The following is a 55,574-nucleotide window of genomic DNA, read 5'->3' on the forward strand; positions in this document are numbered from 1 at the left end:
CGGCCGGGTCGTCCCAGGCGCGGAGGACGCCCGGCCCCCGCCGCCAGGGGACGCCCGGCCGCCGCCGACGGGGATCACGCCTCGGTACGGCGCCTGCGCATCGCGTACACCACGCCCGCGCCCGCCGCCACGGTGACCGCGGCCGCCGTGCCGAGGGCGGCGGCCGGGAGGGCCGAGCCGGTGGAGGCGAGGCTGCCGCCGGTGCCGCCGGTGGTCGAGCCGGTGACGCCGCCGCTCGCCGTGCCGGAGGTGTCCGAGGCGGTGGCGGTCGGGGTGGCGGTGGAGTCGCCGTCCCCGGAGGGGAGTTGGGCGTCGTCGGTGAGGGCGACGGAGAGGTCGACCGGGTCGAGTTCGGTGCCCGCGGTGTAGTAGCCGCTGAACGCCTTCGCGCCGGCCTCGGTCAGGGTGGCGGTGACGTCGTCGAGGGTGATCACGTCGTCCTCGGGCGTCAGGTCGGCGGAGTCGGCCTCGAGGCCGGCCAGCTCCACGTTCTTCGTGGTGGTGCCGAGGCTCGTCACGTCGGCGGTCAGTTCGCCCTTGCCGCCGTCGACCGTCGCCCGGATGTTGCCGAGGGTGAGGTCGAGGCCGTACGTGCCGTTGCTCTCGTGGCCCTTGAAGTTGACCGCGCCCTCGAAGGCGGCGGAGAGGGTGCCGGCGTCGGTGTCGTAGCTGCCGGTCGCGTCGGCGAAGGTGAACACGCCGTTGCCGGTGGCCTGGGTCGCCCCGTCGGAGGCGGTGATGCTGCCCTGGGCGACGCTGCCGACCACGTAGGTACGGAAGGACTCCTTGACGCCCCAGGTGAGGGTGCCGTCGGCGATGTCGCCCTCGGCGGGGGTCTGCTCGGACTCCGACGCGGAGGGCGACGGGGAGGCGGACGTGGACGCGCTGGTGGAGGGAGACGCCGAGGCCGACGCGGACGCCGAGGCCGACGGACTCGCGCTCGCGGACGTGGAGGCGGAGGGGGAGGGCGACGGGGACGTCGGCTCGGTCGTCTTCTGGACGACGGTGAGCGGGTCGCCTGCCGCGCCCGCGTAACCGGCGCTGCCGAAGACGTCCGCCGCCTGCTGGGTGAGCGTGGTCGTCATGCCCGTCATCTCGCGGGTGACGGTGACCGTGGCGAGCGGCACGTCGTCCGTGGTCGTGCCGTTCCTGGTCACGTCCGCGGTGATCTCCGCCGCCCCGCTGTCGAACTTCACGTCGGACAGCGTCAGGTCGAAGCCGTGCGGCTGGGAGACGATGTGCAGGCTGCCCTGGAAGCCGAGGTCCACGGTGTGGGCGTCGGAGTCGTAACTGCCGCTGCCCCCGGTGAAGGTGAAGGCGCCGTTGTCGGCGGCCTGGGTCGCGCCGTCCGCCGCGGTGAAGGTGCCGGCCGCGTAGGTGGTGACGTAGGTGCGGTACGACTGCTTGATGCCCCACGTCAACTCGTAGCCGCTGAGCGGCACTTCGGCGGCGGACGCGGTGGTCGCCGCGGTGAGGGCGCCGGCCCCCAGGGTGACCGCGACGGCGGCGGCGAGGGCGAGCTTTCTGGGGGTGGTGGCGCGTGTGGTGGTGCGTGTGGTGGCGGGCATGTGGCTCCTCATGGATGGTCCGGGGATCCCGGGAATCCCGGGATCCCCGGGGGCTGGTCCTCGTCGGCGGGGGCGGGCCCGGCCGCCGTCCGGGTGCGGCGCCTGCGGACGGCGACCGCGAAGAGCGCGGCGGCGGCCAGCAGGGCACCCGTGGCGAGGACGATGGGCAGGACGGGGGTGCCGTCGTCGCCGGCGGCGGTGTCGCTCGCCACCGGCTGGGCCGAGGTGGGGCTCGGTGACGGGGTCTCCGTCTCGTCGGCCGCGCTGCCCAGGTCGGGCAGGGCGGGAAGCGTGGCGTCGGCGGTGAGGGCGACGGAGAGGGAGACCGGGTCCATGGCCGTACCGGCCGGATACATTCCGGCGAAGGCCTTGGCGCCCTGGGCGGTGAGTTTCGCGGGGGCCTCGGAGACCTCGGCGAGCCCCTTCTTCGCGGTGAAGTCGCCGGCCGTGAAGGTGACCAGCGGGACCTTGTCGCCGGTGAAGCCGTCGCTGTCGACGTCGGCGTAGAGGGTGCCCCGGCCGTCCTCGACGGTGGCCCTGACCCCGCTCAGCCTCAGGTCGAGGCCGTGGTCGCCGGTGAAGCGGACGGCGCCCGCGAAGCTCGCCGTCAACTCGCCCTTCGCGTACGTCCCTTCGCCCTTGGGGAAGCGGAAGAGGGCACCGCCGTCCTCGGCGCCGCCGGTCAGCGTCCATCTGCCGCGGGCGATGTCACCGGTGACGTACTCCCGGAAGGTGCGGCGCACGCCCCAGTCGACGGCTCCGTCCTCGATGGAGTCGTCCTTCGCAGTGGCCTTCTTCGTGGGCGACTGCTTGGGCGTGGGGGTGGGCGTGGTCGCCGCCTTGACGTCCGCCGCCAGGCTCACCGGGTCCAGGGCGGTACCGGCGGTGTAGTAGCCGGCGAAGGACGTGGCGCCCTGGGCGGTGAGGGTGGCGGGCACGTTGTCGAGCACGACGGCCGTGCCGCCGCCCTTCATGCTGATACCGCCCAGGGCGAGGGAGGCGAAGGGCACCTGCGAGGACGTCGTGACCGTTCCGGTGCCCTTCGCCTTGCTGACGACGTCCAGGTAGAGCGTGCCGGACGAGCCGGAGATGCGGACGGTGGGGCGGCTCAGGGTGAGGTCCAGCTGGTAGGTGCCGTCGCTCTCCTTGTGTCCGACGAAGTGCACCCCGCCGGCGAAGGACGCGGTGAACGCGCCGGTGTCGCCGTCGTAGCTGCCGGTCGCCGACGGGAAGCGGAACTGGCTGCTGCCCACGGTCCCGGCACCGCCGGTCAGGGAGTAACTCCCCTTGGCGATCGGCCCGGTGACATAGCTCTGGAAGGACGATTTGACGCCCCAGTCGAGCCGGCCGCCCTGCACGGTACGGCTCGCGGCGTGCGCGGGGGCCGCCGGGAGCAGCAGGGCCGCGGCTCCCAGGACCGCCGTGGACAGTGCCGTACAGAGCGCGGTGACCAGGGCTCTAGGGCGCGCGGGCATGGAGGGTCCTCCGGGGACGACGGGTACGACGGCCGGTAGCGAATGAAGGTAAGGCTAACCTAAGCTTCACTCCGGGTCACCGTAGCGGCGGCCTGCATCGAGCCGAGAGGACGGACGGGACCGTGCGACGCTTGCGCACTCGACTGGCGGGAGCACTGGTCTCCGTGCTCGCCCTGACGCTCACCGCGACGGCCTGCGGGGGGCCGGCGAAGACCTCGGCCACGGCGTCGGTGGCGGCCCCCGCCAACCGGGTCGAGCCGCTGACCGACCCCCCGGCGCCGAAGCTCCCGGTGACCGTCGCCTCCGCCGACGGCAGGAAGGTGACGGTCCGGCAGGCCCGGCGGATCGTGCCGCTCTCCGGCAGCCTCAGCGAGATCGTGTTCACGCTCGGGCTCGGGGACCGGGTGGTCGCCCGGGACATCACCGCGACCTTCCGGCAGGCGGCGAAGCTCCCGGTGGTCACCCGCAACCATGACGTCTCCGCCGAGAGCGTGCTCTCGCTGAAGCCGGACCTGGTCCTCGCCGAGACGACGACGGGGCCCGACGAAGCCATGGACCAGATCCGCGAGGCCGGCATCCCGGTGCTGGTCGTGGACCCGGCCCAGGGCCTGGACGACGTCGGCCCGCGCATCCGGGCGGTGGCCGACGCGCTCGGCGTGCCGTCGGCGGGCCAGGAGCTGACCGAGCGGTCGGAAGCGCGGATCACCGCCGTGCGCAAGGACGTTCCGCGGGAGAACGAGAAGCCGCGGGTCGCCTTCCTCTACCTGCGCGGCTCGGCGTCCGTGTATCTGATCGGCGGGCAGGGATCGGGCGCGACCTCTCTGCTGGAGGCGGCCGGGGCCGTGGACGCGGGGGCCGGGTCCGGGCTGAAGAAGGACTTCACGGCCATCACCACCGAGGCTCTCGCCCAGGCCGCGCCGGACGCGATTCTCGTCATGACCAAGGGACTCGAGTCCGTCGGCGGCATCGACGGACTGGTGAAGATCCCGGGGGTCGCGCAGACGCCGGCCGGGATGGACCGGCGGGTCGTCTCGATCGAGGACGGGGTGCTGCTCAACTACGGGCCGCGCACCGACCAGGTGCTCAGGTCCGTGGTGGCGCAGTTGTACGGGGAGGACGCGAAGTGACGGTCCTGGCGGCGCGGTTGCGCCGGAAGCCGTCGGCGGCGTGGCTGCTCACGGTGGGGCTGGCGGTGGCACTCCTGGTCCTGGTCCCGGTGGCGGCCGGTCTCGGCGCGTACCCGATCCCGACCGCCGACGTCCTCGGTTCGGTCCTGCACCGGACGGGTCTCGGCGGTACGGCGCTGGACCGGGTTCCCGAGTCCGTCCTCTGGAACGTCCGCTTCCCGCGGATCGTGCTGGCGCTGCTCGTCGGTGCGTCGCTGGGCTGCGCGGGAGCCTTGATGCAGGGCGTGTTCGGCAACCCGCTCGCCGAGCCGGGGGTCATCGGGGTCTCCTCGGGGGCGGCGGTGGGGGCGGTGGCCGCGATCGCCTTCGGGCTCGACTTCCTGGGCAACTGGACGGTGACGGCGTTCGCGTTCGTGGCGGGGCTGGCGACGGTGCTGCTGGTGTACGTGATGTCCCGTTCCGGGGGCCGTACGGAGGTGGTCACGCTGATCCTGACGGGGATCGCGCTGAACGCGTTCGCGGGGGCGCTGATCGGGCTGTTCCTCTTCTTCGCGGACACGGCGGCGGTCAGTCAGATCACCTTCTGGCAGCTGGGTTCGCTCTCCCAGGCGACGTGGCCGAAGGTGCTGGCGGTCCTGCCGTGTGCGGTACTGGGCCTCGCGACCGCCCCCCTGTACGCCCGCCGTCTCGACCTCCTCTCCCTCGGCGAACGCCCGGCCCGGCATCTGGGCGTCGACGTCGAACGTCTGCGTCTCACCCTGGTCCTGGTCATCGCCCTCCTCACGGCGGCGGCGGTGAGCGTCTCGGGGATCATCGGTTTCGTGGGCCTGGTCGTGCCGCACCTGCTGCGGATGGCGGCGGGGCCGGGGCACCGGTTCCTCATTCCCGGCAGTGCCCTGCTGGGAGCGGTGGTCCTGCTCACCGCCGACCTGGCGGCCCGCACGCTCGCGGCCCCCGCCGAACTCCCCCTGGGCGTCCTGACGGCCCTGCTGGGAAGCCCGTTCTTCTTCTGGCTCCTCCGGAGAACCCGGCGCCGGCAGGGAGGTTGGGCATGAGCCACCCGACCGACCGACTCCGGCCGCTGCGCGGGCAGGTGCGGCGCCGCCATGGCCGGTCGCGCAGTTCCGCGCGCCCCCTAGACACCTCGCCGCACCCTCCTTGGCCCTCCGACCGGAATCCCTTGCCTCATGAGACTCCTGCGTTCGTATCCCGTCCCTCCGTCTCCCCCCTCCCCCGGTGACGTCCTCGTCGAGGCTGAGGGGGTGTGCGTTCGGCTCGGTGCGCGGTCTGTTCTCGTCGGTGTCGACCTGGTTGCCCGGGCCGGGGAGGTGGTCGCGCTGGTCGGGCCCAACGGGGCCGGTAAGTCGACTCTGCTGGGGGCGCTCGCCGTTGACATACCGGCCGGTGACGGGGTCGTGCGGGTCTTCGGGCGGCCTGCCGAGGAGTGGTCCGCGAGTGAGCTCGCCCTGCGGCGGGCCGTGCTGCCCCAGGCGGCCGCCCTGTCCTTCCCGTTCACCGTGGCGGACGTCGTCCGGATGGGACGGGCGCCGCATGTCACCGCCACCCCGGAGGAGGACGAACTCGCGGTCGCCGGGGCGATGTCGGCCGCCGAGGTGACGGAATTCGCCGCACGGCCGTTCTCCGCGCTGAGCGGCGGGGAGCGGGCGCGGGTCGCGCTCGCCCGGGTGCTGGCCCAGCACGCGCCACTCCTGCTGCTCGACGAACCCACCGCCGCGCTCGACCTCAAACACCAGGAACTGGTGCTGCGGCTCTGCCGGGAACGGGCGGCCGCCGGAGACGCGGTCGTCGTCGTGCTGCACGACCTCGCCCTCGCCGCCGCCTACGCGCACCGCGTCGCGATCCTGCGGGCCGGCCGGATCGTCGCCGACGGCCCTCCCGCCGAAGTGTTCGAGGAGCGGCTGTTGTCGGAGGTGTACGGCCACCCGGTCGAGGTGTTCCCGCATCCGCGGACGGGCGCGGTCGTCGTTGGCCCGAAGCGGCTTCCTTGACCCTTCCTTGACCATCTCTTGGTGCCAGTTTTTGGCCGCCGATATCAAGCCGTATCTGTGATCTTTCTGTGTCTGGTCAATCCCGACCCGGACGGGTATCAGTGAGGTAAGCCTCATGTAAGTTAGGCCAGCCTCACCACACCTCCCCCGCTTGGAGCCTGCATGCGTGCCGTCCGACTCACCGTCACCGCCGCCGCCACCGCGGCCGCTCTGACCGCCCTCTCGGCCTGCACGGCGAAGAGCGACGCCAAGGGGAGTGACGCGATCCAGGTCACCGCCGCCGACGCCAAGTGCGAGACGTCGACCAAGTCCGTGCCGGCCGGTCACGTCACGCTCGCCATCGAGAACAAGGGCTCCAAGGCCACCGAGGTCGAGATCCTCTTCCCGGACGACCGGATCGTCTCGGAGAAGGAGAACATCGGCCCGGGGACCAAGTACACGCTCACCGCCGAGGTGAAGCAGGGGTCGTACGAAATCGCCTGCCGGCCGGGGATGAAGGGGCACGGGGTCCGGCAGAAGCTGACCGTCACCGGCTCCGGCGCGGTCGCCAAGCGCAACCCGACGCTCGACAAGGCCGTCGCCGACTACCGCGAGTACGCGCAGGAGCAGGCCGACGCGACGCTCCCGAAGGTGGAGACGTTCGTCAACGCCATCAAGGCGGGGAACATAGAAGCCGCCAAGAACGCCTACGCCCCCTCCCGCGTCGGCTGGGAGACCACCGAGCCGATCGCCGAGTCCTTCGGGGACATCGACCCCAAGACGGACACCCGCGCCGACGGCCTGGAGAAGGGCCAGAAGTGGACCGGCTGGCACGCGCTGGAGAAGGCGCTGTGGCAGGACAAGAAGATCGGCGCCGAGCAGAAGACCCTCGCCGACGAGCTGCTCACCGACCTGAAGGACTGGCAGAAGCGGGTCGGCAAGGCCGAGATCACCCCGACCTCCATGGCCAACGGCGCCAAGGAACTCCTGGACGAGGTCGCCACCGGCAAGGTCACCGGTGAGGAGGACCGTTACTCCCACACCGACCTCAGCGACTTCAAGGCCAACGTCGACGGCGCGCAGAAGGCGTACGAGCTGCTGAAGCCGGTCGCCCAGAAGAACGACGCGGCCCTGACCACCGAGCTGGACAAGCAGTTCACCGCGCTGAACACGCTGCTCGACAAGTACCGCACGACCTCGACCTCGGACGGCTTCGTGTCGTACGACAAGGTCACCAAGGCCCAGCGCAAGGAGCTGTCCGACGCCGTCAACGCCCTCGCGGAGCCGCTGTCCAAGCTCGCCGCGACCGTCGTCAAGTAGGGGGCAGGTCATGGCAGAGAAAGCCAATCCGTCACGTCGCGCGCTCATCGGCTGGGGCGGGGCCGGGCTCGCGCTCGGCGCCGCCGTGGCCGGGGGCGCGGTGGCGATGGCCGAGGCGGGCGACGACATGGACCCGGCCGCCGCCGACGCCGGTGGCGCGGTCGAGTTCCACGGCGCCCACCAGGCCGGTGTCGCCACCGCCGTCCAGGACCGGCTGCACTTCGCCGCGTTCGACGTGAAGACCGAGGACCGGGCCGAGTTCGTCCAGTTGCTGAAGGACTGGACGGCCGCGGCCCGGCGGCTGACCGCCGGGAAGGCGATCGGCGACGGCGCCTACGGCGGGCTCGCCGAGGCGCCCCCGGACGACACCGGCGAGGCGCTCGGGCTGAAGCCGTCCCGGCTGACGCTGACGATCGGCTTCGGGCCCTCGTTCTTCGAGAAGTTCGGGCTGGCGGACAGCCGCCCGGCCGCCCTGGTCGATCTGCCGCAGTTCCCGGGCGACAACTTCGACTCCGCCCGCACCGGCGGCGACCTGTGCGTCCAGGCCTGCGCCGACGACCCCCAGGTCGCCGTGCACGCCATCCGCAACCTCGCCCGGATCGGCTTCGGCAAGGTCGCCATCCGCTGGTCCCAGCTCGGCTTCGGCAAGACGTCCTCGACCACGCCGGACGCCCAGACCCCGCGCAATCTCATGGGGTTCAAGGACGGCACCCGCAACATCGCGGGCACCGAGACCGACCGGCTGAAGAAGTTCGTGTGGGTGGGCGACGGCGACGGTCCGGCGTGGATGAGCGGGGGGTCGTATCTCGTCGCCCGGCGCATCCGGATGAACATCGAGACCTGGGACCGGACCTCGCTCCAGGAGCAGGAGGACGTCTTCGGGCGGGACAAGGGCGAGGGCGCCCCGGTCGGCAAGGCCAAGGAGCACGACGCGCCGTTCCTGAAGGCGATGAAGCCGGACGCCCATGTGCGGCTCGCGCACCCCGACTCCAACGACGGGATCACCATCCTGCGGCGGGGCTATTCGTTCACCGACGGCACGGACGGGCTCGGCCGGCTCGACGCGGGGCTGTTCTTCCTGGCCTACCAGCGTGACGTGCGCAAGGGGTTCATCCCCCTGCAGCGCAGGCTGTCGGCGTCCGACGCGCTCAACGAGTACATCCAGCACGTGGGTTCGGCGGTCTTCGCGGTCCCGCCCGGCGTCCGGGACAAGGACGACTGGTGGGGCCGGACGCTGTTCTCCGAGTCCGCCAAGGGGGCGTGATCCGTGTTCTCCAACTACCTGATCGGGCTGCGCGAAGGCCTTGAGGCGTCGCTCGTCGTCTGCATCCTCATCGCCTACCTGGTCAAGACCGAGCGCAGGGACGCCCTGCGGCCGATCTGGATCGGCATCGCCGTGGCGGTGCTGATCGCCATGGGCTTCGGCTGCGCGCTCGAATTCGGCTCCCAGGAGCTGACGTTCCAGGCCCAGGAGGCGCTCGGCGGGTCCCTGTCCATCGTCGCGGTCGGTCTGGTGACGTGGATGGTGTTCTGGATGCGGCGCACCGCCCGGCACCTCAAGGCGGAGCTGCACGGCAGACTGGACGCGGCCCTCGCGATGGGCACGGGTGCGCTGGTCGCCACCGCGTTCCTGGCCGTGGGCCGAGAGGGCCTGGAGACCGCCCTGTTCGTGTGGGCGTCCGTGCACGCGGCCAGCGACGGCACCCCGCGCCCCCTGGTCGGCGTCGCCCTCGGCCTCGCCACCGCGGTCCTGCTCGGCTGGCTCTTCTACCGCGGCGCCCTGCGGATCAACCTCGCCAAGTTCTTCACCTGGACCGGCGGCATGCTGGTCGTGGTCGCCGCCGGCGTGCTGGCATACGGCTTCCACGACCTCCAGGAGGCCGACTGGATCCCGGGCCTGACCAACCAGGCCTTCGACATCAGCGGCACCATCCCGCCGGACAGCTGGTACGGCACCCTCCTCAAGGGCGTCTTCAACTTCCAGCCCGACCCGACCGTGCTCCAGGTCACGGTGTGGCTGCTGTACCTGGTCCCGACACTCGTACTCTTCTTCGCCCCGGTAGGGTTCGGCTCCGGGAAGGGGAAGGTGAAGGCACCTGATGACGCACCTGACGACCAGGGATCGCGGCCCTCGGCGGCTCCGCACACTCCGCAGGCGTGATCGGAACGCGCTCATGGCGGTCTCGCTGACCGCCCTGTCGCTGACGGCGAGCGGATGCGTGGTGGTGCACGGGGAGCGCGAGGTGCTCCCCACCACCACCCGCGCCGAGGCCGCCAAGGCGCTGAAGCAGTTCACGGACGCCTACAACAAGGCCGACGAGGCCTACGACGGCTCCCTGGACGCCGACTACACGACCGGTGCCCTCGCCGACATCGACTCCGCGCGCCTGAAGGCCGGGCACGTCAACAGCCCGAGCGGCAACTCCGGCCACTCGCCACTGGAGTTCGACGACGTCACGTACACCATCCCCAAGAAGGCCGGCTGGCCGCGCTGGTTCCTCGCCGACGCGCACGGCAACAAGGGGGGCGACGACCGCTGGCTGCTGGTCTTCACCCGCGACAGCCTCTCCGAGCCGTTCCAGGTGGCGTATCTGACGCTGGTCGCGCCGGACGACGTACCGAAGTTCACGACCGACAAGGACGGCTGGGCCGAGGCGGTCCCGCCGAACAGCGCCCAACTGGCCGCCAGTCCAGCCGACTTGAGCCAGGACTACGCCACGTACCTGAAGAGCGGCGGCGCCGTCTTCGCGAACGGCGCGCACACCAGCGGCTGGCGCACGGACCGCAAGAAGTCGACCAAGCCGGGCCTGGCGACCCAGTACATCGACGAGCCGCTGACCAACGGCGACTACGCGCCGCTCGCCCTGCGCACCACCGAGGGCGGCGCGATGGTGTTCTTCACCACCCGCTACTACGCCAAGGAGACCGCGGCCGCGGGCACGTCCGTGCCGGCGCCGAACCAGGACGTGAAGGCCCTCACCAAGGGCGAGATCAAGCAGTCGCTGACCATGGAGTTCGTCTCCAACCAGGTCGCCCTGGACCCGGCGGGCACCGGAAAGGTCTCGGTCCTGGGCCGCATCCAGGGCCTGACCTCCGCGGAGGGTTCCTAACCGCGGGCCGGCCAGGCGGCGCCCACCTGGTCGGGCTCCTCGCCGGCGTGCCGGGCGCCGGCGTCGGTGAGGATCTCCAGGAGGGTCAGCGGGTCGGGCAGCGGGTGCTCGGGGCCGCGCACCCAGTGCACCCGCCGGTCACCGTCACCGGGCAGCCGGGCGGGCGGTACGAGGACGTACGACCCCCGGCAGTGCCAGCGCAGGCCGGGGTGCTCGTCCATGGTCTCGGGGTGGCAGTCCAGCTCGCACGGCCACCACTCGTCCTCGTCCTCCGGGGTGCCGCGGGTGAGGGTGAAGAACAGCATGCGGCCGTCGTCGCTCTCGGCGACCGGACCGACCTCGACGCCGTTCGCGAGCAGCCGCTCCAGCGCCGGCCGGCCGGCCTCCAGGGGGACGTCCAGGACGTCGTGTGTCGTCCCGGTCGCGGTGATGAAGTTGGCCTGCGGCTGGTGCCGGGCCCAGCGCTCGATCTGGGCGCGGTCGGTGGTGGACTGCGTCTGCCACGCGAACGACACCGGGTGCCGGGCCGGGGTGGGGCAGCCGACGCGGTCGCAGGAGCAGCCGTAGCCGGGGGCGGGGTGCGCGGCGGGGGCCAGCGGGAGGCCCGCCTCGGCGGCCGCGAGCAGCAGGGCCGCACGGCCGTCGTCGTCGGTGGCGGCGGCTTCCTTGGGCCGCCGTCCGAGCAGCCACTGGGAGAGTCTGCCCTGCCGGCCACTCCGGCCGCCGAACGTCCCGCTCATGTATCGCCTCGCCTCACTGTGGTCCGGCCAGCATGCCTTATTGTCCCATCTGGGCGTGAAGGGGGGTACGCGCGGGTCGCGGACGCAGGCAGGACAAGGGGCGGAAGGTCTCACTGGGGCGACGGGGGGTTACGGGGGTTACACCCTCACACTGGGGCGATAAGGGCTCATGGGAGTTACATACCCTCACTGGGGTGATAAGGACTCGCGGGAGTTACGCCCTCGAACCGGGCGGTGGCCATTCGTCGCCCCAGTCCGCGTCCCGCGCCGCCTTGTACAGGTCGCCGTGCCGCTTGGTGACCGTCGTGCGGCGCAGCTGTTCGTCGGCCTCGCACAGGTCGAGGATGACCTGGCCCTTGCGGATCTGCGGCCGCCGGACGACCCGGGCCGGCGCCGGGGCGGCCGGGAGCCGGGTGGCAGCCACATAGCTGAACTTCTCGTCCTCGTAGGGCAGTGATCCGCCCTTGACCTGGCGGTGCAGGGAGGAGCGGCTGACCCGGGCCGAGAAGTGGCACCAGTCCGTGCCGGGGGCGATCGGGCAGGCGGCGCTGTGCGGGCAGGGCGCGGCGACCCGGAAGCCGGCGGCGATCAGGCGGTCGCGGGCCTCGATGACCCGGGCGTAGCCCGCCGGGGTGCCGGGCTCCACGATGACGACGGCCTGCGCGGCGGCCGCGGCGGCGTCGACGAGGGCGGCGCGGGCGGCCTCGTCGAGCTCGTTGAGGACGTACGACACCGTGACCAGATCAGTGCTCTCGATGGTGAGCGCCGCTCCGATCCGAGAGCGCTGCCACACCGCCTCCCGCAACTCCGGGTTGGCCGTGGCGATCTCCCGGCCGAGGGCCAGTGCCGGCTCGGCCCAGTCGAGGACCGTCACCGGCCGCGTCCCGGCCCAGGTGTCGGTCACCGCCCAGGTCGCCGCGCCCGTCCCGCCGCCGACGTCCACATGGCTCCCCGGCACCCAGCCCTCCGGCACCGCGTCGGCGAAGGCCGCCAGCGCCGCCCGTACCGCCTCGAAGGTCGCCGGCATCCGGTACGCCGCGTAGGCCACCACGTCCGCCCGGTCCCGCAGGATCGGCGCGTCGGTCGGGGTGGCCCCCCGATAGCTGGCGATCAGCCGCTCGACGGCCCCGGCGGCCTGCTTCGGAGGAAGGCCGTCGAGAAGGTCGGAGAGCGTGGCACGGAGCCGGTCGGCCGGGGATGCGGGGTGGTTCACCCGGCGATTGTAGGGGCGGCCGCCCCGCACCCTCACCTCCCCGGCTGGCCCGCCCTCACACCCCCGACGGGCTGAGGAACACCGCCCTCGCCAGGCGGGTCGCCGCCGCCGCTCTCGGGGCGCTGTCGCCCGGCCGCCGCCGTGGATGGACGGTGTTGGCCAGCAGGACCAGGAACGTGTCCGTCGCCCGGTCCAGCACCAGGCTCGTCCCCGTGAACCCGGTGTGCCCGGCCGCGCCCCGTCCCGCCAGTTCGCCCATGAACCACGGCTGGTCCACCAGGAACCCCAGACCGGGCGGGGCCAGCAGCAGGTCCACGAAGTCGGGGCCGAGGATGCGCGCCGGACCGTACGCGCCGCCCGCCAGCAGCGTCCGGCAGAAGACGGCCAGGTCCCGGGCCGTGGAGAACAGGCCCGCGTGCCCGGCCACCCCGCCCAGCGCCCAGGCGTTCTCGTCGTGCACGACACCCCGCAGCATGCCCCGGTCCGCCTTGGCCCACGGCCGCCGCTGGTCCTCGGTGGCCGCCGCGCCGGGGCAGGGGCCGAAGTCGGTGGCGGCCATCCCGAGCGGGCGGGTGATGCCCTCGCGGACCAGGACGTCGAGGGTGCGGCCGGTGATCCGCTCCAGGACGTGCTGGAGGAGGAGCATGTTGAGGTCCGAGTAGCGGTAGGCGCCGGGTGCGCTGCTCGGGGCCTCGGCGCGGAGCAGGTCGAGGCGGGCCGCGTCGTCGGGGCAGTCGTGGAGCGGGAGTTCGGGGCGCAGGCCGGAGGTGTGGGTGAGGAGCTGGCGGACGGTGATGCGGTGGACGGCGGCCGCCCGGAAGTCGGGGAGGTAGGCGCCGACCTGGGCGTCGATGCCGAGGGTGCCGCGTTCCAGTTGCTGCACGGCGGCGACCGCGGTGAAGAGTTTGGTCAGGGAGGCCAGGTCGAAGGGGGTGTCGACGGTCATCGGGACCCGCGCGGCGGGCGGCAGTGCGACACCGGCGTCGGCCTCGGCATCGTACGCCGACCAGCGCATCGCCCAGCCGGCCGCCTGCTGCACGGCGATCACGGGACCGCGTCCGGCGACCACCACGGCCCCGGCCGCCCAGGGCCGCTCACCGGTGGTGAGGGCACGCACTTCGCGCACGAGGTGCCTGAGTTCCGCGGGGTCGAGCCCGGCCCGTTCCGGTGTCTCGACGCGCAGTCTCGGTACGCTCAGCTCCCTTCCCCCTTTCTCGACTTCGCTCGAATGGGGGCACCCCCATTCTCCAACACCGCACGTGTGTTCCCACGCGCTGTCCAGGGACGGCACAGTCCCACGAAGCAGGCCAGCGCCACCAGTGTCCCCGCCAGTTGGACGATCGCCATGGGCACGGCGGTTCTCTCCCCGGCGATCCCGACCAGCGGCGAGGCGACCGCACCCACCAGGAACGAGGAGGTGCCGAGCAGCGCGGACGCCGATCCGGCGGTGTGCCGGGTGCGCAGCAGGGCGAGGGACTGGGCGTTGGGAAGGGCGAAGCCCATCGCGGACATCAGCACGAACAGGGCGGTGGCGACGGGGGCGAGGCCGACCGGGCCGAAGACCCCGGTCGTCATGAGGAGCAGGGCGGTCGAGGCGAGCACGGTCACGGCCAGCCCCGCGCCCAGCACCTTGTCCAGGCCGACCCGGCCGACCAGCACCTTGCCGTTGATCTGCCCGGCGATCACCAGCCCGACCGAGTTGAGCCCGAAGAGCAGGCTGAAGGTCTGCGGGGAGGCGCCGTAGATCTCCTGGATCACGAAAGGCGAGGCACTGATGTACGCGAAGAGCGCGGCGAAGGCGAAGCCGCCCGCCAGCATGTAGCCGGTGAAGGGGAGGTCGGCGAGCAGGGCGCGCATGGCGCGTACGGCGGCGGCCGCTCCCCCGGCGTGCCGGTCGGCGGCCGGCAGGGTCTCCGGGAGCTTCGCCCACACCACCGCGGCGAGGACGGCGCCGACGACCGTCAGGACGACGAACACGCCCCGCCAGTCCGTCACCCGCAGGATCTGCCCGCCGATCAGCGGGGCGACGATCGGGGCCACCCCGGAGACCAGCATCAGGGTGGAGAAGAAGCGGGCCATGGCGACCCCGTCGTAGAGGTCGCGTACGACGGCGCGGGCGATGACTATGCCGGCCGCGCCCGCGAGGCCCTGGGCGAGGCGGAAGGCGACCAGGGTCTCGACGTTCGGCGCGAGGGCGCACAGGGCGGTGGCGGCGACGTAGACGGCGAGGCCGGCCAGCAGCGGGCGGCGGCGGCCCCAGCGGTCGCTCATCGGGCCGACGACCAGCTGGCCGAGGGCCATGCCGGCGAGGCAGGCGGTGAGGGTGAGCTGGACGGTCGCGGCGGGGGCGTGCAGGGAGCGGGTGACCTCCGGCAGCGACGGGAGGTACATGTCCATCGCCAGCGGGGGCGTCGCGGTGAGCGCGCCGAGGACCAGCACCAGCAGCAGACCGGCCCGGCGGGCGGCGGGGGTGGAGGCAGGGGCGGGGGCGGGGGTGCCGGGCCCATGGGGTGCGGGTGCGGGTGCGGGTACGACTGCGGGTGCGGGTACGGGTACGACTGTGGGTGCGGGTCCGGCGGTGTCCTGGGTGTCCGATGTCGGCGGTGCCGGCTGCTCGGGCATGTGCCCCCTCGCTCTCTCCTGAAGTCGCGCGTTCGCCGAGTCCCTGCCTTGGTGGACCCCGATGTCCGCCGCCTATGCTCTCAGCTCGTAGGGACTGCCTGGAAACACATGAGCGAGGGTGGGGCGGCCGGGATGGCTGAGCAGAGTGTGCGGTGGGGGATCCTGGCGACCGGCGGGATCGCGGCCGCGTTCGCGGCGGACCTGGTGGATCTGCCGGACGCGGAGATCGCGGCGGTGGCCTCGCGGTCCCCGGAGTCCGCGGAGGCGTTCGCGGAGCGGTTCGGGATCGGGCGGGCGTACGGCGACTGGGAGTCGCTGGCCCGCGATGAGGACATCGATGTCGTGTACGTCGCCACTCCGCACTCGGCGCACCGGGCGGCCGCCGGGCTGTGCCTGGAGGCGGGGCGGAACGTGCTGTGCGAGAAGGCGTTCACGATCGACGCCCGCGAGGCCGGGGAACTGGTCGCGCTGGCCAAGGAGCACGACCGCTTCCTGATGGAGGCGATGTGGATGTACTGCAACCCGCTGGTGCGGCGGCTGAAGGCGCTGGTCGGGGACGGTGCGATCGGCGAGGTGCGGACCGTGCAGGCGGACTTCGGCCTCGAGGGGCCGTTCCCGCCGGCGCACCGGCTGCGGGACCCGGCGCTGGGCGGGGGCGCGCTGCTGGACCTGGGCGTGTACCCGGTGTCGTTCGCGCATCTGCTGCTCGGCGAGCCGGACGGACTGTCGGCGCGAGCGGTGCTCTCGGACGAGGGCGTCGATCTCCAGACGGGTGCGCTGCTCTCCTGGGAGAGCGGTGCTCTCGCGGCGGTGCACTGCTCCATCGTGGGCGGCACCGGCACCACCGCCTCGGTCACCGGCTCCCGGGGCCGGATCGACATCCCGGACGGCTTCTTCAACCCCGAACGCTTCGTCCTGCACCGCGACGGCCGCGACCCCGAGGAGTTCGCCCTGGACCCGGCCGACGGCCCCCGCAACACCCTGCGCCACGAGGCCCGGGAGGTCATGCGCGCCCTGCGGGCCGGCGAGAAGGAGTCCCCCCTGGTCCCGCTCGACGGCACCCTGGCGGTCATGCGCACCCTGGACACCCTCCGGGAGCTGATCGGCGTCCGCTACGCGGGCTAAGCGCCCCGAAGGGGCGCGGGGCGGTATCCGACATGCGGCTCCGCCACGTGGGCGCGCCCAGCCACGACGCAGCCGCAGCCGCAGCCGCAGCCAACGACCCAACACGGCCCTCCCCAGCGGAGCGCCTACGCTGCTGGCCCATGGATGCCAAGCAATCGAAGATCGCGGTGGTCACCGGCGCCGGTTCCGGTGTGGGGCGGGCCGTCGCCGTGGAGCTGCTGCGGGCCGGCTGGTCGGTGGCGCTGGCCGGGCGGCGGCCCCGGACGCTGGAGGAGACGGCGGGACTGGTGCCCGAGGGCGCCTGCCTCGTCGTACGCACGGACGTGGCGCAACCGGAGGACGTGGCCGGGCTGTTCGCGGCGGTCGTGGCGCGGTTCGGGCGGGTGGACCTGCTGTTCAACAACGCGGGGACGTTCGGGCCCGGCGGGGTGCCCGTGGAGGATCTCGCCTACGAGGCGTGGCGGCATGTCGTGGACACCAACCTCAACGGGGCGTTCCTGTGCGCGCAGGCGGCGTTCCGGCAGATGAAGGAGCAGGAGCCGCAGGGCGGCCGGATCATCAACAACGGGTCCATCTCGGCGCACACGCCCCGCCCGAACTCCGCCCCCTACACCGCGACCAAGCACGCGCTGACCGGCCTCACCAAGTCGCTGTCCCTGGACGGGCGGCCGTACGGCATCGCGGTCGGGCAGATCGACATCGGCAACGCGGCCACGGACATGACGGCCCGGATGCAGACCGGCGCCCTGCAGGCGAACGGGGAGATCGCCCCGGAACCCGTGATGGACGTGGCCGATGTGGCGCGTACCGTCCGGCACATGGCCGAGCTGCCGCTGGCGGCGAACGTGCAGTTCGCGACGGTGCTGGCGACGGCGATGCCGTACGTGGGACGGGGCTGAACCACCGTTCAGCCCGGACCTTCGCAACGTGCACAAACGGAATTCAAACGTCCGCGGTATTGCGGCCGGTAACGCGCCTATGCTCAACTTTCCTCCACCAGAACTTCACAGTTGAGGCTCTGGTGTTCCGCCGACCACACCGAGGGGGGAGGCGGCAGCCGTCCCACCGGACCGGGTGGGGGTGGACCCGTGCGGGACCGCGGGTACGCACCGGTGGGCGGGACGGCTGCCGCGTGACGTCAACTCACCGGTGTGCCGTCCGAGCCGGCGCCGGCTCCGGCCGCCCGGCGACGCCGGCGCAGCGCCCAGGCCCCCGCGCCCAGCAGCGCGAGCGTTCCCGCGCCGCCCTCCGCGAGCCGCCACGGCGACGGCCCGGACGACCCCGAGCCGGCCGCGGCCCCTGTCCCGGCCGCTCCCGCGGCGCCCTTGGCCGTCGTCGGCGACGGGCTCGCGCTCGCGCCGCCCTCGCTCAGCGGATCGACCAGCATGCCCACCGCCTGCGCCGAACTCCCCTTCCCGAAGCCCCAGTCGAGCAGCGCGGCGGTCTCCTCGTAGACGGCGTTGCTGCCGCTGTCGGGGTGCATCACGGTGACCAGCAGGGTGCGGCCGCCGCGGGTGGCGCCGCCGGTGAAGGTGTTGCCGGCGTGGCTGGTGTAGCCGTTCTTGACGCCGAACAGGCCCTTGTAGACGCCGAGTCCCCAGGAGCCGGTGAGCAGGCGGTCGGTGTTCTGGATCTGGAAGGTCTTCTTGCCGCCGGCCGGGAAGTTCGCGGTCCTGGTCCCGCAGTAGCCCCGGAAGTCGTCGTCCTTCAGCCCGTGCCGGGCGAAGAGGGTCAGGTCGTAGGCGGAGGACAGCTGGCCGGGGTGGTCGAAGCCGTCGGGGCTGACCACTCGGGTGTCGAGGGCCTGGAGGTCGGCCGCCTTGGCCTGCATCTCGGCGACGGTCTTCGCGATGCCGCCGTTCATGTGGGCGAGGACGTGCACGGCGTCGTTGCCGGAGCGCAGGAAGACGCCCTGCCACAGCTGCTCGACGGTGTAGGTGATGCCGGGCTTGATGCCGACCAGGCTGGAGCCGGCCGGGACGTCGGAGATGTCGGCGTCCTTGACCCTGTAGCGCTCGGTCCGCTCGAACTTCTTCAGCACGGTGTCCGCGAACAGCATCTTCAGGGTGGACGCGGGCGCCAGACGCCGGTGCGCGTCGAAGGAGGCCAGCACCTCCCCGCTCTCGCAGTCGGCGAGCAGCCAGGCGTGGGCGGTGATCTTCTTGGGAAGACCGGTGGCACCGCGCACCTGGACGCCGCCGCGGGCGAGGCGCTCGCCGCCTATGACGGTGGCGGCGGAGGCAGGGGTCGCCATGGAAAGGGGGGAAAGGGGAAGAGCGGCGGCCGTCAGTCCGAGGACGGCACGCCTGGTCAGCCGAGAGGAATCGCGCACCCCGGGACCGTACACCGCATCGAACAGCGGTTTCCTGGGAGGCCCCCCGCCTCGATAGGAATTTGCTGTCTTATGAAAGTTTGATAAGACTACGAGCTTTCTCAGCTCTGACACATCTTTTACCCAGTGTGACTCAAAGGTTTCTCCCTAGCTTGAGCTCGCGTCCACAGCGGGCGCCAAGAACCTTCGAGGAACGGGATGTTTGGCATCTATCTCAAGCGCGAACTGGGCCGCAGAAAGAAGGCGGCCCTGGTCATCGCACTGGGTCTGGCGCTCGGAATCGCGCTGGTCATCACGGTCAACTCCGTGTCGGCCGGTATGACCCAGGCGCAGGACAAGGTCCTCAAGTCGCTTTACGGCCTCGGTACCGACATGACGGTCACCAAGGCCCGTACGGCACCCACCTCGGGCAGCTCTGGCGGTCCGAACTTCAAGTTCGACGCCAAGTCCAGCAGCAGCTCCACGCAGAGTTCGGACCGGGTGCAGACGCAGGGAGGTCAGGCCCTGAAGTCGACCCTGGTCACCAAGGTCGCCGCGCAGAAGGGCGTGGAGAGCGCGGTCGGAGCGCTCTCCCTGAACGTCACCAAGGTCGACGGCTCCTTCACCCAGGGCAAGGCGCAGAGCTCCAGCGGCAGCAGCAGCAACAGCGGCGGCGGTGGCCAGGGCCAGCCGGGCGCCGGCACCTCCACCGGCCAGCCCCAGGTCCAGGGCGGCGGCGCCAACTTCAACGTCAACAGCTACTCCGTGGCCGGCGTCGACGTGGCCCACCAGGGCCTCGGCCCGCTGTCCACGATGAAGATCACCTCGGGCAAGACCTTCACCTCGGCGCAGACCAGTGCCAAGGTCGCGGTCATCAGCAAGTCGTACGCCAAGGAGAAGAAGTACAAGGTCGGCTCGACCTTCAAGATCTCCGGCACCAAGTTCACGGTCATCGGCATCGCGACCCCGGACAGCAGCGAGTCCGACACCGACGTCTACATCCCGCTGAAGCCGGCGCAGACCCTCGCCGACGCCAAGAACCAGGTCACCACGATCTACGTCAAGGCGACCGACTCCAAGCAGATCTCCACCGTGAAGAAGGAGATCACGTCCAACATCTCCGGCACGACGGTCACCACCTCCGCCGACCTGGCGTCCACCGTCTCCGGTTCCCTCTCCACCGCCTCCAGCCTGGCGACCAGCGTCGGCAAGTGGCTGTCCATCGCGGTGCTGGTGGCGGCCTTCCTGGTGGCGGCGCTGCTGACCTCCTCCGCGGTGTCCCGCCGGGTGCGTGAGTTCGGCACCCTGAAGGCGCTGGGCTGGCCCTCCCGCAACGTCACCCGGCAGGTCGTCGGCGAGTCCATGGTCAACGGCCTGATCGGCGGCGCCCTCGGCATCGCCTTCGGCGTCGGCGCGGCCTACGTGGTCACCGCGATCAGCCCGAAGCTCACTGCCCAGGTGGGCAGCACCACCGGCGGCGGTGGCGGCATGGGCGGCGGCCCGGGCGGCGGCGGCCCCGGCCAGCAGGCCTCCCAGAACACCCTGGAGATCGCGCTGACCGCGCCGGTCTCCGTCACCACCATCGCGCTCGCGGTCGGCCTCGCGGTCACCGGCGGTCTGATCGCCGGCGCGATGGGCGGCTGGCGCGCCTCCCGGATGCGCCCGGCCGACGCCCTGCGCAGCGTCTCCTAACACCGCCGGCCCCTGAACCGGGGCGCCGCGCCACCACTCCCCCCGGGACGCGGCGCCCCACCCCCTTACCACCTTGTGGAGAACCCATGTACAGACTCACCGGAGTCGCCAAGCGCTACACCCGGGGCAAGGAGACGGTCGAGGCGCTGCGCGGCATCGACCTGACCATCGAGGACGGCGACCAGCTCGTCATCCAGGGCCCGACCGGCGGCGGCAAGTCGACCCTGCTCCAGATGATCGGCGGCCTGGACCGTCCGACCGAGGGCAGTGTCGAGCTGGACGGCGTCGACCTCGCGCGCATCAGCGAGGCGAAGCTGACCCGACTGCGGGCCGAGAAGATCGGCATCATCTTCCAGTCGTTCAACCTGATCCCGACGCTCACCGCGCAGGAGAACGTCGAGACGGCCCTGGTGCCGCTCGGCGTGAAGCCGGCCGAGCGGCGCGAGCGGGCGGCGGAGGCGCTGCGCTCGGTGGGCCTGGGCGAACGCCTCACCCACGCCCCCGCGGAGCTCTCCGGCGGCCAGCAGCAGCGGGTCGCCATCGCCCGTGCGCTGGTGAAGAAGCCGAAGGTGCTGCTCGCCGACGAGCCCACCGGCAACCTCGACGAGGGCACCCGGGACGACATCATGGGCCTGCTGGAGGGCCTGTGGCACGAGTACCGGCTGACCTTCATCATGGTCACCCACGACTCCTCCATCGCCCGCCGCGCCCCACGCCTGGCCACCATCAAGGCCGGCCAGATCACCCTCACCGAGCAGGGCCGCGGACAGCAGTACGCACAGCAGGCGGCCGGCTACGACGGCCCGCAGCAGCAGGGCTACGGCCAGCAGCCGTACGTGCAGCAGCAGTACGGCGGCGGACAGGGCTACTGACCTCCCCGCAGGGGCCGTTCAGCGCCCGAGCAGCCGGTCGATCTCGGCCAGCTGCCCGGCGGTGAGCGGCCCCTTCGCCATCGCGCCGGCGTTGTCCTCGGCCTGTGCGACGGACCGGAAGCCGGGGATGGGGACCGTCCGCGGGCTGCGGGCCCAGATCCAGGCGAGGGCGCCCTGCGCGAGGGTACGGCCGCCGCTGGTGAGGACGGCCCGCAGCGCGTCGATCCGCGCGACCCACTCGGGATCGGGCCCGGACCCGTCCCCGAACCCGGGCAGCCAGGCCGGCGGCGTGCTGCGGATGTCCCCGGCGCCGGTCCCGCCGCGCCGGCCGGCGAGCAGCCCCATGGCGAGCGGGCCGCGGTTGACGGCGGCGAGGTCCAGGTCCGCCGCCACCTGGAGGAGCTCAGGCGCGTCCTGGAGCACGTTGAGGGTGTGCTGGACGGCCGCGCAGTGCGGCCCCTTGGCGAAGACGGCGGCGCGGGCCGGGTCGTCGGTGCTCCAGCCGTACGCCCTGATCAGCCCCTCCGCCACCAACTCCTCGCAGACATCGCGGAGTTCGGCGGCGCGGGCCGGGTCGGCGTCGCCGAGGTGCAGCTGGTAGAGGTCGACGTGGTCGGTGCCGAGGCGGCGCAGCGAGGCGGTGAGGGCGCGGCGGACGTACGCCGGGGAGTCGTCGCTGCCGGTGAGCGTGCGGGTCTCCTCGTCGAAGACGTTGCCCCACTTGGTGGCGACGACCACCTCGTCCCGGCGCCTGCCGAGGGCACGGCCGAGGACGCGCTCGCTGTGTCCGGTGCCGTAGGTGTCGGCGGTGTCGAAGAAGGTGACGCCGAGGTCGAGGGCGCGGTGGACCGCCCGTACGGACTCCTCGTCGTCGACCTTGCCCCAGCCGAGCGGCTGCCCGGTGCCGTCCTGCCACTCGCCGCCGATGGCCCAGCAGCCGAAGCCGAGCGCGCTGATCTCGATGCCGGAACGTCCCAGGGTCCTGGTGGTGCGGTAGCTGTCCATGCCCGAGACGCTAGGAGTTGAAGCGCACACGAAGACAAGGGGGCGGACAGCGGAGTTGTCAGGCCTGCCCGGTCTCGAAGCGGGAGATACGGCCGTCGTCCTCGACGGTGAAGGACCACTTGGTGCGCATCTCGCCCCAGGTGTCGTTGCGGTAGCCGGCGACCAGGGAGCGGCCGTCGCGGGACTCGCTGTCGACGTCCAGGTGACCGTGGGAGGAGAAGATCTCGCGGTCGATCCAGTCGGCGAGGTCGCGGTCGGAGCCGTCGTCGGCCATGGTCGCGTCCGGGGTGAGGAGCCCCAGGAGGCTCGCGCGGTCACCGGCGTTGACGGCGCCGACGAAGGCGCGGACGGCCGGGTCGCTGAGTCGGTCGGTGTGAATCGTCATGTCAGTCAGCGTCACACCGCGGCCGGGGGCCCGCCACCCTAACGGCGCCGCGGACGGGCCGGCCGGGTGTCCCGGTGCGACGGTGGAGACCTGATCGCACCCCCGGCCGGAGGAGCCACCGTGACCTGCTACGACCGACGTGATGTGGGCCTGCTGCTGCTCCGGCTGGGGACCGGCGGGGTACTGGTGGCACACGGCGCGCAGAAGCTGTTCGGCTGGTTCGGCGGCGGCGGGATCGAGGGCACGGGCCAGTTCATGGAGTCGGTGGGGTACGCGCCCGGACGGCAGAGCGCGCTGGCGGCGGGGCTGGCGGAGACGGGCGGCGGCACGCTGCTGGCGCTGGGCCTGGCGACCCCGGCGGCGGGGGCCGCGGCGGCCGGCGCGATGGCGGGCGCGGCCGCGCTGCACATGCCGAACGGCTTCTTCGCGGCGGAGGGCGGCTACGAGTACGCGGCGAGCCTGGGCCTGGCCGCCACCGGCCTGGCGGTCTCGGGTCCCGGCCGGCTCTCCCTGGACCACACGTTCGGGCATGTCTTCGACCGGGGCTGGATGGTCCCGGTGGCGCTGGGGGTGACGGCGGCGGTCACGGCGGCGGTGATCGGGGCCCGGAACCAGCGGTTGCAGCGGGAGCGGGAGGGCGAGCAGGAAGCCCTGTTCGAGGAGTAGCCGACGGGCGGGGCGGGGCAGGCTTCCCGCCATGACGCCTGCCGAGACCGCCGGGGAGGTGTTCTCGTCCCCGCCTCACCCCGCCAGCATCTTCAGTTCGCGCCGGTGCCACACCACCGGACTCCGGTCGTCGTCGGTCATCATGGCGAGGACGCGGAGCACGATGATGTCGTGGTCGCCGGCCGGGTAGGTGTGCTCGACGGTGCACTCCAGCCAGATCGGGGCGCCCTCCAGGAAGATGGCGCCCGCTGCCGTCTCCAGGGTGCCGAGGCCCACGAGGCGGCCCTCCTTGCTGCGGGACGCGAGCTGACGGGCCTTGCCGCTGTGTTCCTCGCCGAGGACGGAGACGCCGATCGTCCGTGCGCGGGCGAGCGTCGGCCAGGTCGTCGAGGTGCGCTGGATGGCGAAGGAGACCATGGGCGGGCGGTGGGAGACGCCGACGGCGAACGACGACACGATCATGACGGTCGGTTCGCCGTGGACGCGCGCGGAGAGGGCGGCGATGCCGGAAGGGAATCCGGAGAACGCCCTCTGTATGTCGCCGGGATCCGAGGTGAAGCCCTCCGGCGTCGTCATCGTGCGGTCCTCGCCTTCGCCGTGTCGAGTGCGGCCGGTCCCCACCGGCCCGTCCGGCGGGCCGGGGAGTCGTCCGTGGTGCAGGTGCCCTTGCAGGTGGGACAGGCCGCGATCACGACGCCGGCGGTCCGTACCCGCTCGACGGCGTCGCGGGCGCGTGCGGCGGCCTGGGGGTTTCCGACGACGGCGGCAGCCTTCATCAGGCGACTCCTGTGGGTAGTCGGGGGGTTGCGGCGGTCGTCCCGGGAGGTCCCGCCCCGGGGTGGTGGCCGGTCCGCAGGAGCACGGAGGCGAGGAGAGTGAGCAGTCCTACGGCGGCGAGCGAGCCCAGGGTGGCCGCGTAGCCGAACCCGGCCAGCAGCACGGCGCAGACCGCGCTGCCCAGGACCGCGCCGAGTTGTTTCATGGCGTTGAAGGTGCCCGACGCCGCCCCGACCTCGTCCGGGGCGACCGTGGTCACGGCGGCGATGGAGAAGGGCGACCAGACGAACGAGTTGGCGACCCCGTACACCGCGAAGACGGCGGTCAGGACGGGGATCGGCGCGTCCGTGGCGACCAGCGCCGCCGAGGCTCCGACGGACAGGACGAGGGCGGACGAGCCGACGACGGCCACGGCACGTGTCCCGATCCCGTTGTTGAGGCGGGCCGAGACCGGGGCCCCGAGCACGCACACCACGCCCATCGGTACGAGGGTCAGTGCCGCCGCGCCGGGGCTGAGCCCGCGCTCCCGCTGGAGGTAGAGCATCAGCGGGATCATCGCCGAGCCCGAGCAGAAGGAGGCCGCGGCGGCGCCCCAGGCCGCGGTGACGAACCCGCGGCTGCGCAGTACGGCGATCGGCACCAACGCCCGCTTCCCCGACCGGCGTTGCAGCCAGACGACCAGGACGACGAGCAGCGCGCCGACGGCGGCGAGCAGACCGCGCGGGATGCCCCGGACGTCGGCGCGCGCCGCGTCCGTGCCCTGGACGCCGAGGACGAGTGCTCCGGCACCGGCCGCGTTCAGGCACATCGCCCAGACCGGGATGGCGGCCTCCTGACGGGGCAGCGCGGGTACGAACGCGGCCACGGCGGCCATCACCGCGATACCGATGGGCACGTTGACCCAGAACACCGCGGGCCAGCCGCCGACGGCGACGAGCAGGCCGCCGACCAGCGGCCCCGCGGCCACCGCCGCCCCGCCGACCGCGCCCCAGGTGCCGAGCGCGACGGCGAGGCGGGGCGGCTGGAACAGCGCCTTGATGACGGTGAGGCACTGCGGGGTCATCAGCGCGGCGCCGATGCCCTGGACCACCCGCCAGGCGACGAGGGCCTCGACGGTCGGGGCCAGCGCGCACAGCAGCGAGCCGAACGTGAAGGCCGCGAGGCCGGCGAGCAGGACGCGCCGGTGGCCGTAGCGGTCGCCCAGCCGGCCCGCGATGATCAAAGGGACGGCGCAGGCGATGAGGTAGCCGCTGTTGACCCAGATCGCGAGGGTCTCGGTGGTGTGCAGGCCGCTGATCAGCGCGGGCAGCGCGACCGAGGTGACGGTGCTGTCCAGCAGCAGCATGAAGAACCCCGCGCACAGGCTGGCGAGGGCGAGCCAGTCGCGCCGCTCGCTTCCTGCGGTCATCTCACACCGCCAGGTTCTCGCGGAGCGTGGTGCCGGGGTAGGCCGGGGCGAGGCTGTCACGGCGGCGCAGCTCGGGGAGGAGCAGTTCGGAGATGTCGGCGAAGCCGGAGGGCATGGCCAGCGGGCTGGAGAACATGAATCCGCCGCGCGATCCGGTCGCCGCGAAGTTCTCCTCCAGTGCGTCGGCGACGGCGGCGGGGTCCCCGACGATGCCGTGGTCGAGCCCGGTCGCCCTGCTGCGGGCGTGCGCGAAGAACTCCTCGCGGCTCATCGGGCGCTCGGTGCCGAACTCCGCGACGAGCGAACCGACGAGACCGGCCGGGCTGGCGTTGGCCGCGACGATCTCGTCCCGCAGCTCGCCGAGACGGAACGACTCCGGGAGCGTGGAGAGGTCGTAGCCCATGTTGTGGGAGAGGTGGGTGGCGACGGTCTCCTCGTTCCAGAAGGCGAGTGCCGCGTCGCGGCGGGCCCGCGCCTCTGCCGTCGTACGGCCGACGATGACCTGGGTGGCCCACAGGATGCCCACGCCGGCCGGGTCGCGGCCCTCGGCGAGAAGCGCCTCGTCGAGCAGCTTGCGGTGCCGCTGCTGGGCGGCGAGGTTGCCGCCGAAGCCGAAGATCAGGTCGGCGAAGCGAGCGGAGGCGGCGATGCCACGGGGCGAGTTGCCGGCCTGGACGACGAGCGGGTGGTACTGGGGGCTGGGCACGGAGGCGAGCGGGCCCTTCACGGTGAAGAAGCGGCCCTTGTGGTCGATCGGGTGCACCTTGGCCGGGTCGGCGAAGCGGCCCGTGTCCCGGTCGCGGACGATGGCGTCGGGTGCCACCGAGTCCCACAGGGCACGGCAGACCGCGACGAACTCCTCCATCCGCTCGTAGCGCAGGTCGTGGTCCATCAGCTCGCCGAAACCGTAGTTCGCCGCGTCCGCGCCGCGCGTGGAGGCGACCACGTTGAAGGCGATACGGCCGCCGGTGACATGGTCGAGCGAGTTCAGCAGCCGGGCGACGTAGAACGGGTGCATGAAAGTGGACGAGTAGGTCAGTCCGAAGCCGATCCGCTCGGTGACCGTGGACATCGCCGCTATGACCGGGGACATGTCGTGGCGCGGCCACTGGATGCCCCACTCCACGGCCGGTTCGATGCTCCCGCGCCAGGTGCTGGGAATGCCGCTGCCGTCGCCGAAGAACAGCAGGCCGACGCCGGCGCGTTCGGCGGTCCGGGCCAGTTCCATGTACATGCGGACGTCGGGGAAGTCCGTCCCGGTCCAGGAGCCGGGCCGGGCCCAGGCGCCCTCGGTGTGGGTGAAGGAGAGGTCGAAGCCGATGTGCATGCCGTTCACCGGACGCCCCGCTTCCACAGGCCGACGACCTCGTCGGCGTCGCTGAGCACGGCAACGTTCAGGCCCAGTTGCACCAGGGCGGCGGCGTTGACGTCGAGGTCGTAGGCGGCGGTGGCGTCCCGCGGGACGACGGCCGGCCAGTCCAGCTGTACGGCGTCCTGCGCGGTCGCGTACACACAGCACTCGCTGGTCAGGCCCACGACGGTCAGCCAGCCGCAGCCCGCCGCGCGCAGCCGCGCGTCGAGGTCGGTGCCGAGGAACCCGCTGTAGCCGCGCTTGACGACCCGCAACTCGCCTTCGGCGGGCCGCACCCGGTACCACTGCGCGCCCGCCGTGCCGAGGACGCACGGCTCGTCCGGGCCCATGGGGGCGTCGTGGTCGCCGCCGCGCAGCCAGTTGCTCGCGCCCCAGGGGCGCGCCGGATCGCTTCCCAACTCGACCCAGAAGACCGGCACTTCGGCCTCGCGGGCGGCGGTGACGAGGAGTTCGATGCGGGAGACGGCCAGGTCGACGGCCGAAAGACAGTCATCCGTCAGGCCGTAGGCCGCCAGGCGGTCCGGTTCGGCGAAGTCGCGCTGTACGTCGACCACGACCAGCGCGGGCCCGCTGCCGGGCCGGGTGAGGTGGGCGAGTTGTCTCTCCCGCAGGCTCGGTCGTGTCTCCCGCAAGTCGGTGCCGGGCATCAGGCGGTCACCTCGTCCCGGGCCCGCAGTTCGGGCAGCACGGTCTCGCCGAACAGCAGCATGTCCTCGTCGTACTCCGGGAAGATCAGCATGAGTCCGTCCAGGTCGGCCTCGCGCACGATGTACTCGATGTGGTCGGTGACGGTGCTCGCCGATCCCGCGACGTACGGGGTCTGGAACGCCGCCTCCCCGTCCGCCCCGTCGGCCCAGGCGCGGGCCTGTTCCTCGGGGATGCCCCAGGTGCTGCGCATACGGGCGAGCGCCTCCCGGTCGAGGCCGGCACCCCACTCCTTCACCTTCTTGGCGGCCAGTTCGTCGGTCTCGTCCTGGACGACGGTGAGCATCGAGTAGGTCCGGCAGACGCGGCCGGCCGCCGCGGCCCGCTCGTGGACGTCCGCCGACAGCATGCGCATCTCGTCGAGGCTCTCGGCGGCGAGGAAGGCGCCGTCGGCGTACCGGGCCTGGAAACGGCGGGCGTCCTCGGAGCGCCCCGCGTTGATGAGGGTCGGGCGGACCGCCGGACGCGGGCGGGACTCGCAGTCGACCAGGTCGAAGTACGGCGTGTGCATGGTGACGGAGTCCTCGGCCCACAGGCGGGTGACCGCCTCCGTCCACAGCTCCGTCATCCGGTAGCGGTCCTCGTGGCCGAGTTCCGGGTCCCACTGGCCGAACTGCTCGAACTCGCCCGCGTAGGAGCCGTTGACGATGTTCATGCCGGCGCGGCCGCCGGAGATGTCCTGGAGGGTGGCGAACATCTTCGCGGCGACGGCGGGGTTGTGGACGTTCGCGTGCAGGGTCGCCCAGATCCTGACCCGGCTGGTCGCCTCGGCGAGGGCAGCCATCATGGTCATCGATTCGAGCGAGCGTCCCCAGTGGTCGGTGCTGCCGCCGAAGCCGCGCCACTTCGCCATCGACATCACGAAGTCGAGGCCGATGGTCTCCGCGTGCACGGCGGCGCGCTTGTTCCAGGCGTAGCTCGCCTCGGGGTGGGGTGCGGTGGTGGACAGCATCCAGCCGCCGTTCCCGATGGGGAGGAAGATTCCGTACTCTTTCGTGGGCACGTTGCGGGCCTTTCCGTCGGGGTGGTGCGAGCGCTACGGAGCCGGCCAGACGAGCTTGTCGTCGGCGTAGATGTTCTTGACGTACGACGTGTCGAACCAGGTCGCGGCCTTGTCGGCGGTCACGTCGGCGGGCACGATCGCGAACTGGTGCAGCATGGCGACGAGCGCTGTGACGTTCTTCGGGTCGAGGCCGCCGAGCGGCTGTCCGGGTGTCGGGTTGTCCTTGACGACCTGGGTCTCGGTCTTCCAGATGGTCGCGTTGAGTTTCTTGTCGTACGTCGGTCCCGACAGGTCGGCCGCGTAGCCGACGCACTCAGTGATGTGGGCGGCGCTCGCCGCGCAGTAGTCGTAGGCGTGCAGGGCGGCGCGCAGGATGTCCTCGACGGCGTGCGGGTGGGCCTTGGCGAAGGCCGGGTTGACCGCCATCGCGCCCAGCGAGCTGGGGACGCCGTAGTCGACCGGCTTCCAGACGGTGACGTCGTGGCCGGCCGCCTTGAGCTGGTTGGGCTCGTTGGAGACGAATCCGGTGAGCGCTTCGAGGCCGCCCTGCTTGCGGGGCAGTACGGAGGGGTCGTAGCCCTCCTTGACCAGTTGGAGCGAGTCCCACTTCACTCCGGCCTTGACCAGCATCGCCCGGACCGCGGCGGGCACATAGCCCTTGTGCCCGACGACCTTGCCGTCGAGCTGCGTCAGCTTCGTGATGTCCTTGTCGGTCATCAGGATGTCCAGGCCGGCGTCGGAGTACGAGGAGACGCCGGTGATGTCGATGCCGTTGGCGCGGGCCTGGACGACGTCCTGCTCGGCGACGGGGCTCACGGTGGCCTGTCCGCTGGCGAGCAGCTTGGTGTTCTGCGAGGTGTCGCCGGTGCCGGGCTTGAGGGTGACGTTCAGGCAGAGGTCCTTGAAGTAGCCGAGTTTGCTCGCGGCGATGTATTCGAGGATCGACGCCGACGACTGGTACTGGTAGCCGGACAGGTAGGTGATCCTGCCCGCGGCCTTGTTCTCGGCACAGCGCTCGGCGGAGATCGCGGATCCCTCCGAGCCCTTCGACGTGGTGGTGTCGGATCCCGAGCCGCATCCCGCGACGACGGCCGTCAGGGCGACGGCGGCGAGGCAGGCGAGACCGGATCTGGCGAGGCGCGACTGCATGGGTGACTCCAGACTGGCGGTGTCCGCCGGGCGTTGGGGCGTGCGGTGGTGGACGTGGGGCGGGTGAGGGCATGGGTCGTATGCGCCCCGGCCGTCGCGGACCTCGGGCGGAACCGTCCGTGCTGGGGCTCGGTCAGTTGTGGGTGTCGTCGTGCCAGTGCAGGACGCGGCGTTCGACCAGGGTCACGGCGAGCAGCAGCAGGACGCCCATGACGGCGAGGACGAGGATCGAGGCGTACACGACCGGGAGTTGGTTCATCGACGAGGCCACGCTGATCACGGTGCCGAGGCCGCGGGTCGATCCGGCCGCCGACATCTCGGCCACGACGGCACCGATGATCGACAGCGGGAAGACGATGCGCAGCGCCGCGAACAGGAAGGGCAGCGCGTGGGGGACGCGTACGTACCAGAGCAGTTCGACGCGTCCGGCGTCCATCGTCCGGTACACCTGGAGCACCTGCCGGGGCACCGACCGCAGCCCTGCCGCGGTGTTGATGAGGATCGGGAAGAAGCAGATCAGGGCCGCGATGAGGAGTTTGGGCAGCGGGCCGAAGCCGAAGGCGACGACCAGGGCGGGCGCGATCGCCACCAGCGGGGTCACGTTGAGGACGACCGCGATCGGCATGACCGCCCGCCGCAGCAGCGGGAGTTCACTCGTCAGCACCGCGAGGACGAACGCGGCGGCGAATCCCATCCCCAGACCGGCCGTCGCCTCGCCCAGGGTGACCAGGGCGTTGTCGACGTAGTAGCCGAACTCGGAGGTGAGCGAGGCGCCGATCTTCGGCAACGGGGGCAGGAGGTAGGGCAGTTCGTCGGCGCCCCACTGCCACAGGACCGCGAGCAGGGCCAGCATCACGAGGAGCGGCGCCCAGACGGCGGGGCGGATCCAGGCGATCCGGGACTTCGGGTGCCGCAGGCTGTAGCGGGACGGTTCGGCGGGCGGCCGGGCGCCGGTGGCGGGCGCGGTGCGTTCGTCGGCGACGGTCATCGGTCTCGTCCCCTCACGCCGCTTCGCCGTGCCAGGCGCGGCGCAGTCGGTCCCGGATCAGGTCCTCGTACTCGTGGAAGCGGCGCTGCCCGAAGAGACGGTCGCCCCGGGGCCGGTCCAGGTCGATCTCGATGGTGTCGACGATGCGGCCGGGGTGCGGGGCCATGACGACCACGGTGTCGGAGAGCCGGACGGCCTCGGACACGGAGTGCGTGACGAACAGGACGGTCGTCTTCAGCTCGTCCCAGAGGTCGAGAAGCTGGTCCTGCAGACTCTCGCGGGTGAACTCGTCGAGCGCCGAGAAGGGCTCGTCCATGAGGAGGACGTCGGGCCGCAGACCGAAGGCGCGGACGATCGCGGCCCGTTGCCGCATACCGCCGGAGAGCTCGGCGGGGAGCTTGTGCATGGCCTCGCCGAGGCCGGCCTTGACCAGGAGTTCCCGCATGTCGGGACCACCGGTCACCGCCCGCTCCGCATAGCCCGCGATCCGCTCCCGGCGCCGCGCCGCACCCTTGTTGATCTTCTGCGGCAGGGTGACGTTCCGCAGCACCGACAGCCACGGCAGCAGGGCCGGGCTCTGCGGCACAAGGCCGATCATCTTGGCGGCGCACGCCTCGGCCGGCGGGACGCCGTGCACCCGTACGGTGCCGTGATCGGGTTCCTCCAGACCGGCCGCGAGCCGCAGCAGCGTCGACTTGCCGCAGCCGCTGGGCCCGATCAGGCTGACGAAGCGGCCCACCGGTACCGGCAGGTGAACGTCGTCGAGGGCGGTCGTCGCGGACGGCCCGAATCCGTAGACCCGGCGCACCGACCGCAGGTCGATCGCTGGCGTACCAGTCACCTTCACGCTCCCATCCATGTCGCGAGCACGAAGGCCCGATCCTGGAAGTCGGAGAGCGTGCGTGGCGAGTGCGGAACTGCCACGCGGAAATCCGCTTAGGTGCCTCCGACCCTAGGAACCCTGTGTTTCATCCAGCCGCCGCGGTCCGTTTCATCGGCTTTACGTCCGGCGCGGCAGTGTGACGACGGTGTCGCCGTCGAACACGTAGACCTCGACGCCGAGATCCGCGGCGGCACGTGCCACCCAGCCGCCCAGCGCCTGCACGATCACCTCGGTGACGAGGAGGACCGTGCGCTCGGCGGTCGGCACCGAGTTCCTCAGCCACAGCAGCTTGAACATGTCCGCCATGACCTTGTTGCGGTAGGCGGGCTTGTAGGCGCCCTGGTTGCTCACGAGTTGGACGAGGACGCGGCCGGAGGCGTCGATCCCCTCCACCTCGACACGGCTGCCGTCGGGCAGCATGAGCGGCCTCGGGCGCAGCGCGGTGCCGAGCCGGTCCCCGAGGGCGACCAGCATGCGGCGTTCGACGGAGCCCTCGGCGAACCGGCTCCACTCGGTGGGGGCGTCAAGCACTGTCAGTCGCACGCCCCGGAGTCTAGGAACGTCCCGTTTCGTAGGTGTTTCCGGGCGGGGCAGGGCAGGCTCACCGCCATGACAGAACAGTCGGAACAGCGGACGGCACCGCCGGCGAAAACCCCGGACCTGTGGACCTGCGTCGAGGACCTCTGGACCTGGCTGGACGCCAACCGGAAGCACGGCGGCGAGACCGGCCTCGTGCTGCGCATGCTCAAACTCACCGAGGAGGTCGGCGAGGTCGCCCAGGCGGTGATCGGCGCGACGGGCCAGAACCCCCGCAAGGGCGTCACCCATACCTGGGAGGACGTGCAGGGGGAGCTGTGCGACGTCGTGATCACGGCGCTGGTGGCGTTGCGGACGCTGACGCCGGACACGCGGCAGGTGTTCGAGCGGCATCTGGCACGGGTGACGGAACGCTCGCTGGGGCCTTCGACGGCCCCTCGCCTCTCGGACGGCCCCGCGCCCCGCCGTGTCGATCAGGGGCCGTGAAGTGCGCTGACCGGCGGCGGGACTACCGTGACGCTGCATGAGACGCTCCTTGCCCCTGGATGCCGTGCCCCGCCTCACCGGCGCGGCGATCGTCGGATCGGCGGTCGGCGTGGCCGTGGCGCTGGCGACCGATGCGGCACTGGGCGCACTGGCCGCGATCGCCACGACGGAACTGTCCTTCGTCCTGGCGGGCTGGGCGGTGCTGTGGCCGATGGACGCCACGGCCACCCACCGCAACGCACGGCGTGAGGACTTCCGTCCCGTGACCGATGAACTCGTGGTGGTCGCGGTGGCCCTGTGCGGACTGGCCGCCATCGTGCTGCTGCTCGTGCGCGGCAAGTCCGACCCCGGCCATGTGGCGGCGGCCACCGCCCTGTGCGGCGTCTTCACGGCCTGGGCCGCGCTGCATCTGATGTACGCCGCCCGCTACGCCTACGTGTACTACGAGTCCGCGGGCGGGATCGACTTCAATTCGGACGACCCTCCGGCGTACCGGGACTTCTTCTACTTCAGCTACAACCTCGGCATGACCTATCAGGTGTCCGACACCGATGTGTCGAGTTCGGCGATCCGGGCGATCGTGCTGCGTCACACACTGCTGTCCTACGTCTTCGGCACCGGCATTCTCGCCACCGCCATCAATCTCGTCGTGGGAATCGTCAGCGGCTGAGGTGGCGGCTCCGGACCGCGTGAACCGTCAGGAGGCCGGCGTGGGACCGGCGGCCGCCCGTTCCCGGGCGGCGTCGAGCATCCGGCGGGCCTCGACGCGGCTGGCGCGGACCCGCTGCCTCGCGTCGCCGTGCGCGACGTCCGCGGTCGCGGCCAGGGCCGCCGCCAGCTCGGCCCGCCCCCGGCTGAGCCGGCTGCGTACCGTGCCCACCGGGACCCCGCACGCGAAGGCGACCTGCTCGTAGGAGGCGTCGCCGGCCGAGAAGTAACGCAGCACCAGCGGCATGCGCAGCGCCGGGGACAGCTCCTCCATGGCCGCCCAGATCCAGTCCCGTACGGCGGTGCGCTCCAGCCACTGCTCCGGGCCGGCGTCCGGTGCCGGCAGGGGCACCTCCTCCACCGGCCGGACCAGGGCGGAGTGCCGCAGCACGGACCGGCTCCCGTTGCGCACGATCATCCGCAACCAGGCGCCCACCGCCGCCGGGTCGCGTACGTCCCCGATCCGCAGCAGTGCGGTGAGCGCCGCGTCCTGGAGCACGTCGTCGACGTCCGCCGCCGCCCCCAGCAGGCTCAGTGCCACCGCCCGCATCCCCGCCCGGTGCCGCTCCAGCAGCACCCCCACCGCGGCGACCTCGCCGGACTGGGCCGCCCGCGTCAGCACCGCGTCCTGCACGCACGCGGCCTCCGCGGCTTCCCGAAGCATGACGTCCCCCGTTCCGGATCCCGGGCCATGGCCGGTGCCGCGAGGTTCCAACTTTGACAGGTGGAACGTAGAAGCTCCGCAACCAACATGTCAACACCGGAACGTGGTGGTCCGACCTGTCAATACTGGAGGGAGAGGGGTTAAGGTGCGGGCATGAGCCTTCGTCACGCCCTCTTGGGTCTGCTTGTGTTCCGCCCCGGCAGCGGCTACGACCTGCTGAAGATGTTCAACACCTCGCTCGGCTACGTCTGGCCGGCCAAGCAGAGCCAGATCTACGGCGAGCTGACCAAGCTGGACGCCACCGGCCTGATCAAGGTCACCGACGAGGGGCCGCGGGGCCGGAAGCAGTACTCGCTCACCCCCTCGGGTCACGCGGAGGCGCGGCGCTGGCTGGCCGAGACGGAGGAGCACCGGCCGCAGCGCAACCCGATGCTGCTGCAGACGTTCTTCCTGGGGCTGCTGCCGCGCGAGGAGGCCGTGGAGCGGCTCCTGCGGCACGCGGACACGGCCGCGAAGGAGTACGACGCCCTGCTGGCGCTGCGGGATTCGGAGGACTGGGACCGCGACGCGCTGACCGAGTGCGGCCGGCTCGTCCTGGAGCACGGCCTGCGCCAGCGCGTCCTGGAACAGGAGTGGGCCCACTGGGCGGCCGAGCAGCTCCGCGAGGGACACGTCAAGGAACCGGCCGACCGGCCGGAGGCACCGGAACCGGACTAGAACCGGTACAGCAGGGCCGTACCGGTCGCCAGGTCACAGGTATGCGGGGCGTTGTGGGTGCCCTGGTGGATCGCGGGTGCAGGGTGCGTTGTGGGTGAGCGGGCGGGTTCAGTGGGTGCGCTCGACGCTCCAGTGCGGCAGCAGCTCGAAGAAGGCGACCGCCTCGCTCCGCCAGCGCGGCCGCCAGCCCCCGGCCACCACAGCGGCCTGCTCGGCGTGGTCACGCATCCGCGCCCGTAGCCGGCCGGCCACCCCGCGCGCCTCGGCGATCTCCCGGACGGCGGCGATCGTCCCGGCGGTGCAGGCGGGGTCGCCGAGCGCCGACTCCAGCACGGCCCGCTCCGCGCCGTCGAGGCCGTCGAGCGAGGACAGCAGCGCGGTCACCACATAGCTGCGCTTCCCGTCGCGGATGTCGGTCCCGGTCGGCTTGCCCATCACCTCGCCGTCCCCGAACAGGTCCAGATAGTCGTCCCGCATCTGTGCGCAGATCCCCACCAGGCGTGCGTAGCGGCTCAACTCCCGGTCGTGGTGGACCGGTTGCGCACCGGCGGCGAGGAGTCCCAGCCGCAGGGGCGCGAGCAGCGAGTAGCGGGCCGACTTGTAGTCCGCCACCTGGTCGATGACCTCGGTGTCCGGGAGCCCGCCGGTGACATCGCGTTCCAGGTCGATGATCTGACCCAGGAACGTCTCCGCCGCCGCCCTGGTCTGCGCCTCGATCATGGCCTGCCGTACCGGCGGTGCGGTCTGCGCGTCGAGGAGGACCCGCAGGGACAGGGCCAGTGCGAGGTCGCCGGCGAGCACGGTGAGGCCGAGCGCGGTCCGGGGGTGACGGGGGAACCGCTCGCGGTAGGCGTAGTAGGTGGAGGGGCCGCCACGGCGGGTGGGGCTGTCGTCGATGAGGTCGTCGTGGATCAGGCCGTGGCTGTGCAGCAGTTCGAGGCTCAGGGCCGCGTGCTCCAGTCCCGCCACGGGCTCGTCCGTCACCAGGCGGGCCGCCTCGTTGAGGATCACCACGCGGATCCGCTTCCCGCCGCGCAGGGACAGCTCCCTCAGCAGGTGCAGGCACTCCGGGGTGAACCTGCTGAACGAGGGGGTGTCGAGGGCGCCGCCCAAGGAGTCGAAGTACTCCGCGAAGAGCTTCTCGAAGGCCTGGGTGTGACCGGCGAGACGAGCCGTCAACTGGTCATGGACACCAGCGGTGTCGGGCATGGCGGGGCTCCTGAGGAGGGCGTGCGGACGCGGGTGTCCCATCATGCGCGACGGGATGCCGGCCGCCCCACCCAAGGCAAAGGGAACGCAAAAAGCGCGATACAACTGTCCGGACTGTTCACTTTCCGGGCCGGGGCCGTTGGCCGGCGGCAAGTTGTCCGGACGACTTGGGTGGACACCGTTCCTGGTGTGAGTGCGACCAGGTATCTGGAGATCGCGGACCGGCTGGCGGCCGAACTGGACGGCTGCGCCCGCGGCACGCGGGTGGCCAGCGAGGCCGACATCGCGCGCCGGTTCGGTGTCGGCAGGGCGGCCGCGCGGGCCGCCGTACAGGAATTGGAACGCAGATTCGTGGTGCGCCGGACCCAGGGTTCGGGCACCTTCGTCAACCGCCGGATCGACTACGTCATCTCGCGCAGCGTCCCGCCCTCCTGGTCGACGACGGTCACCGCGGCGGGCGCCACGCCCCGGGCACTGCTCAAGTCCGTGCGCCAAACGCCCCTCCCCGCCGACCTGGTGGAGCGGTTGGAGCGGCCCGCGGGGGTGCCCGTGCACGAGGTGGTCCGGGAGTTCTACATCGACGACCTCCTCGCGTCCTGGGTGCACGAGTGGATCCCGGCCGACGAGGTGCCCGACCTGGATCTGGCCCTGCACGCCGTCGAGTCGGTGGACACCGTGCTCCGCCAGATGGGGCGGGTGCGGCCGGTGCGGGCCTGGTGCCGGGTGAGCATCGACGTCCCGCCGGCCGAGGTGCTGCGCGCGCTGCGGATGGAGAGCAGCCTGCCCGCCTGGCTGGTGGAGAGCGTCAGCCGGGACGCGGACACCGGCGCCGTCCTGATGTGCAGCCGCACCTGGACCCGTGCGGACGCGGTGCGCATGGTGGTCGAACTCGACGATCAGCCCTTCACGGGGGAGACACCGCAGACACCGCAGACGACAGAGCCGACGCAGACGCCGGAGACGACAAGGAGAAACGGACTGTGACACATGGGGTGAGCAGGGAGCAGCGGTGCGCTCTGCTGGCGGAGGCGGAGCGGGAGGAGCTCATCGCGCTGGCCGACGCCTGTCTGGAGGACGGCACGGGCGTACGGGTGCTGGTGGCGCCGGAGGTCGGCTGTGTGACCGCCCAGGTACGCGAGCCGGTGCTGGCCGAGCGGTTCCTGCTCGGCGATGTGCTGGCCTGCCGCGCCGAGGTGGAGCTCGCCGGTCACCGGGGCTGGGCCATGCGGCTCGGCGACGACCGGGCGGCCGTGCTGGCCGCCGCCGTGCTCGACGCCGAGGCGCAGTCCGGCAGGCCCGGGGCCGCCGAGATCGACCGGCTGTGCGAGCGGGTGGCGCGCCGCCGGGCGGAACGCGAGGGCCAGGAGTGGGCGGAACTCGCCCCGACCGTGGTCGAGTTCGAGGAGCTGACGTGACCGTGGCAGCAGCAGAACGGATGCCCCCGGCCGTACGGACCGCGGAACTGGTGAGCGCGGCGAAGCCCACGCCGAAACAGGCGCAGGGTGTGTTCCGCGCCGTACTCGACGCGCTGGCCCGGCCCGGCTCGACCACCCGCCTGCCCGCCGGACCGACCGGCTCGGTGCCCGCCGCCCTGCTGCCGCTGCTGGCCCTCGCCGACCTCGGCACCGGGTTCTGCGTCCTGGAGGACGGCTCGGGGCACTGGTCGGAGGTGGTCGGCGTGGCGACGAACGCCCCCGCCGTGCCACTGGCCGAGGCCCGGCTGGCCGCCGCCGTACGACCGGTCACGCTGGACGAGGTACGACGGCTGCGCCGGGGCAGCGCCGAGGCGCCCGAGGACGGTGCCCTGCTGTGCCTGCCGGTGTCCGCGCTGGACGGCGGGCCCCGCAAGTGGCGGCTGTCCGGCCCCGGTGTGCCGGGTGGCCTGGTGGTCGCACCGGACGGGCTGCCGGACGGGTTCGCCGAGGCACGGGCGGAAGCGGTCGCCGGGTTCCCGGCCGGCATCGATCTGCTGCTGGCCGCACCGGACGGGCGGCTGCTGGGCCTGCCGCGCAGTACGGCCGTCGTGGAGGAGGACAACTGATGGGGTACTCGGGAGCACGCGGCGGTCTGGAGGCGATCCTCGCCGCCGAGGACCTGGTCCGCCGCAGGCGTGACCACGCGCCCGCACCGTGGGCATCGACCGGGCAGCTCACCGCCCGGTTCCGGCTGGCCGTCGACCGGGTGATGGGCGAGGCCGGGCTCTACGACGAGCCGACCGCGGCCGCCGCGTTCCGGCAGGCCGAGGGGGACACGCTGGAGGCCTCGCATCTGCTGCGGGCCAAGCGGTCGACCCTGCCCCGGCTGGCGGTCAGCGAGCCGGTCGACCCGGACGAGATGACGATCCTGCGCCGGATCGTGCCGGCGTTCCGCCGCCCGGACGGGCCGCAGCTGCTGGGCCGTACGTCCGACTACACGGGCCGGCTGCTGGAGCAGCCGGACGGCCCGCCGGGTGAGCCGCCGTCGGAGCCCGTCGGGGAGGCCGTCGGGGAGGCCGTCGGGGAGGCCGTCGGGGAGGCCGTCGAGCGCACCGAGGAGCAGCGCCGGCCGCGCCGGTTCCTCGATCTGCTCCGCAAGCTGGAGCTCGTCGACGAGCCGCCGGCCCACGACGACCCGGAACCGCACGACATCACCCGCAAGCCCGCCCGGCCGCCCGCCGCGCGCTCCGCCGTGCTCGCGGCCATGGCCCGCTCCGAGACCGGCGCGCTGGTGGCGCTCTGGTACCGCTCGGTCCTCGGCCCCGACGGGGACGTGCACGAGATCACGCTGGGCGAGCTGCGCCACGGCCGCCTGCCGCTCCGGGTCCGCCACCCGCACACCGGGAACCCCGTCGCCGTCGGCGAGTTCCGGGTCACCGAGGCCGAGGCCGTCGAGGACCTGGACGGCGCCGAGGAGGACCGTACCCGCTTCGACGTCGGCTACGGGCTGTGCTTCGGGCACAACGAGCGCAAGGCGATCGCCATGGCCAACCTGGACATCGCCAACCGCCGGTTCGGCCGCAGCGGTCCGCTGGAGCAGCTGCTGCTGATGACGATCGACGGCCTGGACTCCGGCGGCTTCCTGGAGCACCTGAAGCTCCCCCACTACGTCACGTTCCGCTCGATGGTCGAGCGCAAGCAAGCCATGCGGGCCGCCGCCGAGGCGGGCGGGGAACCGCCCGCGCGGATCGCCGGGCCCGCCGGAAAGGACTGCCGATGACGACGACCACGACCCCGGCCCCGGCCCCGGCATCCGCTGCCTCCGCGAACCCCGCGCACTCCGCGATCGGCGCGCTGGTCGCCGCGGCCGACGCGGAGACCCCGTCCCCGGGGCTGCTGGACGAGGACGCCAAGCGGGAGATCCGCCGGGCCTGCCTGACCGCGGTCTGCGTGCCCGGCTACCAGGTGCCGTTCGGCTCCCGGGAGATGCCGGTGGCCCGCGGCTGGGGCTCGGGCGGCCTCCAGGTCACCCTCGCGGTGATCGGCGCCGACGACACCGTCAAGGTGATCGACCAGGGCGACGACGCCGGGGTGAACGCCACCAACCTGCGCCGGCTCATCGCGCGGACCACGGGCGCCGGCGAGTCGGCCGACACCCGGGAGGCCACCGTCGTACAGACCCGGCACCGCGTTCCCGAGGAGGCTCTCGGCGCCGGGCACGTCCTCGTCCACCAGGTCCCGGTGCCCGAACCGCTGCGCGGGGTGCAGAAGTCGGTCGCCGAGTGCGCGCGGATGCACGCCGAGGACGACTACTCCGCGATGTGGGTCAGCCTGTACGAGGACCTCGTCCGCAACGGCATGATCACCGCGAGCACCGGCTACCCGGTGCTGGTCGGCGGCCGTTACGTCATGGCCACCAGCCCCATCCCCCGCTGGGACGTGCCCCGGCTGCACCGGGCCGAGCACCTCAACCTCTTCGGCGCGGGCCGCGAGAAGCGGATCTACGCCGTACCCCCGCACACCGACGTGCGGCCGCTCACCTTCGACGACGTCCCCTTCGAGGTCGAGCACACGCCGGGTGCGGTGTGCCGGTTCTGCGGGAGCGACGACGTGTTCCTCGTGGACGCCGGGACGTCGGGCGACTTCGCGTGCAGCGACACCGAGTGGTGTGCCCGGGTGCGGGACGGCGACGCCGACACGGCGGCCCACCGGCGCCGGGCTCCGCTGGCCCTGCTGCCCGACCCGCGGGCCCGCGCCCGCCTCGCCATGCCGGCGCCGGAGGAGCGCCCCTCGGCGCCACGCCCGGCCCCGGCCGCCGGCCCCGAGTGGGCGCTGCGTGTCGAGGGCATCGGCAAGGTGTACGGCGCCGGCGGCGCGGCGGCGGTCCCCGGTACCGGACCGGAGCACGGCACCGCGATCAGCCCGGCCACCGGTGCGGTCGTCGCGGCCTGGGACGTCACCTTCGACGTGGCCCCGGGCGAGGCACTCGGCGTGATCGGCGAGTCCGGCTCCGGCAAGTCGACCGTGCTGCGCTGTGTGGTCGGCGACGAGCCGGCGACGGCGGGCCGGGTGCACCTGGCCTCCGTGGCCGACGGCACCTCCGACGTGCTCGAACTGCCCGCCGCCGTACGACGGGAACTGCGCGTCGACACGATGGCCGTCGTCTACCAGGACCCCGCCGCCGGACTCGACCTGCGCGTCTCGGCCGGCGGCAACATCGCCGAACGCCTGACGGCGGCGGGCTGGCGCGGCTACCACGCCATCCGGCGCCGGGCCGCCGAACTCCTCGACCGCGTCGAGGTGCCGACGGCCCGCATGGACGACCCGGTGCACACCTTCTCCGGGGGCATGCGGCAACGCGTCCAGATCGCCCAGGCGCTCGCCACGGAACCCCCCGTGCTCCTGCTCGACGAGCCGACCACGGGCCTCGACGCGTCGGTCGCCGCGGGCGTGCTCGACCTGCTGCGGAGTCTGCTCGCGGAGCGCGATGTCGCCGCCGTGGTGGTCAGCCACGACTTCTCCGTCATCGAGGCGCTGACCGACCGCACGCTCGTCATGCAGACGGGCCGGGTGGTCGAACAGGGCCTGACCGACCAGCTCTTCCACGACCCGCACCACCCCTACACCCAGCGGCTCGTCGCCGCGGCCCGGAGGTGAGCCCGATGGACAGTCCCCCCGACGACACCGTTCTTTCGGTGCGCGCGCTGCGCAAGTCCTTCACGCTGCACAGCATCGACGGCCGTACGGTCCCCTCGCTGCACGGCGTCGACCTGGACGTCCGCGCCGGTGAGCATGTGGCGCTCGCGGGCCCCAGCGGCGCCGGCAAGTCCTCGCTCCTGCGCTGCGTGCACCGCACGTATCTGCCGGACTCCGGCTCGGTACGGCTGCGCACCGACACCGGCTTCGTCGAACTCACCGAACTCCCCGACCGGGAGATGGCGCGGCTGCGCGGCCGGGAGTTCGGCCATGTCTCGCAGTTCCTGGCGGCGCCGCCGCGTACCGGACCGCTGGAGGTGGTCGCCGCGGTGGCCCGGCGGCGCGGACTCGACCGGGGCGAGGCACGCGAGGCGGCCGCGGCGGCCCTGCGGCGGCTGAAGCTGGACGAGACGCTGTGGGACGTCGACTGCGGTGTGCTGTCCGGCGGCGAGCGTCAGCGGGTGAACCTGGCCGCCGGCACCGTGGAGCCGCCGCGGCTGCTGCTCCTGGACGAGCCGGTCTCGGCCCTGGACCCGGCCAACCGCGAGGCCGCCCTCGACCTGGTCGACTCCCTGGCCGGACAGGGCGTCGCCGTCCTCGCCGTCTTCCACGACATGGACGCCATCCGGCGGCTCGCCTCCCGCGTGGTGTTCGTCCGGGACGGCCGGATCACCCGCCAGGGCACCCCCGCGGAGACACTGGAGGAAGCAGCATGAGTACGGGTACGGGTACGGGGGCGGGGGCGGGCGTCGCCGAACGCCTCGCGCAGGGCTGGCCGTTGGGCGCCCCGCCCGCCGACTACGTCCTCGGGCATGTCCGCGCCGTCCTCGCCGACCGCGTCCTGGACAACGCGCTGGTGGCGGTCAGGGACGGCCGGATCGCCGCCGTGGAGGCGCATCCGGCGGGCGTGGAGGCGGACGTCGACGGCCAGGGCCTGCTCTGCCTGCCCGGCCTGGTGGACGTCCACAGCGACGGCCTGGAGAAGGAACGACTCCCCCGCCCGGGCGCCGAACTCCCCCTGGAATTCGCCCTGTTGTCCTTCGAGGGCAAGCTGCGCGCGGCCGGTGTCACCACGGCGTTCCACGGCGCGGCCTACGAGCAGAGTGATGGCCAGGGCCTGTCCCGCAGCGTGGAGAGCGCCGAGCAGATCTGCCGCGTCGTGGCGGGCCGTAGGGACGGTCTGGTGGACCACCGCGTCCTGCACCGCCTCGACGTGCGCTGCCCCGAGGGCCTGGCCGCGCTGCGCGGCCGTCTCGACGCGGTGGACGGCATCGCCCTGGTCTCGCACGAGGACCACACGCCGGGACAGGGCCAGTACGCCGACCGCCGCTACTACGAGCAGTACCTGATGGGTACGCGGGGCCTGGCCGAGGACGAGGCCCGCGAGCACGTGGACCGGCTGATCGAGGACCGGGACGGCCGCCTGGACATCCGGGAGGAGGCGCTCGCCTACCTCGGCGAGCGGGCCGCGGCGGGCGGAGTCCGTCTCCTCGGCCACGACCCCAGCTCGGCACCGGAGGTGGCGGCACTGCGCGAACGCGGCGGCGCGGTGGCCGAGTTCCCCACCACGCTCGCCGCCGCCGAGGCCGCCCGCGACCTGGGCATGCCCACGGTGATGGGCGCCCCCAACGTCCTGCGCGGCAACTCCCACAACGGCAACGCGTCGGGCCGTGACCTGGTCGCCCGCGGCCTGGTCACCGCCCTGGCCTCGGACTATCTGCCCTCCGGCCTGCTGGCGGCGGCCCTGCTGCTCGCCGAGGAGGGCCTGGCCACCCTGCCGGCCGCCGTCGCGCTGGTGACCGCCGGGGCGGCCGAGGTGGCCGGCCTGCCGGACCGGGGCACGCTGGCGCCGGGGCAGCGGGCGGACCTCGTCCTCGCCGCGCCCGGCCACCCCTGGCCGGTCGTGGCCGCGGTACTCCGGGACCGCAGTGATGAATCGGAGGAATCATGAACACGCTCACGAGTGACCGGCTGGCCGAACTGATCGACGGCCTCGCGGGCCTCCCCTATGGCGGGGAGCCCGTCGACCAGCGCACCCACGCCCTCCAGGCCGCCCACCTGGCGGTGGCGGCCGGCGCCGACGACGAGCTGGTGGTCGCCGCCGCGCTGCACGACATCGGCAGGGCGAAGCAGGTACGGGCCGAGCACCCGGGTCTACCGCACGAGCTGGCGGGCGCGGCGTGGGCCCGCCGGCACCTGAGCGAACGCGCGGCCTGGATCATCGCCCAGCACGTCCCGGCCAAGCGCTACCTGGTGGCCACGGACCCCGCCTACCACGCCCTGCTCAGCCCGGCGTCCATCGCGTCCCTGAAGGTCCAGGGCGGCCCGATGGACGAGACGGAGACCGCCGCCTTCGCCGCCCACCCGATGGCCCGGGACGCGGTGGCGCTGCGCCGCTGGGACGACGCGGCGAAGGACCCGGAGGGACCGGTACTGGAGGTGCCGGAGCTGGTGGCGGCGTACGAGCGGTGCGCGGCGGGAGGGACCGGGGTGTCCTGACCGGGGCCGGGGCTCAGGAGGCGGCGGCCCGGTTGATCGTCGCCCGGATGTGCTTCATGAGCGGCTGGTCGCTCTGCTCGCTGTAGTCGCACAGCGCGATCAGCACGTTCATCTCCGGCATGTAGCCGGCCGCGCAGCCGCGGGGCAGGTCGTAGGGGATGGCGAGATAGCCGTTCAGGGCGCGGGTGGTGCCGTCCTTGGCGGTGCTGGTGATGTCGACCGGGTCGAACTCCCCGATGCCGCGCTCGCGCATGTCGGCCGCGTTCATGAAGACGAGGGTGCGCAGGTTCTTCACGCCCCGGTAGCGGTCGTTGTCGGAGTAGATCGTGGTGTTCCACTGGTCGTGCGAGCGCATGGTGCCGAGCGCCAGGGTGCCCGGCGCGGGCACGACGTCCGGCAGCGGCGCCGAGGAGAACTCGGCGAGCCCGGAGGGCGTACGGAAGACCAGTTCGCGCGCGGGCTGCCGGATCCGGAAGCCGAGCGGCAGCCGCACCCGCCGGTTGAAGTCCTCGAAGCCGTCCAGGACCTGGGCCATGGTGTCGCGGACACGGTCGTAGTCCTCGACGTACCAGGCCCAGGGCGTGCTGCTGTGCGGGAGCGCCGCCCGGGCGATGCCGGCGATGACGGCGGGCTCGGACAGCAGGTGCGCGGAAGCCGGCTTCTTCATCCCGACCGACAGGTGCACCATGCTCATCGAGTCCTCGACCGAGGTGCTCTGGATGCCGGTCCGCTGGTGGTCCTTCTCGGTACGGCCGAGGCAGGGCAGGATCAGCGCCTGCCGGCCGTGAACGAGGTGGCTGCGGTTCAGCTTGGTGCTCACCTGGACGGTGAGTTCGCAGGCGCGCAGGGCTTCGTAGGTGGCCGGGGTGTCGGGCGCGGCGAGGGCGAAGTTGCCGCCCATGCCGACGAACACCTTGACGTCGCCGCGCAGCATCGCCCGGATCGTGCCGACGGTGTCGAGCCCGTGCTCCCGGGGCGGGTCGATGCCGCACACCTCGGCGAGCCGGTCCAGGAACTGGGCCGTCGGCCGGTGGTCGATGCCGCACGTACGGTTGCCCTGCACGTTGCTGTGCCCGCGCACGGGCGAGGGACCGGCGCCCTCCCGTCCGAGGTTGCCGCGCAGCAACAGCACGTTGACGATCTCCCGCACGGTGTCGACCCCGTGCTCGTGCTGGCTCACCCCCAGGCACCAGCTGATGATGCTGCGGTCCGCGTCCCGGTAGATCCGGGCCGCGCGAAGGATGTCGGCGCGGCTGATCCCGGACTGCCGCTCGATCTCCTTCCACGGGGTGGCCTCGCACAGCTCGCGGTATTCCTCGAAACCGCTGGTGTGCCGGTCGATGAACTCCTGGTCGAGGGCTTTGGGATCCGACCTGGACTGCTCCAGGACGGCCTTGGCGATGCCCCGCATGAGCGCCATGTCGCCGCCGATGCGGACCTGGAGGTCGAGGGTGCCGGTGCGGGTGGAGTGGAAGGCTGCCATGTCCACGAAGTCGTGCGGGATGATCGTCCGCCGCGACGCGGCCTCGATCAGCGGATTGACGTGCACGACCTGAGCGCCGCGTTTGTAGGCGTCGGCGAGGGCGGTCAGCATCCGGGGCGCGTTCGATGCGGCGTTCACGCCCATCACGAAGAGGGCGTCCGTGGCGTCCCAGTCCTGGAGGTCGACGGTGCCCTTGCCGGTGCCGAGCGAGGCGGTGAGGGCGCGTCCGCTGGCCTCGTGGCACATGTTGGAGCAGTCCGGCAGGTTGTTGGTGCCCAGTTCGCGGGCCATGAGCTGGTACAGGAAGGTGGCCTCGTTGCCGAGCCGTCCCGAGGTGTAGAACGACGCCTGGTTCGGGTCGTCCAGCTCCCGCAGCGCCCGCCCGACCAGCCGGAACGCGTCACACCAGCTGATCGGCACGTAGTGGTCCGAGTCGCCGTCGTACACCATCGGCTCGGTCAGCCGCCCCTGGTCCTCCAGCGCGAAGTCGCTCCACTCGGACAGCTCGCCGACGGAGTGGGCGGCGAAGAACTCGCGCCCGACCCTCTTGTGGGTCATCTCCCAGGTGACGTGCTTGACCCCGTTCTCACAGAGGTCGAGCCGCAGCCCTTTCGTGTCGTCGGGCCACGCGCACCCGGGGCAGTCGAACCCGTCCCCCTCGTGGTTCATCTTCATGATCGCGCGCGGTCCGTCCACGAGCGCCCGCTCCCGCACCAGGAACTTGGTCACGCTCTTGGCGGCCCCCCAGCCTGCGGCGGGGTGATGGTACGGATGAAAGAACGGCTCCCCCTCAGGCCTGGCCCCCACCCGCTCCTCGACCTGCTCCCCCGTCCCCGGCTCTTCCGGCCGCGGCCGTTTCTGCTGGTCGTGGGAGGTGCTCACGGCTCTCACCCTTCGCCGTCGGGGGCGCACACCGCCGGACCCGACGGCGCCTTTTGCCATGCTAGGCACGCGGGTCCGGGGGGCGCGAGGCGAGCTGGGAGCGGCGCAGGACGGGGCGCCAGGGCCGCTGGGCCGTCGAGCGCCGGGAGCGGATCGGGATCGTCGACCCGATGCCGGTCCGCCTGACCGCGCCGCTCCGGCCGTGCGGCTTCCGCCGTTACGGCTTACGTGCCAGTCCGCCGTGCTCGGCGATGACCTCCGGAGTGCCCGATCCGGGCTCCGGACGCCACTCCGTCACCGAGACGACACCGGGCTCGACAAGCTCCAGACCCTCGAAGAACGTGGTGATCTCGTCGACGGTGCGCAGGTTGTACGGCACGGCGCCGCTGCTGTTGTAGGCGTCCTGGGCCTGCTCGAAGACCGGGTCGATACCGCGCGACCCGTCATTGATGGAGAGGTAGCTGCCCGAGGGCAGGGCTTCCATCAACTGGGTGACGATGGACCGGGCCCGGTCGTAGTCGGCGACGTGGCCCAGGATGTTGCTGAGGATGAGCGCGGTGGGACGGCCGAAGTCCAGCGTCTGAGCGGCGACCTCCAGGATGCGGCCCGGGTCCGTCACATTGGCGTCGATGTAGGCGGTCGCGCCCTCGTCGGTGGAGTACAGCAGGGCACGGGCGTGGGCGAGCACCAGGGGATCGTTGTCGACGTAGACGATCCGCGCCTCGGGAGCGAGTCCCTGGGCGACCTCGTGGGTGTTCTGCGCGGTCGGAAGGCCGGTACCGACGTCCAGGAACTGCCGGATGCCCGCCTCGGAGACGAGATACGCGATGTTGCGGCGCAGGAAGCCACGGCTGGAACGGGCGATGGTGACGATCCCGGGAAACACCTCGGTGTACGCGTCACCGGCCGCCTCGTCGACGGGGTAGTTGTCCTTGCCGCCGAGCCAGTAGTTCCAGATACGGGCGGAGTGCGGCACCGACGTGTCGATCTTGTGCTGCTCCGCCGGCTCGGGCGTCGTCACAGGGTCGCTCATGAGTCGTGTACGTCCTTCAACCGGGGCGAGGATCAGTCGCCGCACATCCTACGATCGAACTCCCGTTTCCTGCTTGCTGGTTCATGTCTTCCTCCCGACCGGATCGGTGGTGCCGCGGGCGCCTACCGGTCCCCGGCGGCGAGCGCGGCCGCCAGGACGGGCCCGATCTGGGCCAACGCGGAGGGGCGCATCATCCGGAGGTGTGTGGTGGCGATCTCGTGGGTCGTGATGCGGCCGCCGATGTGCGGGCGCCAGTCGTCGGCCAGTGCATTGGGTCCAGCCGTGCACAGCAGCAGATCGCCGCCGAACCGGCCGGGGGTGAAGCGGTCACGCAGCCGGCCGCTGTGCCCGAGGGTGGCGGTGATCCGGGCGATCGTCTCCTCCGGCAGGCTGGCATCGCCGATCTCCTCCGCGAGTGCCTCGTCGCGCGTGGTGCCGGCAGGGCCCTCCGCCTGCGTGCCGTCGGTCTCCGCGGCCACCGGCGACACGTCCAGAACGGCCAGCAACGCCACCTGCTGCCCTTCCTGCTCGAGCTGGACCGCGATCGCGTGGGCGACCAGACCACCGAACGACCAGCCGAGCAACCGGTACGGTCCGCTCGGTTGTACCGAACGGATGTGGCGCAGGTAGTCCGCCGCCAACTGCTCGATGGTCCCCGGCAGGACGGAGTCGCCGCTCAGGCTCGGTGCCTGCAGTCCGTACAGCGGCGTCTCCGGATCGATGTGGTGCAGCAGACCGGCGTAGGACCAGCTCATCCCGCTGGACGGATGAATGCAGAACAGCGGTGGCCGACTGCCGTGCCCGCGCAGTTCGAGCAGTACGTCACAGGCCCCGCCCTCAGTGGTGTGACCCGCGATCAGCCGCGCGAGCGCGGCCGGTGTCGGTGCCTCGAACACGGCGCTGACTCCCAGCTCCACCCCCAACGTGGTCCGCACCCGGCTCACCAGACCCGTCGCCACCAGCGAGTGCCCGCCGAGGTCGAAGAACCCGTCGTCCGGGCCGACTTCGTCGATGCCGAGCACGTCGGCGAACAACGTGCACAGCACCGCCTCCACCGGCGAGCGAGGGCGGCTGGCCGACGCGTCGAACGCCGGTGCGGGAAGCGCCCGCCGGTCGACCTTGCCGGTGGGTGACAGCGGGAACTCCGCGGAGACCATGACGACCGCCGGCACCATGTGGGCGGGGAGGTACCGGGAGGCGAACTCCCGCGCGACCACGCCCAGTTGTGACGGGTTCACCGAACCGTCCGGCCTGTCCGGCGTGACATGCCCGACCAGGCACGGCTCGCCCCGGCCGTTCGTGCCGGCGACGACCACGGCGTCCGCCACCCCGGGGCACCGGGCCAGCGCCGACTCGACCTCGCCCAGCTCGATCCGGAACCCCCGGATCTTCACCTGGTCGTCCATCCGCCCCGAGTACTCCAGACCCCAGCGCCCCCAGCGCACGAGGTCGCCGGTCCGGTACAGCCGCTCGCCGGCACCGCCGAACGGATCCGGCACGAACCGGTCGGCCGTCAGCCCGCCACGACCCCAGTAGCCCCATCCCACGCCCACGCCACCCACGTACAGCTCGCCCACCACACCGGGCGGTACCAGGTTCAGCCCGTCGTCCAGGACGTAGCACCGAACGCCGGGGAGCGGCCGGCCGACCAGGCCGGTCACGGCCGTCCGGTCGCGGTCGAGGGCGGCGTGGGTGACATGCACGGTGGTCTCGGTGATGCCGTACATGTTCACCAGCTCGGGCTTGCCCGGAGTGTGCCGCCCGTACCACTCCTCCAGCCTCGCCAGGTCGAGCGCCTCGCCGCCGAAGACCAGGTAGCGCAGAGCCAACTGGCTCGAGGTGACCGGGTCCTCGGCATCGGCTCGCGCCAGTTCGTAGAACGCCGACGGGGTCTGGTTGAGGACGGTGACCCGCCGGTCGGCCAGCAGCCGCAGGAAGTCCGGCGCGGACCGGGCGGTGTCGACCGGAACCACCACCAGCGTGCCGCCGTGGAGGAGGGCGCCCCACAGCTCCCAGACCGAGAAGTCGAACGCGTAGGAGTGGAACAGCGTCCAGACGTCGTCCTGCCCGAAGTCGAACAGGTCGCGCGCGGCGGCGAACAGCGCCATGACGTTGGCGTGCGGGACGACGACTCCCTTCGGCCGTCCCGTCGACCCGGAGGTGTAGATCATGTAGGCGGCGTCGCCGGGATCCCGTACGACCGGCGGAGCGCCGTCCGGGGTGTCCGCCAGCCGGGCCGCCACGGCCGGATCGTCCAGCAGGAGCACGGGGTCCCCGGACCGGAGCACCTCCGACGTGCCGACGACCACGACCGGGTCCGCGTCCTGCACCATCCACGCGACGCGTTCCTCGGGATAGCCCGGATCCAACGGCAGATAGGCCGCGCCGGTCTTCAGCACGGCGAGCAGCGCCACCGGCAGGTCCAAGGACCTCGGCAGGCACACTCCGACGAACGCGCCGGGGCGGGCGCCGGACCCGGCCAGCAGGCGGGCCAGCCGGTTCGCCCGGCTGTCGAGCTCCCGATAGGACAGTTCCCGTTCCCCGCACACCACCGCGACGGCGTCCGGTCGTCGGAGCGCCTGCTCCTCGAACAGGTCGATCAGGTTCGCAGTCACCATCGAAGACGCTCCCTTTTCGTCGGTGCCGGATCGGAAGAAGCACTGAGCCGGACCCAGGTGGCCTCCGCCCGGCCGAACTCGGTGCCGTCCAAACCGAACAGCGCGCTGGCCACCCGCGCGGTCCGGCCGGCGGTCGCGATGTGCTGGGCCACGGCGATCGTGGGCTCGCCGGGCGGAGGGACCGCGTGGACGCGCGCGGACATCCTGCCGAGCACGTAAGGGGAGCCGCTCTGGTCGAGGGTCCAGCCGCCGGGACAGTCCAGCACGGCCCACATGGTGTCGAGGTCCGGGTCACCAGGGGTCCAGGTGCACGCGACGACACCCGGAAGGCCGTCCACACCCCCGGGGGTCAGGTGCAACGCGGCCGGGTCGGTCCTGGCGGTTCCGCACACCAGGCACTCCGGGAACGGGTGCGCCACCGCGCCCGCGAAGAACGCGCTCGCCCGTTCCGCGGCGGCGAAGGTGACGAACGGCGCCACCGCCGGCTGGTCGTGCACCGCGGCGGAAACCGTCGCGACGAGTTCGTCCTCGTGCCAGACGAGCGCCCGCCCGCGATGCGCGTGGACGGTCAGCCCGGTGTCGAGCGGCGGGGCCGCGTGCAACTGGACCACCGCGGCCGGCCCGACCACGTCGGCGGCGGTCCTGGCGAACATCCCGCACGCGTATCCACCGTTCGCGCTGCCGGGCGGGCCGTTGTGGGTTCGGGCGATCCGGCAGGTCCGCACCTCAGTCATCCGAGGCCATTCCGTCGGCGAACTGCGCCAGCAGCGCGGCCGGGGCGTCGAGGAACGTGTGGTGCACGCCCGGCAGCACCACCCGGTGGACCTTCTTGGAGTACTGGTCCCACCCGTTCATGCGCTCGGGAGGGACCTCGTGGTCGGCCGACCAGCCGATCGTGGTGACCGCGGTGTCCAGCAGCACCGGCTCGGCCGGCCGGTAGGCCTTGTTGGCCTCGACGTCCGCTCTCAGCACCTCGGTGACGACGTCCAGGACGGACTCGTCGAGCTCGCTGTCGCTCAGCGCGACCAGCTCCGCGCGAAGTTGTTCGTCGGTCATCGTCAAGTAGCTGCCACAGGGGCCTTCGTGGGGCGCGACCTGGGAGGAGCAGAACAACCGCCGTGGCATCGGCAGCCCTTCGCGGTGCAGCACGGCGGCGATCTCGAACGCGATCAGCGCGGAACTGCAGTGCCCGAACAGTCCGAAGGGACGGTCCATGGCGGGCAGCAGCGCCTGGACCACGTCCTTCGCGAGCTGTTCGTAGGTCCCGAAGTGCGGTTCCCGCAGCCGGTTCTCCCGGCCCGGCAGCTGCACCGGGCAGAGTCCGGTGTCGCCCGCGGCGTCCGGCCACCGGCTGAACATGGAGGCGCCCGCGCCCGAGTAGGGCAGGCAGAAGATCCGCGACGGAGTCTCCTGCAGCGGCCGGGGCAGCCACCTGCGCAGGGGAACGGTCGATCCGCTCGTCATGGCCGTACTCCTCGTGCCGTCACCGGCAGGCTGGTGTATCCCGCGATGAAGTTCGACCGCAGCCGCACGGGTTCGCCGACGACCTCGATGTCGGAGAAGCCGGTCAGCAGCTCCTGGAACAGGACCCGCAGCGTGACCCTGGCGACGGTGTGCCCGACGCAGTAGTGCGGGCCGACGCCGAAGGCGACGTGCTTGTTGGGGCGCCTGCGGACGTCGAACGTGTCGGACCGCGAGAACACGGTCTCGTCCCGGTTGGCCGAACCCAGCCACGCGACGACGGCGTCGCCCGCGTGGACCGTGACGTCACGGATCCGCACGTCCCGCCTGGCGTAGCGCATGAAGTGCTGTGCGGGCGAGGACCAGCGCAGCGCCTCTTCCACCCCGCTCACCAGCAGGTCCGGATGCGCCGCCCAGTCGGCCAGCGCGTCGGTTCCGGCGAGTTCGAGCAGTGCGGCGCTCGGTGGCTGGGCGGTGGTCACGTTGGCACCGAGCAGCAGGCTGTAGCAGTTGGACACGATCTCACTCGGTGTGAGCCTCGCCCCGTCGACACGCATGTCCAGCATCACGCCGATCAGGTCGTCGCCGGGGGCGGCGCGCCGCTCCGCGACCACGTCCTGGAAGTAGGCGAACAGCTCACGGTGTGCTCTGACGAGTGTCCTTTCCGGACCGCCCGGGCCGGCGAAGGCCGGGTCGTCCGGCGCGATGGACGCGCCCGTCAGCCGGGTCAGCTCGGGCCAGTCCGACCGGGGAAGCCGCATCCACGAGCCGATGACCGCCATCGGCATGGCCGCCATGGCCGCGGCGAAGTCGAACACGCCGCCGTCCTTCATGGGTGCGAGCAGTTCCCGGATCAGGGACCGGATACGCGGCAGGTCGCGCTCCACCTCCCTGATCGACAGGGCGCGCTGCAACGGTTCCCGCATCCTCGCGTGCCGGGGCGGGTCGGTGACCGCCATCTGCCGGCCGCCGGCCGGGTCGCCCTTGCCGAGGAGGGTGAGCAGCGATCCCTGTTCGGAGGTGAACGTGGCGTGGTCGCGCAGCACGTGGTTCACGTCGTCGTACCGGGTCACGGACCAGAACCCGTCGTCGCCGACCGGATGCCAGCTGACCGGCGCCTCCCGGCGCAGGGTGCGCCAGACGGCGTGCATGTCCGTGGTGGCGAACGTGCCCGGCTCGAACAGGTCGATCTCCGGGCCGGCGTGCATCGGGCACCGGCCCACTTCTACGGCGACGGTCATCGCTGCGCTCCGCTCCGGATGGCGGTTTCCAGTTGCTCGCCGAGCTCGCGAATGGTCGGCTGCAGGTAGAGGACGCGTGCCGGGAACGCGACACCGAACTCCGTCCGCAACGAGCCGAGCAGGTCCGCGGCGTTCAGCGAATGGCCGCCGAGGTCGAAGAAGTCGTCGTCGGCGCCGATCGGTTCCACACCGAGCACGCGTGCCCACAGCTCGGCCAGGCGGTGCTCCACGTCGGTCCGCGGTGCGACGAACTCGTTCGACACGTTGCGTGCCATCAGGTCCGCCGCCGGCAGCGCGGCACGGTCGATCTTCCCGTTGCCGGTCAGCGGCAAGGTGTCGCGCACCAGGACGGCCCACGGGATCATCGGCGCCGGCAGGACCGCGCGCAGCTGTTCGCGCAGTTGCTCGCCCCAGTGCGGCGGTGGCTCGTCCTCCGGTACGACATAGGCCACCAGCCGCTTCGTACCGTCGGCGGCGGTCCGTACGACGACGGCGGTCCGGCTGACCCCTGGCAGGCGGTGCAACGCGGTTTCGACCGCACCCGGCTCCACCCGGTGGCCGAGGATCTTGACCTGGTCGTCGACCCGGCCGACGAACTCGCAGGCTCCGTCGGGCCGCAGCCGGACGATGTCGCCGGTGCGGTACATCCGCGCCCCCGCCTCATCCGCGAACGGGTCGGGAACGAACCGGTCGGCCGTGGCGCCCGGCCGGCCGAGGTAACCGTGGGCGAGCCCGGCTCCCGACGTGTACAGCTCACCGCAGGCGCCCACCTCGACCGGCTGCAGTTCGGAGTCCAGCACCGCGATCCGGGTGCCGTTGACGGGCGTTCCGATCGGAATCGTGTCGAGGCCGTCCCCGGCGGCGGCGCCGGTCGTCCAGGTCGTGGTGAAGGTCGTGTTCTCGGTCGGACCGTATCCGTTGGTGAACGTGATGCCCGGATGGGCCGCGAGCAGACGTGCGACCGGGCCCGGCTGGATGACGTCGCCGCCCGCGACGAGGTGACGCACGCCGGCGAACGCGCCGATGTCGTGCGCGACCATCTCGTGGAACAGGCCGGCCGTCAGCCACAGCACCGTCACGCCGTGCTCACGCAGGGTTTCCGCGACCCCGTCCAAGGTCATCCGGCCGGACGGCGCCATCACGAGGTGGCAGCCGTGGGTCAGCGGTGCCCAGATCTCGAAGGTGGAGGCGTCGAACGCCAGGGGAGCCGCCTGCAAGAACACGTCGTTCCGGCGAACGGTCATCCAGTTCATGTCCGTGACCAGCCTGAGGACCGCGCGGTGCGGGACCATCACGCCCTTGGGCCGCCCGGTCGAGCCGGACGTGTAGCTGACGTAGGCGAGGTCGTCGGCGGTGGTGCTCGCCGGAGCGCCGGCGGAGGGGCCCACGGCCGACGGGGAGAGCGTGGTGAACCGGCCGGGCACGCACTCGCACAGCTGGTCGTCCGCCACGACGAACTCCACGCCGGCGTCGGTCAGCAGGTCGTTCCGCCGCTGTGGCGGGTCGTCGGGGCTGACCCCGACGTAGGCGGCGCCGGCCCGCAGGATCGCCAGCAGCGCCGAGATCATCTCGGTGGACCGTCTCATCAGGACACCGACGACGTCGCCCGGCCGGACGCCGGCCGTCGTCAGCGCGTCCGACAGCCGGTCCGCTCGGCGGACGAGCTGGTCGTAGGTCAGGGTCTCGCCGTCGAAGGTGACCGCGGGAGCCGAAGGATTCCGAATGGCCTGCTGGACGACGCGTTCGTACAGCATTTTACTTCCCGTCCATTCGCCTGCGGACACTCAGCGGCCTCATGTCGGTCCACACAAGGTCGATGTGGTCCAGGCATTCCTGCCGAGGCCCGCGGAATCCTTCGCCGACCCACCCTGCCGGAACTTCGCGGTCGGCCAGGAGAATCGAGTACTGTTCCTCACCGTTGAGCACGACGATGTAATCGACGTTGTCGTCGACGTCCACCATGATCGACCTCCGCATTTCGTCGAAAAACAATATTGATTGCTGCGAGACACCGTCCCGTCGCACATTTCTTTGCGATCGGGCGTCTCTATTTCTGGCCGACGCGAGTCGTCATCACCACCACGACCGCGACCAGTGGTGCCAGTGCCGCCAGGAGCAGACCCGCCCCGGCGTCGAATCGCGTCACGAACCAGCCGGCCACCGGGCTGGCGAGCGCGATACCCACGTAGCCGATGGCGGAGAAGTATCCGAACGCCTCCGCCAGCCGCGCCGGCGGAGCCTGTTCGGAGACCAGCAGAATGACCGCGCTGTCGCCCGGTGCGAAGGCCAGTCCGGCGACCAGAAAGAAGACAACGGCAAGCCACAACTGAGGTACCGCGACCGTGCTCGCCATGACCGTGCCGTACGCGGCGATCAGTACGCAGGCCACCGTGCGGGTCTTCACCTTCCGCAACGGGTTCGTCGACGGCAGGGCGGCGTAGACCGAACCGCTGATCGCACTCGCGGCGAAGAGGCCGGCGAGCACCAGACCGCCGTTCGTCGCGGCCTTGCCGTGATCGACCATCAGGGCCGGCAGCGCCACGTCGAGTGCGCCGAGGTTGATCCCGATCCCCGCGTTGAGCACGAGCGGCGCCCACAGCGACCCGAGCAACGCGCGCGCCGAGGAGTGCTGTTGCGTCGGGCTGCCCGGTTCCCTTTTCGGCAGCGTCCAGCTGAGCAGGGCGCCCCCGGCCGTCACCGCGGCCACGACGCCGACGCATGCCTGCGGTCCGACCGCGGCGGCCACCACGGCCGCCAGCGCCGGACCACCGATCCAGGCCACCTGTACCGCGACCGCGTCGACCGCATAGGCCTGGGCAAGCTGGGTGGAGGGGAGGAAGTGGGGCAGGACCGACCGGTAGGCCCCGCCCACCCCGGCGCCGGCGGACGCGGCCAGGACGACGAACACCAGCAGCAGCCACAAGGGAGCACCCGAGGCCGCCGCGACCGACGTGGCGACGAGCCCGGCGGCCGCCGTGAGCAGTGACCACCCGAGGGCCTTGGGCAGCAGGGCCCGGTCCATCTGCCGGCCTCGCCACGGAGCGCACAGTGCGTAGGTCATCGCGCTTGCGCCGCTGAGCAGTCCACTGCCGACGAACGAGCCGGTCGCCTGGTGCGCGGTGAGCACCAGCGCGACGGGAAGCGCGGTCTGCGGCAGCCTGGCCAGAGACGCCGCGGCCAACCACCGCAACCAGATCGGATTGTTCCGCAGCGGCCTGGCCGGTGCGTTCACCGGTGGACCGGCAACAGTGATCTGCACGAGGTGCCTCCTCTTCTCAGATCGGCATCGCGCCGCTGAGCAGCGCTTCGCGCTCGCTGGGCAGCAACACGTCGGCCGTGTCGAGCCGGGCCGCCGGATCGGCCACCGCGGCACGCATCACCTGGACCAGACGCCGGGTCAGCGCGACGACCGTCTCCTGGT

The 55,574-nt window shown here is 72.2% G+C and carries 54 protein-coding genes (1 of these 54 running past the window's edge); 23 read left to right on the top strand and 31 right to left on the bottom strand.

Translation table 11 applies throughout. The features are described 5' to 3' along the window. Positions 1-74: 74 nt before the first annotated feature. On the bottom strand, positions 75-1,568 hold the full coding sequence (locus ACFWXC_RS42760) for an HtaA domain-containing protein (RefSeq protein WP_384487834.1): 1,494 nt from the start codon (positions 1,566-1,568) through the stop codon (positions 75-77). An 8-nt stretch (positions 1,569-1,576) separates the two neighbouring features. Next, the gene (locus ACFWXC_RS42765; RefSeq protein WP_384487836.1) at positions 1,577-3,043 is read right to left on the bottom strand and encodes an HtaA domain-containing protein; all 1,467 of its coding nucleotides are present in this window, start codon (positions 3,041-3,043) and stop codon (positions 1,577-1,579) included. A 122-nt stretch (positions 3,044-3,165) separates the two neighbouring features. On the opposite strand from ACFWXC_RS42765, the gene ACFWXC_RS42770 reads away from it, so the two are divergent. The 7 genes from ACFWXC_RS42770 (at position 3,166) to ACFWXC_RS42800 (ending at position 10,588) form a co-directional block, all read left to right on the top strand. Next, the gene (locus ACFWXC_RS42770; protein WP_384487837.1) at positions 3,166-4,170 is read left to right on the top strand and encodes a hemin ABC transporter substrate-binding protein; all 1,005 of its coding nucleotides are present in this window, start codon (positions 3,166-3,168) and stop codon (positions 4,168-4,170) included. Beyond that, positions 4,167-5,225 carry a FecCD family ABC transporter permease gene (locus ACFWXC_RS42775; RefSeq protein WP_384487839.1) on the top strand — a complete coding sequence of 353 codons (1,059 nt, stop codon included), beginning with the start codon at positions 4,167-4,169 and terminating at the stop codon, positions 5,223-5,225. Before ACFWXC_RS42770 ends, ACFWXC_RS42775 begins: the two co-directional genes overlap by 4 nt. A gap of 132 nt (positions 5,226-5,357) precedes the next feature. After that, positions 5,358-6,179, top strand: a complete 822-nt coding sequence (locus ACFWXC_RS42780) for a heme ABC transporter ATP-binding protein (RefSeq protein WP_384487841.1) — start codon at positions 5,358-5,360, stop codon at positions 6,177-6,179. Between the two features lie 162 nt (positions 6,180-6,341). Next, on the top strand, positions 6,342-7,478 hold the full coding sequence (efeO, locus tag ACFWXC_RS42785; RefSeq protein WP_384487843.1) for an iron uptake system protein EfeO: 1,137 nt from the start codon (positions 6,342-6,344) through the stop codon (positions 7,476-7,478). A 10-nt stretch (positions 7,479-7,488) separates the two neighbouring features. Further along, entirely contained in the window at positions 7,489-8,742 is a 1,254-nt protein-coding gene (efeB, locus tag ACFWXC_RS42790) for an iron uptake transporter deferrochelatase/peroxidase subunit (RefSeq protein WP_384487845.1), read from the top strand. Between the two features lie 3 nt (positions 8,743-8,745). After that, positions 8,746-9,639, top strand: coding sequence for an iron uptake transporter permease EfeU (gene efeU / locus ACFWXC_RS42795; protein ID WP_384487848.1), 894 nt, complete (start codon positions 8,746-8,748; stop codon positions 9,637-9,639). Between the two features lie 13 nt (positions 9,640-9,652). Continuing rightward, positions 9,653-10,588, top strand: a complete 936-nt coding sequence (locus ACFWXC_RS42800; protein WP_384487850.1) for a hypothetical protein — start codon at positions 9,653-9,655, stop codon at positions 10,586-10,588. On the opposite strand, the gene ACFWXC_RS42805 is transcribed toward ACFWXC_RS42800, so the two are convergent. The 4 genes from ACFWXC_RS42805 to ACFWXC_RS42820 all read right to left on the bottom strand — a co-directional run bounded on the left by ACFWXC_RS42805 (position 10,585) and on the right by ACFWXC_RS42820 (position 15,163). Continuing rightward, positions 10,585-11,328 (bottom strand): bifunctional DNA primase/polymerase, encoded by a 744-nt coding sequence (locus ACFWXC_RS42805; RefSeq protein WP_384487852.1) that lies wholly within the window; start codon positions 11,326-11,328, stop codon positions 10,585-10,587. The two genes, ACFWXC_RS42800 and ACFWXC_RS42805, sit on opposite strands and share 4 nt — an antisense overlap. 214 nt (positions 11,329-11,542) lie before the next feature. Further along, positions 11,543-12,541: a small ribosomal subunit Rsm22 family protein gene (locus tag ACFWXC_RS42810; protein ID WP_384487854.1), complete on the bottom strand. Its 999-nt coding sequence runs from the start codon at positions 12,539-12,541 to the stop codon at positions 11,543-11,545. 55 nt (positions 12,542-12,596) lie between these two features. Further along, entirely contained in the window at positions 12,597-13,739 is a 1,143-nt protein-coding gene (locus ACFWXC_RS42815) for a serine hydrolase domain-containing protein (RefSeq protein WP_384487963.1), read from the bottom strand. Further along, positions 13,736-15,163 (bottom strand): multidrug effflux MFS transporter, encoded by a 1,428-nt coding sequence (locus tag ACFWXC_RS42820; protein WP_384487856.1) that lies wholly within the window; start codon positions 15,161-15,163, stop codon positions 13,736-13,738. Before ACFWXC_RS42820 ends, ACFWXC_RS42815 begins: the two co-directional genes overlap by 4 nt. 132 nt (positions 15,164-15,295) lie before the next feature. On the opposite strand from ACFWXC_RS42820, the gene ACFWXC_RS42825 reads away from it, so the two are divergent. Together ACFWXC_RS42825 and ACFWXC_RS42830 are read left to right on the top strand one after the other, a co-directional pair. Then, positions 15,296-16,288 carry a Gfo/Idh/MocA family protein gene (locus ACFWXC_RS42825; protein ID WP_384487858.1) on the top strand — a complete coding sequence of 331 codons (993 nt, stop codon included), beginning with the start codon at positions 15,296-15,298 and terminating at the stop codon, positions 16,286-16,288. Positions 16,289-16,428: 140 nt separating this feature from the next. After that, a complete protein-coding gene (locus tag ACFWXC_RS42830) occupies positions 16,429-17,187 on the top strand; it encodes an SDR family oxidoreductase (RefSeq protein WP_384487860.1) in 759 nt (252 codons plus the stop codon). 239 nt (positions 17,188-17,426) lie between these two features. On the opposite strand, the gene ACFWXC_RS42835 is transcribed toward ACFWXC_RS42830, so the two are convergent. Further along, positions 17,427-18,620: a D-alanyl-D-alanine carboxypeptidase family protein gene (locus ACFWXC_RS42835; protein WP_384487862.1), complete on the bottom strand. Its 1,194-nt coding sequence runs from the start codon at positions 18,618-18,620 to the stop codon at positions 17,427-17,429. Between the two features lie 198 nt (positions 18,621-18,818). On the opposite strand from ACFWXC_RS42835, the gene ACFWXC_RS42840 reads away from it, so the two are divergent. Together ACFWXC_RS42840 and ACFWXC_RS42845 are read left to right on the top strand one after the other, a co-directional pair. Beyond that, entirely contained in the window at positions 18,819-20,291 is a 1,473-nt protein-coding gene (locus ACFWXC_RS42840) for an ABC transporter permease (protein ID WP_384487864.1), read from the top strand. 86 nt (positions 20,292-20,377) lie between these two features. Further along, positions 20,378-21,163, top strand: a complete 786-nt coding sequence (locus tag ACFWXC_RS42845; RefSeq protein ID WP_384487866.1) for an ABC transporter ATP-binding protein — start codon at positions 20,378-20,380, stop codon at positions 21,161-21,163. Positions 21,164-21,181: 18 nt separating this feature from the next. On the opposite strand, the gene ACFWXC_RS42850 is transcribed toward ACFWXC_RS42845, so the two are convergent. Together ACFWXC_RS42850 and ACFWXC_RS42855 are read right to left on the bottom strand one after the other, a co-directional pair. After that, positions 21,182-22,168, bottom strand: coding sequence for an aldo/keto reductase (locus ACFWXC_RS42850; protein ID WP_384487868.1), 987 nt, complete (start codon positions 22,166-22,168; stop codon positions 21,182-21,184). 58 nt (positions 22,169-22,226) lie between these two features. Further along, positions 22,227-22,553 (bottom strand): nuclear transport factor 2 family protein, encoded by a 327-nt coding sequence (locus tag ACFWXC_RS42855; protein ID WP_384487870.1) that lies wholly within the window; start codon positions 22,551-22,553, stop codon positions 22,227-22,229. A gap of 120 nt (positions 22,554-22,673) precedes the next feature. Here ACFWXC_RS42855 and ACFWXC_RS42860 point away from each other — a divergent pair, with 120 nt between their 5' ends. Continuing rightward, entirely contained in the window at positions 22,674-23,219 is a 546-nt protein-coding gene (locus tag ACFWXC_RS42860) for a DoxX family protein (protein WP_384487872.1), read from the top strand. A gap of 75 nt (positions 23,220-23,294) precedes the next feature. On the opposite strand, the gene ACFWXC_RS42865 is transcribed toward ACFWXC_RS42860, so the two are convergent. The 10 genes from ACFWXC_RS42865 to ACFWXC_RS42910 all read right to left on the bottom strand — a co-directional run bounded on the left by ACFWXC_RS42865 (position 23,295) and on the right by ACFWXC_RS42910 (position 32,047). Further along, positions 23,295-23,795: a flavin reductase family protein gene (locus ACFWXC_RS42865; protein ID WP_384487874.1), complete on the bottom strand. Its 501-nt coding sequence runs from the start codon at positions 23,793-23,795 to the stop codon at positions 23,295-23,297. Further along, entirely contained in the window at positions 23,792-23,995 is a 204-nt protein-coding gene (locus ACFWXC_RS42870; protein WP_384487876.1) for a hypothetical protein, read from the bottom strand. Before ACFWXC_RS42870 ends, ACFWXC_RS42865 begins: the two co-directional genes overlap by 4 nt. After that, the gene (locus tag ACFWXC_RS42875; RefSeq protein ID WP_384487878.1) at positions 23,995-25,404 is read right to left on the bottom strand and encodes an MFS transporter; all 1,410 of its coding nucleotides are present in this window, start codon (positions 25,402-25,404) and stop codon (positions 23,995-23,997) included. Before ACFWXC_RS42875 ends, ACFWXC_RS42870 begins: the two co-directional genes overlap by 1 nt. Before the next feature lies 1 nt (position 25,405). Further along, positions 25,406-26,731 carry an NtaA/DmoA family FMN-dependent monooxygenase gene (locus ACFWXC_RS42880; protein ID WP_384487965.1) on the bottom strand — a complete coding sequence of 442 codons (1,326 nt, stop codon included), beginning with the start codon at positions 26,729-26,731 and terminating at the stop codon, positions 25,406-25,408. Positions 26,732-26,736: 5 nt separating this feature from the next. Further along, positions 26,737-27,423 carry a cysteine hydrolase family protein gene (locus tag ACFWXC_RS42885; protein ID WP_384487880.1) on the bottom strand — a complete coding sequence of 229 codons (687 nt, stop codon included), beginning with the start codon at positions 27,421-27,423 and terminating at the stop codon, positions 26,737-26,739. After that, complete coding sequence (locus tag ACFWXC_RS42890) at positions 27,423-28,484, bottom strand: LLM class flavin-dependent oxidoreductase (RefSeq protein WP_384487882.1); 1,062 nt, start codon at positions 28,482-28,484, stop codon at positions 27,423-27,425. Before ACFWXC_RS42890 ends, ACFWXC_RS42885 begins: the two co-directional genes overlap by 1 nt. Positions 28,485-28,517: 33 nt before the next feature. Then, positions 28,518-29,633 carry an ABC transporter substrate-binding protein gene (locus ACFWXC_RS42895; RefSeq protein ID WP_384487884.1) on the bottom strand — a complete coding sequence of 372 codons (1,116 nt, stop codon included), beginning with the start codon at positions 29,631-29,633 and terminating at the stop codon, positions 28,518-28,520. Between the two features lie 133 nt (positions 29,634-29,766). After that, the gene (locus ACFWXC_RS42900) at positions 29,767-30,621 is read right to left on the bottom strand and encodes an ABC transporter permease (protein ID WP_384487886.1); all 855 of its coding nucleotides are present in this window, start codon (positions 30,619-30,621) and stop codon (positions 29,767-29,769) included. Positions 30,622-30,634: 13 nt separating this feature from the next. Beyond that, the gene (locus ACFWXC_RS42905; RefSeq protein WP_384487887.1) at positions 30,635-31,462 is read right to left on the bottom strand and encodes an ABC transporter ATP-binding protein; all 828 of its coding nucleotides are present in this window, start codon (positions 31,460-31,462) and stop codon (positions 30,635-30,637) included. Between the two features lie 159 nt (positions 31,463-31,621). Continuing rightward, complete coding sequence (locus ACFWXC_RS42910) at positions 31,622-32,047, bottom strand: hypothetical protein (RefSeq protein WP_384487889.1); 426 nt, start codon at positions 32,045-32,047, stop codon at positions 31,622-31,624. A 66-nt stretch (positions 32,048-32,113) separates the two neighbouring features. Here ACFWXC_RS42910 and ACFWXC_RS42915 point away from each other — a divergent pair, with 66 nt between their 5' ends. Both ACFWXC_RS42915 and ACFWXC_RS42920 read left to right on the top strand, forming a co-directional pair. Further along, positions 32,114-32,527 carry a MazG-like family protein gene (locus tag ACFWXC_RS42915; protein WP_384487891.1) on the top strand — a complete coding sequence of 138 codons (414 nt, stop codon included), beginning with the start codon at positions 32,114-32,116 and terminating at the stop codon, positions 32,525-32,527. A gap of 37 nt (positions 32,528-32,564) precedes the next feature. Next, a complete protein-coding gene (locus ACFWXC_RS42920) occupies positions 32,565-33,197 on the top strand; it encodes a DUF1345 domain-containing protein (RefSeq protein WP_384487893.1) in 633 nt (210 codons plus the stop codon). Positions 33,198-33,224: 27 nt separating this feature from the next. On the opposite strand, the gene ACFWXC_RS42925 is transcribed toward ACFWXC_RS42920, so the two are convergent. Continuing rightward, positions 33,225-33,899, bottom strand: coding sequence for an RNA polymerase sigma factor (locus ACFWXC_RS42925; protein ID WP_384487894.1), 675 nt, complete (start codon positions 33,897-33,899; stop codon positions 33,225-33,227). A 153-nt stretch (positions 33,900-34,052) separates the two neighbouring features. Here ACFWXC_RS42925 and ACFWXC_RS42930 point away from each other — a divergent pair, with 153 nt between their 5' ends. Further along, positions 34,053-34,616, top strand: coding sequence for a PadR family transcriptional regulator (locus tag ACFWXC_RS42930; RefSeq protein ID WP_384487896.1), 564 nt, complete (start codon positions 34,053-34,055; stop codon positions 34,614-34,616). Positions 34,617-34,724: 108 nt separating this feature from the next. On the opposite strand, the gene ACFWXC_RS42935 is transcribed toward ACFWXC_RS42930, so the two are convergent. After that, positions 34,725-35,825, bottom strand: coding sequence for a polyprenyl synthetase family protein (locus ACFWXC_RS42935; RefSeq protein ID WP_384487898.1), 1,101 nt, complete (start codon positions 35,823-35,825; stop codon positions 34,725-34,727). A gap of 189 nt (positions 35,826-36,014) precedes the next feature. Here ACFWXC_RS42935 and ACFWXC_RS42940 point away from each other — a divergent pair, with 189 nt between their 5' ends. Genes ACFWXC_RS42940 through ACFWXC_RS42975 form a run of 8 tightly spaced genes read left to right on the top strand, consistent with a single transcriptional unit; the run spans position 36,015 to position 43,435 of the window. Beyond that, positions 36,015-36,809 (top strand): GntR family transcriptional regulator, encoded by a 795-nt coding sequence (locus tag ACFWXC_RS42940; RefSeq protein ID WP_384487900.1) that lies wholly within the window; start codon positions 36,015-36,017, stop codon positions 36,807-36,809. Beyond that, complete coding sequence (locus ACFWXC_RS42945; RefSeq protein WP_384487902.1) at positions 36,806-37,240, top strand: phosphonate C-P lyase system protein PhnG; 435 nt, start codon at positions 36,806-36,808, stop codon at positions 37,238-37,240. The genes ACFWXC_RS42940 and ACFWXC_RS42945 overlap by 4 nt, the downstream gene beginning before the upstream one ends. Before the next feature lie 2 nt (positions 37,241-37,242). After that, on the top strand, positions 37,243-37,866 hold the full coding sequence (phnH, locus tag ACFWXC_RS42950; RefSeq protein WP_384487904.1) for a phosphonate C-P lyase system protein PhnH: 624 nt from the start codon (positions 37,243-37,245) through the stop codon (positions 37,864-37,866). Continuing rightward, the gene (locus ACFWXC_RS42955) at positions 37,866-39,020 is read left to right on the top strand and encodes a carbon-phosphorus lyase complex subunit PhnI (RefSeq protein WP_384487906.1); all 1,155 of its coding nucleotides are present in this window, start codon (positions 37,866-37,868) and stop codon (positions 39,018-39,020) included. Before phnH ends, ACFWXC_RS42955 begins: the two co-directional genes overlap by 1 nt. Then, the gene (locus ACFWXC_RS42960) at positions 39,017-40,897 is read left to right on the top strand and encodes an alpha-D-ribose 1-methylphosphonate 5-phosphate C-P-lyase PhnJ (RefSeq protein ID WP_384487908.1); all 1,881 of its coding nucleotides are present in this window, start codon (positions 39,017-39,019) and stop codon (positions 40,895-40,897) included. The genes ACFWXC_RS42955 and ACFWXC_RS42960 overlap by 4 nt, the downstream gene beginning before the upstream one ends. A gap of 5 nt (positions 40,898-40,902) precedes the next feature. Further along, positions 40,903-41,652 (top strand): ATP-binding cassette domain-containing protein, encoded by a 750-nt coding sequence (locus tag ACFWXC_RS42965; protein WP_384487910.1) that lies wholly within the window; start codon positions 40,903-40,905, stop codon positions 41,650-41,652. Beyond that, positions 41,649-42,887: an alpha-D-ribose 1-methylphosphonate 5-triphosphate diphosphatase gene (locus tag ACFWXC_RS42970; protein ID WP_384487912.1), complete on the top strand. Its 1,239-nt coding sequence runs from the start codon at positions 41,649-41,651 to the stop codon at positions 42,885-42,887. Before ACFWXC_RS42965 ends, ACFWXC_RS42970 begins: the two co-directional genes overlap by 4 nt. Next, positions 42,884-43,435: an HD domain-containing protein gene (locus tag ACFWXC_RS42975; RefSeq protein ID WP_384487914.1), complete on the top strand. Its 552-nt coding sequence runs from the start codon at positions 42,884-42,886 to the stop codon at positions 43,433-43,435. Before ACFWXC_RS42970 ends, ACFWXC_RS42975 begins: the two co-directional genes overlap by 4 nt. A 13-nt stretch (positions 43,436-43,448) precedes the next feature. Here the strand turns inward: ACFWXC_RS42975 and ACFWXC_RS42980 are convergent, their stop codons facing one another. The 10 genes from ACFWXC_RS42980 to ACFWXC_RS43025 all read right to left on the bottom strand — a co-directional run. Then, complete coding sequence (locus tag ACFWXC_RS42980) at positions 43,449-45,800, bottom strand: FdhF/YdeP family oxidoreductase (RefSeq protein WP_384487916.1); 2,352 nt, start codon at positions 45,798-45,800, stop codon at positions 43,449-43,451. A 217-nt stretch (positions 45,801-46,017) separates the two neighbouring features. Then, positions 46,018-46,833, bottom strand: a complete 816-nt coding sequence (locus tag ACFWXC_RS42985) for an SAM-dependent methyltransferase (protein WP_384487918.1) — start codon at positions 46,831-46,833, stop codon at positions 46,018-46,020. A 122-nt stretch (positions 46,834-46,955) separates the two neighbouring features. Next, complete coding sequence (locus ACFWXC_RS42990; RefSeq protein ID WP_384487920.1) at positions 46,956-49,451, bottom strand: amino acid adenylation domain-containing protein; 2,496 nt, start codon at positions 49,449-49,451, stop codon at positions 46,956-46,958. Further along, positions 49,445-50,185 carry a hypothetical protein gene (locus ACFWXC_RS42995; RefSeq protein ID WP_384487922.1) on the bottom strand — a complete coding sequence of 247 codons (741 nt, stop codon included), beginning with the start codon at positions 50,183-50,185 and terminating at the stop codon, positions 49,445-49,447. The genes ACFWXC_RS42990 and ACFWXC_RS42995 overlap by 7 nt, the downstream gene beginning before the upstream one ends. Then, a complete protein-coding gene (locus ACFWXC_RS43000) occupies positions 50,178-50,915 on the bottom strand; it encodes a thioesterase II family protein (RefSeq protein WP_384487924.1) in 738 nt (245 codons plus the stop codon). The genes ACFWXC_RS42995 and ACFWXC_RS43000 overlap by 8 nt, the downstream gene beginning before the upstream one ends. Beyond that, on the bottom strand, positions 50,912-52,153 hold the full coding sequence (locus ACFWXC_RS43005; RefSeq protein ID WP_384487926.1) for a cytochrome P450: 1,242 nt from the start codon (positions 52,151-52,153) through the stop codon (positions 50,912-50,914). The genes ACFWXC_RS43000 and ACFWXC_RS43005 overlap by 4 nt, the downstream gene beginning before the upstream one ends. Beyond that, positions 52,150-53,907: an amino acid adenylation domain-containing protein gene (locus ACFWXC_RS43010; protein WP_384487928.1), complete on the bottom strand. Its 1,758-nt coding sequence runs from the start codon at positions 53,905-53,907 to the stop codon at positions 52,150-52,152. The genes ACFWXC_RS43005 and ACFWXC_RS43010 overlap by 4 nt, the downstream gene beginning before the upstream one ends. A gap of 1 nt (position 53,908) precedes the next feature. Continuing rightward, on the bottom strand, positions 53,909-54,115 hold the full coding sequence (locus ACFWXC_RS43015; protein ID WP_384487930.1) for an MbtH family protein: 207 nt from the start codon (positions 54,113-54,115) through the stop codon (positions 53,909-53,911). An 85-nt stretch (positions 54,116-54,200) separates the two neighbouring features. After that, the gene (locus ACFWXC_RS43020) at positions 54,201-55,412 is read right to left on the bottom strand and encodes an MFS transporter (RefSeq protein ID WP_384487932.1); all 1,212 of its coding nucleotides are present in this window, start codon (positions 55,410-55,412) and stop codon (positions 54,201-54,203) included. A gap of 16 nt (positions 55,413-55,428) precedes the next feature. After that, on the bottom strand, positions 55,429-55,574 hold the 3' portion of the coding sequence (locus ACFWXC_RS43025; protein ID WP_384487934.1) for an amino acid adenylation domain-containing protein. The gene runs 4,678 nt beyond the window's last position; the window shows 146 of its 4,824 coding nt (coding positions 4,679-4,824); its start codon lies off the right edge, out of view — the gene reads right to left on this strand; it ends in the stop codon at positions 55,429-55,431.

This window comes from Streptomyces sp. NPDC058683 (assembly GCF_042716195.1).
Lineage (GTDB): Bacteria > Actinomycetota > Actinomycetes > Streptomycetales > Streptomycetaceae > Streptomyces.

Excerpts from the sequence above, each read along its gene's own strand:
- ACFWXC_RS42840 (WP_384487864.1), top strand. The coding sequence starts at position 18,819 with ATGTTTGGCATCTATCTCAAGCGCGAACTGGGCCGCAGAAAGAAGGCG.
- ACFWXC_RS42850 (WP_384487868.1), bottom strand. The coding sequence starts at position 22,168 with ATGGACAGCTACCGCACCACCAGGACCCTGGGACGTTCCGGCATCGAG.
- ACFWXC_RS43015 (WP_384487930.1), bottom strand. The coding sequence starts at position 54,115 with ATGGTGGACGTCGACGACAACGTCGATTACATCGTCGTGCTCAACGGT.
- ACFWXC_RS42895 (WP_384487884.1), bottom strand. The coding sequence starts at position 29,633 with ATGCAGTCGCGCCTCGCCAGATCCGGTCTCGCCTGCCTCGCCGCCGTC.
- ACFWXC_RS42965 (WP_384487910.1), top strand. The coding sequence starts at position 40,903 with ATGGACAGTCCCCCCGACGACACCGTTCTTTCGGTGCGCGCGCTGCGC.
- ACFWXC_RS42985 (WP_384487918.1), bottom strand. The coding sequence starts at position 46,833 with ATGAGCGACCCTGTGACGACGCCCGAGCCGGCGGAGCAGCACAAGATC.
- ACFWXC_RS43000 (WP_384487924.1), bottom strand. The coding sequence starts at position 50,915 with ATGACGAGCGGATCGACCGTTCCCCTGCGCAGGTGGCTGCCCCGGCCG.
- ACFWXC_RS42870 (WP_384487876.1), bottom strand. The coding sequence starts at position 23,995 with ATGAAGGCTGCCGCCGTCGTCGGAAACCCCCAGGCCGCCGCACGCGCC.
- efeO (WP_384487843.1), top strand. The coding sequence starts at position 6,342 with ATGCGTGCCGTCCGACTCACCGTCACCGCCGCCGCCACCGCGGCCGCT.
- ACFWXC_RS43005 (WP_384487926.1), bottom strand. The coding sequence starts at position 52,153 with ATGACCGTCGCCGTAGAAGTGGGCCGGTGCCCGATGCACGCCGGCCCG.
- ACFWXC_RS42885 (WP_384487880.1), bottom strand. The coding sequence starts at position 27,423 with ATGCCCGGCACCGACTTGCGGGAGACACGACCGAGCCTGCGGGAGAGA.
- ACFWXC_RS43010 (WP_384487928.1), bottom strand. The coding sequence starts at position 53,907 with ATGCTGTACGAACGCGTCGTCCAGCAGGCCATTCGGAATCCTTCGGCT.
- ACFWXC_RS42855 (WP_384487870.1), bottom strand. The coding sequence starts at position 22,553 with ATGACGATTCACACCGACCGACTCAGCGACCCGGCCGTCCGCGCCTTC.
- ACFWXC_RS42990 (WP_384487920.1), bottom strand. The coding sequence starts at position 49,451 with ATGGTGACTGCGAACCTGATCGACCTGTTCGAGGAGCAGGCGCTCCGA.
- ACFWXC_RS42925 (WP_384487894.1), bottom strand. The coding sequence starts at position 33,899 with ATGCTTCGGGAAGCCGCGGAGGCCGCGTGCGTGCAGGACGCGGTGCTG.
- ACFWXC_RS42880 (WP_384487965.1), bottom strand. The coding sequence starts at position 26,731 with ATGCACATCGGCTTCGACCTCTCCTTCACCCACACCGAGGGCGCCTGG.
- ACFWXC_RS42760 (WP_384487834.1), bottom strand. The coding sequence starts at position 1,568 with ATGCCCGCCACCACACGCACCACCACACGCGCCACCACCCCCAGAAAG.
- ACFWXC_RS42970 (WP_384487912.1), top strand. The coding sequence starts at position 41,649 with ATGAGTACGGGTACGGGTACGGGGGCGGGGGCGGGCGTCGCCGAACGC.
- ACFWXC_RS42865 (WP_384487874.1), bottom strand. The coding sequence starts at position 23,795 with ATGACGACGCCGGAGGGCTTCACCTCGGATCCCGGCGACATACAGAGG.
- ACFWXC_RS42960 (WP_384487908.1), top strand. The coding sequence starts at position 39,017 with ATGACGACGACCACGACCCCGGCCCCGGCCCCGGCATCCGCTGCCTCC.
- ACFWXC_RS42955 (WP_384487906.1), top strand. The coding sequence starts at position 37,866 with ATGGGGTACTCGGGAGCACGCGGCGGTCTGGAGGCGATCCTCGCCGCC.
- ACFWXC_RS42780 (WP_384487841.1), top strand. The coding sequence starts at position 5,358 with ATGAGACTCCTGCGTTCGTATCCCGTCCCTCCGTCTCCCCCCTCCCCC.
- ACFWXC_RS42800 (WP_384487850.1), top strand. The coding sequence starts at position 9,653 with ATGGCGGTCTCGCTGACCGCCCTGTCGCTGACGGCGAGCGGATGCGTG.
- ACFWXC_RS42825 (WP_384487858.1), top strand. The coding sequence starts at position 15,296 with ATGGCTGAGCAGAGTGTGCGGTGGGGGATCCTGGCGACCGGCGGGATC.
- ACFWXC_RS42765 (WP_384487836.1), bottom strand. The coding sequence starts at position 3,043 with ATGCCCGCGCGCCCTAGAGCCCTGGTCACCGCGCTCTGTACGGCACTG.
- ACFWXC_RS42975 (WP_384487914.1), top strand. The coding sequence starts at position 42,884 with ATGAACACGCTCACGAGTGACCGGCTGGCCGAACTGATCGACGGCCTC.
- ACFWXC_RS42935 (WP_384487898.1), bottom strand. The coding sequence starts at position 35,825 with ATGCCCGACACCGCTGGTGTCCATGACCAGTTGACGGCTCGTCTCGCC.
- ACFWXC_RS42805 (WP_384487852.1), bottom strand. The coding sequence starts at position 11,328 with ATGAGCGGGACGTTCGGCGGCCGGAGTGGCCGGCAGGGCAGACTCTCC.
- ACFWXC_RS42900 (WP_384487886.1), bottom strand. The coding sequence starts at position 30,621 with ATGACCGTCGCCGACGAACGCACCGCGCCCGCCACCGGCGCCCGGCCG.
- ACFWXC_RS42830 (WP_384487860.1), top strand. The coding sequence starts at position 16,429 with ATGGATGCCAAGCAATCGAAGATCGCGGTGGTCACCGGCGCCGGTTCC.
- ACFWXC_RS42930 (WP_384487896.1), top strand. The coding sequence starts at position 34,053 with ATGAGCCTTCGTCACGCCCTCTTGGGTCTGCTTGTGTTCCGCCCCGGC.
- efeB (WP_384487845.1), top strand. The coding sequence starts at position 7,489 with ATGGCAGAGAAAGCCAATCCGTCACGTCGCGCGCTCATCGGCTGGGGC.
- ACFWXC_RS42995 (WP_384487922.1), bottom strand. The coding sequence starts at position 50,185 with ATGACTGAGGTGCGGACCTGCCGGATCGCCCGAACCCACAACGGCCCG.
- ACFWXC_RS42820 (WP_384487856.1), bottom strand. The coding sequence starts at position 15,163 with ATGCCCGAGCAGCCGGCACCGCCGACATCGGACACCCAGGACACCGCC.
- ACFWXC_RS42845 (WP_384487866.1), top strand. The coding sequence starts at position 20,378 with ATGTACAGACTCACCGGAGTCGCCAAGCGCTACACCCGGGGCAAGGAG.
- ACFWXC_RS42915 (WP_384487891.1), top strand. The coding sequence starts at position 32,114 with ATGACAGAACAGTCGGAACAGCGGACGGCACCGCCGGCGAAAACCCCG.
- ACFWXC_RS42875 (WP_384487878.1), bottom strand. The coding sequence starts at position 25,404 with ATGACCGCAGGAAGCGAGCGGCGCGACTGGCTCGCCCTCGCCAGCCTG.
- ACFWXC_RS42920 (WP_384487893.1), top strand. The coding sequence starts at position 32,565 with ATGAGACGCTCCTTGCCCCTGGATGCCGTGCCCCGCCTCACCGGCGCG.